This is a genomic window from Frigoribacterium sp. Leaf172, assembly GCF_001424285.1.
In the GTDB taxonomy this organism is placed as follows: domain Bacteria; phylum Actinomycetota; class Actinomycetes; order Actinomycetales; family Microbacteriaceae; genus Frigoribacterium.
On sequence record NZ_LMPB01000002.1, the window covers coordinates 743,779 to 801,162 of the forward strand.

At 71.8% G+C, this 57,384-nt stretch carries 55 protein-coding genes (2 of these 55 cut by a window edge); 10 read left to right on the forward strand and 45 right to left on the reverse strand.

Annotation, left to right across the window (positions count from 1 at the left end):
- The 5 genes in view from ASF89_RS09745 to ASF89_RS09765 are tightly spaced (at most 38 nt apart) and all read right to left on the reverse strand, a layout consistent with a single transcriptional unit that may run on beyond the window.
- Positions 1-317: the 5' portion of a signal peptidase I gene (locus tag ASF89_RS09745; RefSeq protein ID WP_055814173.1), read on the reverse strand. The gene continues 286 nt to the left of window position 1, outside the view; only the first 317 of its 603 coding nucleotides appear in the window; the start codon lies at positions 315-317; its stop codon lies off the left edge, out of view.
- Entirely contained in the window at positions 314-1,267 is a 954-nt protein-coding gene (locus tag ASF89_RS09750) for a hypothetical protein (RefSeq protein ID WP_055814176.1), read from the reverse strand. The genes ASF89_RS09745 and ASF89_RS09750 overlap by 4 nt, the downstream gene beginning before the upstream one ends.
- Positions 1,258-2,178 (reverse strand): hypothetical protein, encoded by a 921-nt coding sequence (locus ASF89_RS09755; protein ID WP_055814180.1) that lies wholly within the window; start codon positions 2,176-2,178, stop codon positions 1,258-1,260. Before ASF89_RS09755 ends, ASF89_RS09750 begins: the two co-directional genes overlap by 10 nt.
- Positions 2,175-2,780 (reverse strand): TasA family protein, encoded by a 606-nt coding sequence (locus ASF89_RS09760; protein ID WP_055814183.1) that lies wholly within the window; start codon positions 2,778-2,780, stop codon positions 2,175-2,177. The genes ASF89_RS09755 and ASF89_RS09760 overlap by 4 nt, the downstream gene beginning before the upstream one ends.
- A gap of 38 nt (positions 2,781-2,818) precedes the next feature.
- On the reverse strand, positions 2,819-3,394 hold the full coding sequence (locus tag ASF89_RS09765) for an alternate-type signal peptide domain-containing protein (RefSeq protein ID WP_055796488.1): 576 nt from the start codon (positions 3,392-3,394) through the stop codon (positions 2,819-2,821).
- A gap of 380 nt (positions 3,395-3,774) precedes the next feature.
- Between ASF89_RS09765 and ASF89_RS09770 the strand changes: the two genes are divergently transcribed.
- Together ASF89_RS09770 and glgB are read left to right on the forward strand one after the other, a co-directional pair.
- On the forward strand, positions 3,775-5,775 hold the full coding sequence (locus ASF89_RS09770; protein WP_235484067.1) for an alpha-1,4-glucan--maltose-1-phosphate maltosyltransferase: 2,001 nt from the start codon (positions 3,775-3,777) through the stop codon (positions 5,773-5,775).
- A gap of 11 nt (positions 5,776-5,786) precedes the next feature.
- The gene (glgB, locus tag ASF89_RS09775) at positions 5,787-8,021 is read left to right on the forward strand and encodes a 1,4-alpha-glucan branching protein GlgB (protein WP_055814186.1); all 2,235 of its coding nucleotides are present in this window, start codon (positions 5,787-5,789) and stop codon (positions 8,019-8,021) included.
- 87 nt (positions 8,022-8,108) lie between these two features.
- On the opposite strand, the gene ASF89_RS09780 is transcribed toward glgB, so the two are convergent.
- Positions 8,109-9,104 (reverse strand): tetratricopeptide repeat protein, encoded by a 996-nt coding sequence (locus ASF89_RS09780; RefSeq protein WP_055814189.1) that lies wholly within the window; start codon positions 9,102-9,104, stop codon positions 8,109-8,111.
- Positions 9,101-10,879, reverse strand: coding sequence for a hypothetical protein (locus ASF89_RS09785; protein ID WP_156463365.1), 1,779 nt, complete (start codon positions 10,877-10,879; stop codon positions 9,101-9,103). Before ASF89_RS09785 ends, ASF89_RS09780 begins: the two co-directional genes overlap by 4 nt.
- Positions 10,880-11,136: 257 nt before the next feature.
- Here ASF89_RS09785 and ASF89_RS09790 point away from each other — a divergent pair, with 257 nt between their 5' ends.
- Together ASF89_RS09790 and ASF89_RS09795 are read left to right on the forward strand one after the other, a co-directional pair.
- Positions 11,137-12,987: a hypothetical protein gene (locus ASF89_RS09790; RefSeq protein WP_055814194.1), complete on the forward strand. Its 1,851-nt coding sequence runs from the start codon at positions 11,137-11,139 to the stop codon at positions 12,985-12,987.
- A 57-nt stretch (positions 12,988-13,044) separates the two neighbouring features.
- Positions 13,045-14,103 carry an AI-2E family transporter gene (locus ASF89_RS09795; RefSeq protein WP_055796470.1) on the forward strand — a complete coding sequence of 353 codons (1,059 nt, stop codon included), beginning with the start codon at positions 13,045-13,047 and terminating at the stop codon, positions 14,101-14,103.
- 4 nt (positions 14,104-14,107) lie between these two features.
- Here the strand turns inward: ASF89_RS09795 and ASF89_RS09800 are convergent, their stop codons facing one another.
- From ASF89_RS09800 to ASF89_RS09845, 10 genes are all read right to left on the reverse strand, one after another.
- The gene (locus ASF89_RS09800) at positions 14,108-14,851 is read right to left on the reverse strand and encodes an alpha/beta hydrolase (protein WP_055814899.1); all 744 of its coding nucleotides are present in this window, start codon (positions 14,849-14,851) and stop codon (positions 14,108-14,110) included.
- A 53-nt stretch (positions 14,852-14,904) separates the two neighbouring features.
- Positions 14,905-15,207 (reverse strand): hypothetical protein, encoded by a 303-nt coding sequence (locus ASF89_RS09805; protein ID WP_055814196.1) that lies wholly within the window; start codon positions 15,205-15,207, stop codon positions 14,905-14,907.
- A gap of 76 nt (positions 15,208-15,283) precedes the next feature.
- Positions 15,284-15,913 (reverse strand): lytic transglycosylase domain-containing protein, encoded by a 630-nt coding sequence (locus ASF89_RS09810; protein ID WP_082475101.1) that lies wholly within the window; start codon positions 15,911-15,913, stop codon positions 15,284-15,286.
- A 229-nt stretch (positions 15,914-16,142) separates the two neighbouring features.
- Positions 16,143-16,706, reverse strand: a complete 564-nt coding sequence (locus ASF89_RS09815) for a DivIVA domain-containing protein (protein ID WP_235476404.1) — start codon at positions 16,704-16,706, stop codon at positions 16,143-16,145.
- Between the two features lie 56 nt (positions 16,707-16,762).
- Complete coding sequence (locus ASF89_RS09820; RefSeq protein ID WP_082475100.1) at positions 16,763-17,761, reverse strand: phosphatidate cytidylyltransferase; 999 nt, start codon at positions 17,759-17,761, stop codon at positions 16,763-16,765.
- Complete coding sequence (frr, locus tag ASF89_RS09825) at positions 17,762-18,280, reverse strand: ribosome recycling factor (RefSeq protein ID WP_055798304.1); 519 nt, start codon at positions 18,278-18,280, stop codon at positions 17,762-17,764.
- 72 nt (positions 18,281-18,352) lie between these two features.
- Positions 18,353-19,072 (reverse strand): UMP kinase, encoded by a 720-nt coding sequence (gene pyrH, locus ASF89_RS09830; protein WP_055796459.1) that lies wholly within the window; start codon positions 19,070-19,072, stop codon positions 18,353-18,355.
- Positions 19,073-19,210: 138 nt separating this feature from the next.
- A complete protein-coding gene (tsf, locus tag ASF89_RS09835; RefSeq protein ID WP_055814199.1) occupies positions 19,211-20,038 on the reverse strand; it encodes a translation elongation factor Ts in 828 nt (275 codons plus the stop codon).
- Between the two features lie 39 nt (positions 20,039-20,077).
- Entirely contained in the window at positions 20,078-21,016 is a 939-nt protein-coding gene (gene rpsB, locus ASF89_RS09840) for a 30S ribosomal protein S2 (RefSeq protein ID WP_055796453.1), read from the reverse strand.
- 363 nt (positions 21,017-21,379) lie between these two features.
- Positions 21,380-22,840, reverse strand: coding sequence for a sugar porter family MFS transporter (locus tag ASF89_RS09845; RefSeq protein WP_055796450.1), 1,461 nt, complete (start codon positions 22,838-22,840; stop codon positions 21,380-21,382).
- 129 nt (positions 22,841-22,969) lie between these two features.
- On the opposite strand from ASF89_RS09845, the gene ASF89_RS09850 reads away from it, so the two are divergent.
- Complete coding sequence (locus ASF89_RS09850) at positions 22,970-23,560, forward strand: murein hydrolase activator EnvC (protein WP_082475098.1); 591 nt, start codon at positions 22,970-22,972, stop codon at positions 23,558-23,560.
- Positions 23,561-23,571: 11 nt separating this feature from the next.
- Here the strand turns inward: ASF89_RS09850 and ASF89_RS09855 are convergent, their stop codons facing one another.
- The 14 genes from ASF89_RS09855 to rpsP all read right to left on the reverse strand — a co-directional run bounded on the left by ASF89_RS09855 (position 23,572) and on the right by rpsP (position 33,520).
- Entirely contained in the window at positions 23,572-24,483 is a 912-nt protein-coding gene (locus ASF89_RS09855; RefSeq protein WP_055814200.1) for a tyrosine recombinase XerC, read from the reverse strand.
- Positions 24,484-24,496: 13 nt separating this feature from the next.
- Complete coding sequence (locus tag ASF89_RS09860) at positions 24,497-25,120, reverse strand: DapH/DapD/GlmU-related protein (protein WP_055814203.1); 624 nt, start codon at positions 25,118-25,120, stop codon at positions 24,497-24,499.
- Positions 25,121-25,262: 142 nt separating this feature from the next.
- The gene (dprA, locus tag ASF89_RS09865) at positions 25,263-26,504 is read right to left on the reverse strand and encodes a DNA-processing protein DprA (protein ID WP_055814205.1); all 1,242 of its coding nucleotides are present in this window, start codon (positions 26,502-26,504) and stop codon (positions 25,263-25,265) included.
- Complete coding sequence (locus ASF89_RS09870) at positions 26,501-28,042, reverse strand: YifB family Mg chelatase-like AAA ATPase (RefSeq protein WP_055814208.1); 1,542 nt, start codon at positions 28,040-28,042, stop codon at positions 26,501-26,503. Before ASF89_RS09870 ends, dprA begins: the two co-directional genes overlap by 4 nt.
- A complete protein-coding gene (locus tag ASF89_RS09875; protein WP_055814211.1) occupies positions 28,039-28,401 on the reverse strand; it encodes a YraN family protein in 363 nt (120 codons plus the stop codon). Before ASF89_RS09875 ends, ASF89_RS09870 begins: the two co-directional genes overlap by 4 nt.
- A 117-nt stretch (positions 28,402-28,518) precedes the next feature.
- Complete coding sequence (locus tag ASF89_RS09880; RefSeq protein ID WP_055796429.1) at positions 28,519-28,842, reverse strand: DUF2469 family protein; 324 nt, start codon at positions 28,840-28,842, stop codon at positions 28,519-28,521.
- 55 nt (positions 28,843-28,897) lie between these two features.
- Complete coding sequence (locus ASF89_RS09885) at positions 28,898-29,533, reverse strand: ribonuclease HII (RefSeq protein ID WP_055814214.1); 636 nt, start codon at positions 29,531-29,533, stop codon at positions 28,898-28,900.
- A complete protein-coding gene (gene lepB / locus ASF89_RS09890) occupies positions 29,533-30,288 on the reverse strand; it encodes a signal peptidase I (protein ID WP_055814217.1) in 756 nt (251 codons plus the stop codon). The genes ASF89_RS09885 and lepB overlap by 1 nt, the downstream gene beginning before the upstream one ends.
- Positions 30,289-30,352: 64 nt before the next feature.
- Complete coding sequence (gene rplS, locus ASF89_RS09895) at positions 30,353-30,700, reverse strand: 50S ribosomal protein L19 (protein ID WP_055796420.1); 348 nt, start codon at positions 30,698-30,700, stop codon at positions 30,353-30,355.
- A gap of 180 nt (positions 30,701-30,880) precedes the next feature.
- Positions 30,881-31,501 carry a hypothetical protein gene (locus tag ASF89_RS09900; RefSeq protein WP_156463366.1) on the reverse strand — a complete coding sequence of 207 codons (621 nt, stop codon included), beginning with the start codon at positions 31,499-31,501 and terminating at the stop codon, positions 30,881-30,883.
- 67 nt (positions 31,502-31,568) lie between these two features.
- Positions 31,569-32,261: a tRNA (guanosine(37)-N1)-methyltransferase TrmD gene (gene trmD / locus ASF89_RS09905; protein ID WP_055796414.1), complete on the reverse strand. Its 693-nt coding sequence runs from the start codon at positions 32,259-32,261 to the stop codon at positions 31,569-31,571.
- Positions 32,262-32,263: 2 nt separating this feature from the next.
- Positions 32,264-32,860, reverse strand: a complete 597-nt coding sequence (rimM, locus tag ASF89_RS09910) for a ribosome maturation factor RimM (RefSeq protein ID WP_055814223.1) — start codon at positions 32,858-32,860, stop codon at positions 32,264-32,266.
- A 3-nt stretch (positions 32,861-32,863) separates the two neighbouring features.
- Positions 32,864-33,100 (reverse strand): RNA-binding protein, encoded by a 237-nt coding sequence (locus ASF89_RS09915; RefSeq protein ID WP_055814226.1) that lies wholly within the window; start codon positions 33,098-33,100, stop codon positions 32,864-32,866.
- A 3-nt stretch (positions 33,101-33,103) separates the two neighbouring features.
- Complete coding sequence (gene rpsP, locus ASF89_RS09920) at positions 33,104-33,520, reverse strand: 30S ribosomal protein S16 (RefSeq protein ID WP_055796404.1); 417 nt, start codon at positions 33,518-33,520, stop codon at positions 33,104-33,106.
- Positions 33,521-33,821: 301 nt separating this feature from the next.
- On the opposite strand from rpsP, the gene ASF89_RS09925 reads away from it, so the two are divergent.
- Positions 33,822-34,967 carry a glutamate--cysteine ligase gene (locus tag ASF89_RS09925; RefSeq protein WP_055814229.1) on the forward strand — a complete coding sequence of 382 codons (1,146 nt, stop codon included), beginning with the start codon at positions 33,822-33,824 and terminating at the stop codon, positions 34,965-34,967.
- 81 nt (positions 34,968-35,048) lie between these two features.
- Here the strand turns inward: ASF89_RS09925 and ffh are convergent, their stop codons facing one another.
- Together ffh and ftsY are read right to left on the reverse strand one after the other, a co-directional pair.
- Positions 35,049-36,611 (reverse strand): signal recognition particle protein, encoded by a 1,563-nt coding sequence (ffh, locus tag ASF89_RS09930; RefSeq protein ID WP_055796397.1) that lies wholly within the window; start codon positions 36,609-36,611, stop codon positions 35,049-35,051.
- A 44-nt stretch (positions 36,612-36,655) separates the two neighbouring features.
- Positions 36,656-37,525, reverse strand: coding sequence for a signal recognition particle-docking protein FtsY (gene ftsY / locus ASF89_RS09935; RefSeq protein WP_055796393.1), 870 nt, complete (start codon positions 37,523-37,525; stop codon positions 36,656-36,658).
- Between the two features lie 208 nt (positions 37,526-37,733).
- Between ftsY and ASF89_RS09940 the strand changes: the two genes are divergently transcribed.
- Positions 37,734-38,759 (forward strand): TerC family protein, encoded by a 1,026-nt coding sequence (locus tag ASF89_RS09940; RefSeq protein ID WP_055814231.1) that lies wholly within the window; start codon positions 37,734-37,736, stop codon positions 38,757-38,759.
- Positions 38,760-38,822: 63 nt separating this feature from the next.
- Positions 38,823-39,404 (forward strand): histidine phosphatase family protein, encoded by a 582-nt coding sequence (locus tag ASF89_RS09945; protein WP_055814236.1) that lies wholly within the window; start codon positions 38,823-38,825, stop codon positions 39,402-39,404.
- Positions 39,405-39,487: 83 nt separating this feature from the next.
- On the opposite strand, the gene ASF89_RS09950 is transcribed toward ASF89_RS09945, so the two are convergent.
- From ASF89_RS09950 to ASF89_RS09965, 4 genes are read right to left on the reverse strand one after another with little or no spacing between them, the layout of a single operon-like run.
- The gene (locus ASF89_RS09950; protein WP_055814239.1) at positions 39,488-40,585 is read right to left on the reverse strand and encodes an ABC transporter permease; all 1,098 of its coding nucleotides are present in this window, start codon (positions 40,583-40,585) and stop codon (positions 39,488-39,490) included.
- Positions 40,582-41,643: an ABC transporter permease gene (locus tag ASF89_RS09955; RefSeq protein ID WP_055814242.1), complete on the reverse strand. Its 1,062-nt coding sequence runs from the start codon at positions 41,641-41,643 to the stop codon at positions 40,582-40,584. Before ASF89_RS09955 ends, ASF89_RS09950 begins: the two co-directional genes overlap by 4 nt.
- A complete protein-coding gene (locus ASF89_RS09960; RefSeq protein WP_055814246.1) occupies positions 41,640-43,226 on the reverse strand; it encodes a sugar ABC transporter ATP-binding protein in 1,587 nt (528 codons plus the stop codon). Before ASF89_RS09960 ends, ASF89_RS09955 begins: the two co-directional genes overlap by 4 nt.
- On the reverse strand, positions 43,223-44,260 hold the full coding sequence (locus ASF89_RS09965) for a sugar ABC transporter substrate-binding protein (protein ID WP_055796377.1): 1,038 nt from the start codon (positions 44,258-44,260) through the stop codon (positions 43,223-43,225). Before ASF89_RS09965 ends, ASF89_RS09960 begins: the two co-directional genes overlap by 4 nt.
- 206 nt (positions 44,261-44,466) lie before the next feature.
- Between ASF89_RS09965 and ASF89_RS09970 the strand changes: the two genes are divergently transcribed.
- Together ASF89_RS09970 and ASF89_RS09975 are read left to right on the forward strand one after the other, a co-directional pair.
- On the forward strand, positions 44,467-45,735 hold the full coding sequence (locus tag ASF89_RS09970; protein ID WP_082489917.1) for an acyl-CoA dehydrogenase family protein: 1,269 nt from the start codon (positions 44,467-44,469) through the stop codon (positions 45,733-45,735).
- A complete protein-coding gene (locus ASF89_RS09975; protein WP_055814248.1) occupies positions 45,732-46,982 on the forward strand; it encodes an acyl-CoA dehydrogenase family protein in 1,251 nt (416 codons plus the stop codon). Before ASF89_RS09970 ends, ASF89_RS09975 begins: the two co-directional genes overlap by 4 nt.
- A 66-nt stretch (positions 46,983-47,048) precedes the next feature.
- Here ASF89_RS09975 and smc read toward each other — a convergent pair whose 3' ends face one another.
- The 8 genes from smc to ASF89_RS10015 all read right to left on the reverse strand — a co-directional run.
- Positions 47,049-50,555, reverse strand: coding sequence for a chromosome segregation protein SMC (gene smc / locus ASF89_RS09980; RefSeq protein ID WP_055814250.1), 3,507 nt, complete (start codon positions 50,553-50,555; stop codon positions 47,049-47,051).
- Positions 50,556-50,604: 49 nt separating this feature from the next.
- A complete protein-coding gene (locus ASF89_RS09985; protein WP_055814253.1) occupies positions 50,605-51,690 on the reverse strand; it encodes an Fpg/Nei family DNA glycosylase in 1,086 nt (361 codons plus the stop codon).
- 3 nt (positions 51,691-51,693) lie between these two features.
- On the reverse strand, positions 51,694-52,422 hold the full coding sequence (rnc, locus tag ASF89_RS09990) for a ribonuclease III (protein WP_055814257.1): 729 nt from the start codon (positions 52,420-52,422) through the stop codon (positions 51,694-51,696).
- A gap of 40 nt (positions 52,423-52,462) precedes the next feature.
- Positions 52,463-52,666: a 50S ribosomal protein L32 gene (rpmF, locus tag ASF89_RS09995; protein ID WP_055798295.1), complete on the reverse strand. Its 204-nt coding sequence runs from the start codon at positions 52,664-52,666 to the stop codon at positions 52,463-52,465.
- 99 nt (positions 52,667-52,765) lie between these two features.
- A complete protein-coding gene (locus ASF89_RS10000) occupies positions 52,766-53,326 on the reverse strand; it encodes a DUF177 domain-containing protein (RefSeq protein WP_235484069.1) in 561 nt (186 codons plus the stop codon).
- Between the two features lie 11 nt (positions 53,327-53,337).
- The gene (locus ASF89_RS10005) at positions 53,338-55,593 is read right to left on the reverse strand and encodes a transglutaminaseTgpA domain-containing protein (RefSeq protein ID WP_055814260.1); all 2,256 of its coding nucleotides are present in this window, start codon (positions 55,591-55,593) and stop codon (positions 53,338-53,340) included.
- Entirely contained in the window at positions 55,586-56,809 is a 1,224-nt protein-coding gene (locus tag ASF89_RS10010) for a DUF58 domain-containing protein (protein WP_156463367.1), read from the reverse strand. Before ASF89_RS10010 ends, ASF89_RS10005 begins: the two co-directional genes overlap by 8 nt.
- 146 nt (positions 56,810-56,955) lie before the next feature.
- Positions 56,956-57,384: the 3' portion of a MoxR family ATPase gene (locus ASF89_RS10015; protein ID WP_055796356.1), read on the reverse strand. The gene runs 588 nt beyond the window's last position; only the last 429 of its 1,017 coding nucleotides appear in the window; the start codon falls outside the window, past its right edge; its stop codon occupies positions 56,956-56,958.

The following is a 57,384-nucleotide window of genomic DNA, read 5'->3' on the forward strand; positions in this document are numbered from 1 at the left end:
CCGTCCGACGACGACGCGATCTCGATGACCCGGTGACTGATGACCTCCGGTCGTCCCGACTCGATCTGGTAGGTCAGCACGTCGCCCACGCGGATCTCGTCGACGGGCGTCGGCCGGACGACGAGGAGCGTGCCGGGCGGCAGACTCGGCTCCATCGAGCTGGTGAGGACCGTCAGCGGGGTCGACCCGGTCGCCTTCGGCACGACGACGAGCACCACGGCGAGCGCGACCACGATCAGGAGGAGCCCGGCGCTCAGGCCGACGCCGATGCTGTGGAGCGCACCCCTCCCCGCCGAGGAGGCGCGGCGCGCGGTCATGCGCCCGTCCGGTCGGTCGCATCCCGGCTCGCGGCGGCGGTGGAGCCGGGGTCGGCGGACGCGTCGGCGTGGGCCTCGGGACGACGGCGGCCGAGCGCCACGAAGCCGCCGGCGAGGAGGGACACGGCGCCGAGCAGCAGCGGGAGCCGTTCCCCGGGCAGCGGGAGACCGACGAACCGGGGGGAGGTCTCCCCCGAGGCGGCGCCCGCGGCGACGGGTCCGGTCGACGATGCGACGACTCCGTCGGCGGACCGGACGTCCGCGTCTCCCGCGACGTCCCGCTCGCCGCCTCGCAGCATCGCGGCCCCGGGGACGGCGGGCGACGGGCACTCGTCGGCGGCGTCGCCCGCACGTCCCGCGAGCGACACGAGCACGGTCACGCCCACCGACTGCCCGGCCGACGACCCGGTGGCGCTCTCGGCGAGTGCGAGCGCCACGGTGACCGGCGCCTCCTCCCCGGCCGAGAGCAGCCCCGATGCCCTGAGGGCCGTGCAGGCCGGCGAGCCGAGCGGCAGGGAGGGCGTCGGGTCGGCCGACGTCTCGGCGCCCCGGGTCGCCGTGACGGTCAGATCGCGGGCGAAGGCCGGGGACGAGACCTCGACGTCGACGACGCGCGCCGCGAGCACGGCCGGGTCGCTGGTGACGTTCTTCACCCAGAACGTGGTCGAGGTCGTCCCGCCGGGCACGAGCGCCTCCCCCGCCGCCGTGGGTCCCGCCGTGAGGCGCACCTGCCAGCGCAGCCCGTCGGCGCTGAGCATGAGTCTCGGCGGGTCGGCGCGTCGCCCCGCGCCGGCACCCTCGCGGGGTGCCGCGGCGTGGGCGACCGTCGCCGCCGGCCCGCCGACGAGCGCCGGCATCAGCACGGCTGCGACGACGGCGACCACCACGGCGCGACTCGCCCTGGCGCGGGGCGTCGGGTCCGGCGCCGTCCCGTCGTCGTTCACGGGCACTGGATGTTCCTCAGGCCGTTCGGGTCCTGACCGGCGACGACGACGCCCGTCGCGGCGACGGCACCCGCGACGCCGTCGACCACCACGCGGATGTCGACCGTGATGCGACCGTCGCCGTAGGGGTTCTTCGGGAGCGTCTCGCGGGTGAAGGCGAAGTGCGGGTAGTGGCCGGTCTCGGTGGCCGTGCCGACCCGGGTCGATCCGACGAACGAACCGTAGGTGGTCTCGATGGGTCGGTCCGACGGGTCGAAGTCGAGCCACGCGTAGTAGATGTCGGTGGACGAGCAGGTGGCCGTCTGGCGGGGCGGCACGGTGTTGTTCTGGACGAAGCGGCGCTCCTGGGCCGGAGCACGCCACGACCCGGCCGCGAGGGATGCGGTCAGCACGGGCGTGACGCGTCCGAGGGGCGACGACGTCGACGTCGACGAGCGGAGGCACCAGGCGACCGACGCGCCCGCTGCGAGCGACCCGCCGAGCCGAGGAGGCGCGGCCCACGTGCCCGAGACCGAGCCGGCTCCGACCGTTGCGGACGCCGTGCACGCCGCGGCGGGCGTCTGCCCGCGCGCGACGGGCCAGGCCACGACCGAGATCGAGGACGCGAGCGCTGCGGAGCTGCCGGAGGCCAGGGACGCCGTGGTCGAGTAGTCGGCGTCCACCGTGCCCGTGTTCGTGAACGACCACGATCCGGTGACCGCGGGGACGGAGGCCGTGTAGTCGCGCTGGAGGGACGCGAGGTCGGTCGCGCTGAGACCCACGGCCCCGGTGGCGACGCGCGTCGCGGCCGGGGCGCTGGTCGTCCAGAGGGCGACCGCGGCGCCGCCGGTCGCGAGCGTCGCGCCGATGACGACGCCCGCGAGCAGCGCGAGCACGAGGCCGCGCCGGGCGACGGGGCGGGTGCGACGGCGCGTCACGGGGCGACCTGCGTCCCGGCGACGACGAACCCGACGGAGGCGCCCGTGTTCTGCACGGTGGCCGGAGCGTCGGCGTCGAGAGCGAGGACGAGACAGGCGGTCAGCGACTGACCCGCCGGCAGGACGGCCCACGACGCGCCGGTGTCGAACGAGGCCGCCCGGGTCGAGGCGCCCGCGGTCGAGACCGCGCACGAGGAGCCGCTCCGCAGGACGGCGACCGCCGCGGTGAGCTCGCCCACCACCGCGGCGTCGACGCTCGTGGGGGTCGTGCCCGTGAGGCGGAGCTGCAGCGGAACCGTGCCGGTGTTCCTCACGACGAACGTCCCCGAGACCGAGCGACCCGGCCCGAGCTTCGCGACGTCGAGCGACGAGACGCTGCCCACGGTGACGGAGGCGGAGCCGGATGCGATGACCGACGCGTTGCTGGTCGCCGAGGCCCCGAGGAGGGCGTAGGTGCCGCCGGCGGTCGCGACGAGGGCCAGGAGACCGACGACGACGAGGCCGGTGGCCGACCAGGTGGATCGGACGAGCCGGCGGAGACCGCCGGCTCGTCGCGAGGGTTCCGCACGGTGACGACGCGCGGCGGCTGCCGGTCGGCTCATCGCGCGTCTCCCGTCTCGGTGGTGGTGGCTGGTGGGGATCAGGCGATGGCGCGCTGCTTGAGGGTGAAGGTCAGCTTGCTGAGGTCGAGGGTACCGTTCATGCTCGCCGCACCCTCGGTCGCCTGCGGGAGCTCGACCACGAAGGTGACGACGGCGGTCGTGCTGCCGGCGGCGACGGGCCGGACGACGAAGCTGCCGGGGGCCGCCGGGTCGGCCGTCACACCCGCCGGCAGGGCGCTCGAGCCCGCGGCGCTGGAGACGCTCATCGTGGTGGTCGCGATGCCCTTGAGCGAACCCGTGACCGACGCGGTCGAGTAGGCGAGATCGGCGACCAGGTCGTTGCCCGACGCGTCGATCTTCATGGTCTGGGTGAAGCGGAGCTTGTTGCCCGGGACGATCCGGTACTGCGAGACGTCCGAGATCGCGACGTTCCGCCCGTTGGTGATGTCCGTCCAGGTGCCCGCGCCGCTCGTCGTCAGCGCCAGGGTGCCGGAGCTGACGCTCGCCGCGGAGACCTCCGTGTTGGCGTTCCAGAGGGCGAAGGTGCCCGCACCGCCGAGGAGGAGTGCGACGCCTGCCGCGGCGGCGATGGAGCCTTTGACGAGCTTGTTCATGACGGTCCTATCCGCGCCGTGACGGCGCGACGAGCAGCGCCCCGGGCCGTCCGTCGGGAGGACGGCCAGGGCGATGCGGTGTGAGCGGGGGATGCCGGATGTTCGGGTCCGGAGGGTGGTCAGCGGCGCCGGGCTCTCGGTGTTCCCACTGGGCGGGCAGGCCTGGCTGACGTCTACGACAGTAGCGGTCCCCCTAAGTGCGGACATAGCTTTTTCATGCATATGCACCGACCCAGAACGGGGGGCAAAACGGACGAGACCGTCTGTCCCCACCGATGCGGACGGCATTCTGTACCCCGATCGGTCGACTCCGAGCCCCGGAGGGGGACGACCTCTCCGACCAGGGCCGACCCCGCGCGATACCGGGTAGCGTCGCTGACGTGTCGACTGCATACGAGCCCAAGGTCGGACGGATCCCCGTCACGGCACTGACCCCGACCACCCCTGACCGGGTGTTCCCGACGAAGGCGTTCTCCGGCGAGGTGGTGCCGTTCGGCGCCACCGTGTTCCGCGAGGGCCACGACCTGATCGGTGCGGACCTCCTCCTCATCGATCCGACCGGCGAGACCACGCGGCATCCGCTCACCGCGGGCATCCCGGGCACCGATCGGTGGACCACCGAGGTGCAGCTCGAGACCGAGGGCGACTGGACCTGGCAGGTCGAGGCGTACACGGACGACTGGGCGACCTGGCTGCACACGGCCGAGATCAAGATCCCGGCCGAGCTCGACGTCGACGTGACCTTCGCGCTCGGCAGCGAGCTGCTGGCCGCCGCTGTCGACGACTACCCCGAGACCGTCCTCGTCCGCGACGCCGCCACGGCGCTCGGCAACACGTCGCTGTCCGCCGGGGCGCGCCTCCGCGTCGCCACCGACCCGCGACTGGCGGCCGTCTTCGCGAACAGGCCGCTCGCGAGCCTGCGCACCCGCAGCTGCGTGGAGACCCTCCGCGTCGAGCGCAGCCGAGCGGGGCTCGGCAGCTGGTACGAGTTCTTCCCGCGCAGCGAAGGCGCCCGCAAGCAGGCCGACGGCAGCTGGAAGAGCGGCACGTTCCGCACGGCCGCCCGACGCCTGCCCGCCATCAGCCGCATGGGCTTCGACGTCGTCTACATCCCGCCGGTGCACCCGATCGGCACGACCTTCCGCAAGGGACCGAACAACACCCTCACTGCGGGGCCCGACGATCCGGGATCCCCCTACGCCATCGGATCGGCCGACGGCGGGCACGACGCCATCCACCCCGAGCTCGGGACGGTCGCCGACTTCCGCTGGTTCGTCGAGGCCGCCAGGAACAGCGGACTCGAGCTGGCCCTCGACCTGGCCCTGCAGTGCTCGCCCGACCATCCCTGGGTGACCGAGCACCCCGAGTGGTTCACGACCCTGCCCGACGGCACGATCGCGTACGCCGAGAACCCCCCGAAGAAGTACCAGGACATCTACCCCTTGAACTTCGACAACGACTACGACGGGCTGAGCCGCGAGGTGCTCCGGATCGTCCGGTACTGGATCGACCTCGGCGTCACGATCTTCCGGGTCGACAACCCCCACACCAAGCCCGTCCGCTTCTGGGAGTGGCTGCTGCACGAGATCCGCGAGACGAACCCCGAGGTGGTCTTCCTCTCGGAGGCCTTCACGAAGCCCGCCATGATGCAGGCCCTCGCCCAGGTCGGCTTCCACCAGTCGTACACGTACTTCACCTGGCGAAACGAGAAGTGGGAGCTCGAGGAGTACCTCACCGAGCTGTCGAAGGAGACCAGCGGCTGGCTCCGCCCGAACCTGTTCGTCAACACCCACGACATCCTCACGCCGTACCTGCAGTACGGAGGGCAGTCGGCCTACAAGATCCGCGCCGCCATCGCCGCCACGGCGTCGCCGACCTGGGGCGTCTACTCGGGTTACGAGCTCATCGAGGACGTCGCGCGTCCCGGCAGCGAAGAGAACATCGACAACGAGAAGTACGAGTTCAAGCCCCGCGACTGGGCCGCGGCCGAGGCGGCCGGCGCGTCGATCGCCCCCTACCTGACCCAGCTCAACCGCATCCGGGCGTCGCACCCCGCGCTGCGTCAGCTGCGCAACCTCGAGGTGCACTCGAGCGACGACGACGCCGTGCTCGTCTTCTCGAAGTACCTCTCTCGCGCGCACACCCGCAGCGGGCGCGCCGACGCCGTGATCGTCGTCGCCAACGTCGACCCGCACTCGGCGCGGGAGACCACCGTCCACCTCGACGTGACGAAGTTCGGGCTCACCCCCGGCGGCACCTACACGGTCAGGGACCTCATCACCGGCCAGTCCTGGACCTGGGGCGACGACAACTACGTCCGTCTCGACGCGTTCGTCGAGCCCGTGCACGTCCTCACCGTCGACCTGAACCGCGCACCGTAGGAGCACCGATCATGACCTCCCCCCTCACCCCCTCCCCGGCGGAGGACCCGACGCCGGCCGACGTCCCCGTCGAGGCCGTCGCCGCCCCGACGCCCTCGGCTCCCCCGCTCGACGACGCCGAGGTCGCGGCAGCCGCCGAGGGTCGCCACGGCCACCCGCACGCGCTGCTCGGCGAGCACACCCGCGACGGCGTGACCGTCGTGCGCGTCGTCCGACCGCTGGCCGCATCCGTCACGGTGACCGGCGCCTCCTCGGAGGTCGTCGTCCTCGAGCACCTCGCGCACGGTCTCTGGCAGGGCGTCGCCACGGCGCCCCTCGGCGGCTACGAGATCGAGGCCTCGTACGACGGAGGCGCGCCCTGGCTCGCCGACGACCCCTACCGATTCGCCCCGACCGTCTCGGACCTCGACCTGTACCTGTTCGGCGAGGGCCGGCACGAGCAGCTCTGGACCGTCCTCGGTTCGCACGTGCGCGAACATCAGGGCGTCACGGGCACCTCGTTCGCCGTGTGGGCTCCCCACGCCCAGGCCGTGCGCGTCATCGGCGAGCTGAACGGCTGGTACGGCGCCCTGCACGCCCTCCGCCGTCTCGACGGCAACGGGGTCTGGGAGATCTTCGTGCCCGGCGTCACCGAGGGCACGTACAAGTACGAGATCCTCACCCCGGACGGCGTGTGGGTCGAGCGGGCCGACCCGATGGCCCGACGGGCTGAGGTCCCCCCGGCGACCGCCTCGATCATCACGCGCTCCGGTCACACGTGGTCGGACGACGCCTGGCTCGAGCGGCGCGCGGCGACCGACCAGCACGCCGGCCCGATGAGCGTCTACGAGCTGCACGTGGGCTCGTGGCGTCCGGGCCTGTCGTACCGCGAGCTGGCCGACCCCCTGGTCGACTACGTCACGGCCCTCGGCTTCACCCACGTCGAGTTCATGCCGCTCACGCAGCACCCGTTCGGCGGCTCCTGGGGCTACCAGGTCACCGGCTACTACGCGCCGCAGAGCACCTACGGCTCCCCCGACGACCTCAAGTACCTGATCGACCGGCTGCACGCGGCCGGCGTCGGCGTCATCATGGACTGGGTTCCCGGGCACTTCCCCAAAGACGAATGGGCCCTCGGGAACTTCGACGGCCGCGCCGTCTACGAGCACTCCGACCCCCGTCTCGGCGAGCAGCCCGACTGGGGCACCCTGGTGTTCAACTTCGGGGACTCGCAGGTGCGGAACTTCCTGGTGGCCAACGCGCTCTACTGGCTCGAGGAGTTCCACATCGACGGACTGCGCGTCGACGCCGTCGCGTCGATGCTCTACCTCGACTACAGCCGCGATGACGGCCAATGGCTGCCGAACCGCTTCGGCGGCCGCGAGAACCTCGAGGCGATCTCGTTCCTCCAGGAGGCCAACGCCACCGCGTACAAGCGCCACCCCGGAATCGTCATGATCGCGGAGGAGAGCACCAGCTGGCCCGGCGTCTCACGCCCCACGAGCGACGGCGGGCTCGGCTTCGGGCTGAAGTGGAACATGGGCTGGATGCACGACACCCTCGACTACGTCGAGAAGGATCCGATCCACCGCTCGTACCACCACGGCGAGCTGACCTTCTCGTTCCACTACGCGTTCAGCGAGAACTTCATGCTCCCGATCAGCCACGACGAGGTCGTCTACGGCAAGGGATCCCTCTTCGAGAAGATGCCGGGCGACGACTGGCAGAAGCGCGCCAACCTCCGCGCGTACCTGGCCTACATGTGGGGTCACCCCGGCAAGCAGCTGCTCTTCATGGGGTCCGAGTACGGGCAGCCCACCGAGTGGAGCCAGGAGAACGGTCTCGACTGGTCCGTCCTCGACCGGCACGAGCACCAGCAGCTCTTCGACCTGGTCAGCAAGCTCAACGCCGTGTACCGGTCCGAGAAGGCCCTCTGGGCGCACGACTTCGACACCGAGGGCTTCGAGTGGATCGACGGAGGCGCGGCGCAGCAGAGCGTCGTCGCGTTCATGCGCAAGTCCGGTGACGGCGAGAGCGTCGCCGTCCTGGCGAACTGGTCGGGTCAGCCCGTGCAGATGCGCTTCGGGTTCCCCGAGGCGGGGACCTGGCACGAGATCCTCAACACCGACGCCGCCGAGTACGGCGGCTCCGGGGTCGGCAACATGGGCAGCGTCGTCGCGACCGACACCCCGTGGGCCGGTCGCCCCGCCTCGGCCGACGTGCTGCTGCCGCCCCTGGGCGTCCTCTGGCTGAAGCGACGCCCCTGAGCCGGCCCGCGCCTCCTCGGCGGCCGCCGACATGACGAGGCCCCCGTCCGAACCGGACGGGGGCCTCGCGCCTGCGACGAGCGCGGGTCAGTAGAGCAGCATCGTCAGCCGCCGACGAGCGGCGACCACACGGTGGTCGTCGGCGCCGACGATCTCGAAGTACTCGAGGAGGCGCGCGCGGGCCTCGTTCTTCCCCGCGGCGTCCTGCGTCGGGAACACGGTCAGCACCCGATCGAACGCGTCGTCGACGTGCCCGCCGCTCACGTCGAGATCGGCCACGGCGAGCTGCGCGGCGAGATCCGTCGGATCCGCCGCCGCGGCGTCGCGGACCTCGGCGAGCGAGATGCCCTGGAGCCGCGAGATCAGCGAGACCTGCGCCAGACCCGCCACGGCCAGCTGGTCACGGGGGTCCTGCGCGATGGCGGTCTTGTAGGCCGCGATGGCCGCGTCGTAGTCGCCGCGGTCGATCGCGTCGTAGGCCTCCTGGTGGTGCGGCGGCAGGGGCTCCGGCTCGGGCTCGGGGGTCTCGCCGTCGACCTCCGGGCCGCCCTGCACGACGGCGGTGCCCGTGACGCCGTTCTGGACCGCCAGGTCGAGCACCTGCTCGAAGGCGTCGCGCACCTGCGCCTCGGGGAGGGCCCCGACGAACAGCTGCACCGGGCGGCCGGCGATCACGGCGGCGACCGCGGGGATCGACTGCGCCTGGAACGCCTGGGTGAGCTGCGGGTTGGCGTCGACGTCGACCTTCGCCAGGACGAGACGTCCGCCGTACTCGGCGACGAGCTTCTCGAGCACCGGCGAGAGCTGCTTGCACGGGCCGCACCACTCCGCCCAGAGATCGACGATGACGGGCACGGTGCTGCTCAGCTCGAGGAACTGAGCGAACGTCTCGTCGGTCGCGTCGAGGACGAGCGCGGGCACACCCACCGACGCCGGCGCGGCGCCGTCGCTCGCCGCCGGCGCTCCCGCAGGCGATCCGGCGGCCGGAGCACGGCCCGCCGCCCCGGGGGCCGGTCGATCGACGAGGGACGACAGGTCGACGGCTCCGCGGAGTCCGGCGGGCAGAGGGGGGACGTTGGTCATGACAGCTCCTTCGCGCTGATGAGGGCCTGACTGAATCCGAGCAGGACGATCTTCTGATCGCTCCCGACGGGCGGCACGGAGAACAGCAGCTCGACGCCGTAGGTCGCCTCGATGCCCTTCGTGGTCTTGTCGATGCCCGTGAGGTTCTTGACCGCGCCCTCGGGGTTGACCTCGGCGCCCTCCGCCGTGGGCTTCACGGTCTCGACCTCGTTGAGGGCGACCGAGACGATCGCCCCGGCGTCGTTCGTCGCGAACGCGACGGCCGGGTCCTCGTCGGGCGTCGACGCGAAGTCGATGGACGCGGTCTCGGGCAGCGCCTCGCGCTTGGCGTCCTTGTAGGGCTTGCCGATCTTCTCGCGGAGGGTGTCCCCCTCGGCCTCGAAGAGATCGGCGTACTCGCTCTCGTCGCCTTCACTGAGGATGTCGCCGTACGCCGTGGCGAGCTGATCGGGCTGGAGGGTCAGGAGCTTGACGTCGGGCGACAGGCGGGCGGCGCCGATGCTGGCAGGCGCGACCGTCGGCGGGGTCGCCCCGGCCTCGAGACTGGTCAGGTACTCGACCTGGTAGTTGGCGCGGGCGTCCTCCTGGACGAGGGTCAGCGCGATGGGGGCCACGGCGGTGTCGTCGGACTGGACGATGACGAAGGCGCTGCGCGGCCACGTGTCGGCCTGCTGCGGCAGGGTGAGCGTGACATCGCCCTCGGGGACGGCGATGGGCTCGGCGGCGCCGTCGTCCTTCGCGCGGAGGGCGTAGTTGGCCTGACGCTGCGCGAGTGCCGGGCCGGTGAAGCGCGTGGCGGCCAGATCGGCGTCGAGGGTCCCGTCGGCCTCGGACGCCACCGTCGAGATCCGCTGGACGATGCGCTCGGCCTGGGCCACGCTGATGACGGGCGGCTGGAGGTCGTCCTGCTCGTCGGGCACGGCGTCGGTGCTCGTCGGGGTGGGGGTCGCCGAGGCGTCCGCCCCGGCGCCACCCACGGCGCTCGGCCAGTAGTCGGCCGTGCAGCCCGAGAGCGCGAGGGCTCCGACCAGCACCACGGGCACGACGGCGATCGAGCGGCGGATGGAGCGACGGCCGGCGGCGGGGTCGTCGCCCGACGTCAGGGGCTCGCGGCGCGACCGGCGCGTGACGCGAGGCGGCTTGCCCTGACCCGACCGGCGACGGGGGCCGCGGTTGCGCCGGTGATGCGCGATGGCCCAGATGTAGAGGAGGACGCCGATGAGCAGCACCACGAGACCGCCTGCGATGAGCGGCCCGGCGGCCGGAGTGGCCGTCGAGAGGGGCCAGGTCACCCGCAGGGTGTCGGGTGCCGGGGCCGTGCCGTCGGAGACGACCACGAGCGAGACGTCGTCGGGCGCGTCGATCGAGAAGGTCGGGTCGGCGCCGGCGTACTCGGCGTTCCAGAGATCGGAGTCCGCGGGGCTCGGGACGTCGGCCGTGTCGCCCTCGACGGGGGTGCTCACCAGCTCGCCGGTGGTCTCGTCGAACGACACCTCGTTGTAGGCGGAATCACCCACCCAGCCCAGCACGTCGGAGGTGCGACCGGTCGCCGCGAACACCGAGTCGGTGTCCGAACCCGAGATGCTCACCGTCTGACGACCGTCGTGCCCGTGCAGCGCCTCCGACGGCACGACCGTGATGCGGGCCTCGGAGTCGGCGGTCGACACGGTCGACGAGACGCTCGGGGGCGGGGCGAACACGGTCCGCTGGGCGAAGCCCAGCGCCACCATGAGCGCCGCCAGGACGACGACGACCACTGCGACGATGAAACGCACGTTTCTCTCCCTCCGTGCTACCATCCCGGTCGGGTCGCGGCGGACCGCTCGGGACGGTCGCGCCGGCGCGGGCCCGGCCAGGAGGTCGGGCGCGGCAGCAGATTTTAAGACGGCTCAGCGTATCCGAAATAGCCTGGGAGGCGCCCGCCCGTCCGCGAGTCGCGTCGCGACCTCCTGCGCCCGGTCCGCCGACCGCTAAAATCGACGGGTCCGGGCACGAGCGACCTCGTGCCCGCCGCCGAGCAAGAGGAGACACCGTGGCCGTCGACGAAGCAGATTTCGGAACGGAACTCCGCGGGTACCGCAAGGAGGAGGTCGACCGGGCGCTCGGCGACCTCCGTCGCGAGCTCATCAAGTCGAACGCCGATCGCGCCGAGACCGTCGCCGAGCTCAAGCGGCTCCAGGTCCGCCTCGACGACCTCCAGTCGGAGCTCGACGAGGCGGGGACCCCGACGTACGCCGGCCTCGGCAGCAAGCTCGAGCAGACTCTGCGGTTGGCCGAGCAGCAGGCGACCCGGCTCGTCAGCCAGGCCGACATCGACGCGGAGGAGCTGCGCCGCTCCTCCTCGTCCGAGGCCGAGCGTCTCGTCGCCGAGGCCTCGGAGCGCGCCGACGCGGTGCTCGGCGACGCGCGGGGCCGCGCCGCCGCCCAGATCGACGAGTCCCGCGCCGAGGCCGACCGGATGGTCGCCCGCGCCCGGAACGAGGCCCGATCGATGCTGCAGGAGGCCCAGCGCGACTCGTCGGCGATGCGCGGAGCGGCCGCCACCGAGGCCGCCGAGAACGTCTCCACCGCACGGCACGAGGCCGCCGCCCTCCGCGCCGATGCGGAGCGCGACGCCGCCGAGCAGCGTGAGATCGTCGGCCGCGAGGTCGCCGAGGCGCGAGCCGACGCCGCCGAGCTCGCCCGCACCACCGCCGAGACCCGCGCCCTCTTCGTCGCCGACAGCGAGCGGCAGCGCGCCGACCTCGACCGGGAGGGCACGACCCTCCGCGCCGAGCTCGCCCGCCTCGACGAGACCACGCGCGCCGAGCTCGAGCTCGAGGTCACGACCCGGCGGACCGATCTCGACCGCGAGATCGCGGCGGCCCGCGCCGAGCTCGACGACGACGTCGAGAACCGACGCGCCGAGCTCGACCGCGACATCGCCGAGCAGCGTGCCGAGCTGAGCCGCCACGTGACCGAGACCCGCGCGGCGCTCGAGCGCGAGGTGGACGCACGACGCGACGACCTGCACCGCGAGATCGAGACGACCCGCGCCTCCCTGGCGGCCGAGGCCCTCGAGGTGCGGGCCGGTCTCGAACTCGAGATCGAGACCGCTCGAGCCGAACTGGACCGCGACGCCCGCACGGCGCGCGACGAGATCGAGCTCGCCCGCACGACCACGCGCGACGAGATCGAGCGCACGACCGCCGAGACGCGTGACCGCCTCGCCCGCGACGCCCAGCAGCAGGCCGATCGACTCGAGCGCGACGCCGCCGAGCACCGCGCCCAGGTCGAGGCCGAGACCGTCAACGCCCGTGCCGACCTCGACGCCGAGGTGGCGGAGAGCCAGGCGCGGCTGTTCGACGACGAGGAGGCGCAACGCGCCCGGCTCGCGAGCGAGGCCGCCACGCTCCGCGCAGAGCTCGCCGCGGAGCGCGACCGCGAGGAGGCCGCCGTCGCCCGCGAGACCGACGAGGCTCGGATCGCTCTGGCGCTCGAGCGCAGCACCCGGCTCGACGAGCTCGAGCGCGATCTCGTCACCCGGCATCAGGCCGCCGTCGCCGAGACGCAGAACTACCTCGACGAGGCCCACGCCCAGCTCGACGAGGCACGCCAGCGCTCCGTCGACGTCCGACGGGAGGCCGACGAGCTCGAACGGTCGTCGCACGAGCACGCCAGGACGGTGCGCGGCGAGGCCGACGCGACGGCCCACGAGGTGCTGACGAACGCCGAGGCGAGATCGCGCGACATCGTCGCCGAGGCCGACACGCGGGCGCGCGAGCTCGTCGGCGACGCCGAACGACGCCTCGCCGATCTGCGCGAGGAGCGCGACGCCGTCGCCGGCTACCTCGAGAACCTCCGCGGGGTGTTGGGCGGCGCGCCCGAGGTTGCGCCAGAGTAGTCACTCGGTGGAGTCGCGCCAGCGGGCCGAGCCACCGTCGACAGGAGTGAACCCCGCGTGAAGATCCACAATCCCTTCCGGCTGGGCCTCCTGGCCGGGCTCGGCGTCCTCGTCGCCCTCGTGATCGGCGGCGCCGTCAGCGAGCTGTCGACGATCATCACGTACGTCGGGGCGGCGCTGTTCATCGCTCTGGGGCTCGATCCCATCGTGTCGTGGCTCGAGAAGAGGAGCGTGCCGCGCTCCCTCGCGATCGCGATCGTCATGGTCGCCCTGCTCGGAGCCGTCGTCGGGGTGGTCTTCGCGATCGTGCCCGTCGTCGTGAGCCAGGCCACGGCGTTGATCACGAACCTCGTCACCTACCTGCAGAGCGTCACCACGCAGCAGTTCGTCGACAACCTGCAGGAGCTCGTGCCCCAGAACGTCTTCGACGTGCAGCAGGGTCTCGACGCCATCGTGGCCTTCCTGAGCGACCCGGACAACGTCGTCACGATCGGCGGCGGAGTCCTCGCCGTGGGCGTCGCGATCGGGAACGGGCTCTTCGCCACCATCGTCGTCCTGATCCTGACGCTCTACTTCACGTCGTCCATCGAGAACGTGAAGAGCGCGCTGTACCAGCTGGTGCCCGCCTCCAAACGCCACAAGTTCGCGCTCATCGCCGAGCAGATCGGCGACTCGGTCGGGCGCTACGTGATCGGGCAGTTCACGCTGGCCGCCATCAACGGCATCCTCAGCTTCGTCTTCCTGAGCATCATCGGAGCCGAGCAGCCCGCGGTGTTCGCGACGATCGCGTTCGTCGGCTCGATCATCCCCCTGGTCGGGACGATCAGCGGATCCGCGATCATCGTGCTGGCGCAGGTCGCCCTGCTGCCCGAGTCGCCGTCGACCTGGATCACCGCAGCCGTGTACTACCTCGTCTACATGCAGATCGAGGCCTACCTGCTGAGCCCCCGCATCATGCGCCGAGCCGTCAAGGTGCCCGGTGTCGTCGTCGTCATCGCCGCCCTCGTCGGCGGGACCCTCCTCGGGGTCCTCGGCGCCCTGGTCGCGATCCCCTTCGCCGCGTCGGTGCTCCTGATCATCCGCGAGGTGCTCGTGCCCCGGCAGAACACCCTCTAGGCGGTCACGCCCAGCGGGTGGGCAGCGGCAGGGCTCGAGGAGCGGCGCGACGGACGATCTCCGAGAGCACGCGCGTCGTCTGCTTCTCGCCGACCCAGAGGTGCTTGCCCCCCTCGACCGGCACGACGTCGGCCCGGGGGATCACCGAGAAACGACGTGCGGCCTCGTCGGGACGCAGGTAGTCGTCGAACTCCGGGACGACCGCGACGATGGGCGTCTCGACGTCGTTCCACGCCTCGAGCTCGTCGTCCGAGGTGCGGTGCAGGGGCGGCGAGAGCAGCACGAGTCCGGCCGACTCGACCTGACGCCCGTGCTTGAGCGCCACCTCGGTGCCGAAGGACCAGCCGACCAGCCACGGGGTCGGCAGGCCTTCGTCGTGCACGAACCTCACCGCCGCCGCGAGGTCGGCCGCCTCGGCGATCCCCTCTCCGAACTCCCCCTCGGAGCGCCCGCGGGGCGACGAGACCCCCCGGAAGTTGAAGCGCAGGACGGCCAGGTCGGCCAGCGCGGGAAGCCGGGCGGCGGCCTTCCGGATCACATGGCTGTCCATGAAGCCGCCCGCGGTGGGCAGGGGGTGGAGCGTCACCAGCGTGCCGACGGCGGGGCGATCCAGGGGCAGCGACAGCTCGCCGACGAGACGGAGCCCGTCGGAGGTCCGCAGGTCGACGTCGCGGCGCCGGGCGGGCAGCAGGACGCCACCGCGGATCTCGACGGCCTCGGAGGCGCGGGCCGGCTCGGTCGGTCCGATCGGTTCGGTCGCTCCGGTCGGTTCGGTCGCTCCGGTCGGTTCGGTCGGTTCGGTCACGAGATCCTCCAGCAGTGCGTGTGCCAATGACGCCTCGACGCCAGGTCGTCGGCTTCGCCGAACAACCCGTCGGCCCGCCACACGACGACGTGGGCCGTGCCTGGCGCGACGGTCAGCGAGCAGCCCGGGCAGATGTACTCCTTGACCGACGACGACGCGCCGATCGACTGCACCGTGAACGACCGTCCGTGACGGCTCTCGACCACCGCGCCGCCCCGGAGGGCCCGGGTGATGTCGTCGGCGGGCTCATCGTCCCGCCTCGCGTCACGGGGCCGACGCGGTCGATTACTACGGGGCATGTCCTCCACCGTATCGCGGTGAGGTCCCGTACAGCGCACCCGCCCCGACGAGGCGGCGGTCGGAGCTCGCGAGGACTCAGTACCAGTTGACGGCCTGCGAGTGCGACCACGCGCCGCAGGGTGAGCCGTAGACGCCCGAGATGTAGTTGAGACCCCAGGTGATCTGGGTCGCGGGGTTGGTCTGCCAGTCGGCACCGGCCGTGGCCATCTTGCTGCCGGGCAGCGACTGGGGGATGCCGTAGGCCCCGCTGGAGCCGTTGGACGCGTAGACGTTCCAGCCGGACTCCTTGTTCCAGAGCGACACGAGGCAGTCGTACTCGCCGGCGCCCCAGCCTCTGGCCGACACCATGCCCGCGGCGATGGCCTTGGCGCTGCCCGGATCAGGGGTCCCGGCCACGGGTGCCGCGGCGGCCGCTGCCGGCGGCTCCTCCGCCGTGACGACGGCCGAGGCGACCTCGTCGGCGGGCTCCTCGGTGATGACCGGCTCGGGCTCGGGCGGCGGCGGAGGCGGCGGCAGGGTCACGCCGTAGCCGTCGCGGTCGACGGTCGGGGCCGACGCCCCGATGACCGAGTAGGACTGACCCGGCGCCACGAGGACGCTCGCTCCCCCGACGACGCGCGTCGTCGCCTCGGCACCCGAGATCGGGTTGACGAGCGACGCCGAGACGAAGGCGAACGAGGCGACGAAGCCGAGGGCCGGGAGCACGTAGCGACCTCGGCTCGGTCGGGGGGCCGCAGCGGACGGCATCGGCGCGGGGGTCAGACTCGAAGCCCGGACCATGCGGCGTTCCACCGAGGGTCTGGCGACGAGCACCGGGTGCTCGCGAGGAGTGATTCCGGTCGTCGTCGTTGCAGCGTGCCTACCCATAAGTGAATTCAGGGTAACGGATTTATCACGAGGTGACCAGGGTCCGGCACCGCGTGTCCATGCGGGATCACCGGACAGCGAGCATGACGTCGACCACGGCGTCGAGGACGACGTCGACCTGCGCCTCGCGGTAGCCCCCGCGCCTGGCCCGGAAGACCACGGCGCGGACGTCGTCGATGCTCAGCGCCTGACCCTCGCCGAAGTAGCCCGAGAGGCGCTTCGCGAACCGATCGACGTCCTCCGGGTGATAGCCCTGCGTGAGGAACCCCACGCGATCGAAGCGGTGCCCGTCCGAGCGATCGAGACGGGCGACGATCTCCTCCGCCGCGGTCCGGGCACCCGCGAACCACGCGGCGTCCCCTTCCCCCGAGAGGGAGCGCTGACGCTCCCGATCGGCGAAGGCGTCCTCGAGCCGCTCGAGAGCCGCGTCCACGTGCGCCGTGGCGTAGCCGCCCTTCGTCATCGAGAAGGCCGTCCGGCGGATGCGCTCGGAGTCGATCGCCGTCGTGCCGGTGGCCCGCGTCGGCGCCGCACCCGAGTAAGCCGCCCGGGCCTTCTCGAGGAACGACTCCACCTCGGTCACGTCGTAGCCGAGCTGACCGTGCGGAGCCATCGGGAATGTCGTCTTCACCCGACCATCATGCCGCACCCGCGCCTCCCGACCTCCTGGGTGGGCGGCAGGCCGCGTCAGGTGACGACGAGGAAGAGCGCGTAGGCCGCTGCAGCCGACGGCAGCGTGCTGTCGAGCCGATCGAGGAACCCCCCGTGACCGGGCAGCCAGGTCGAGATGTCCTTGATGCCGAGGTCGCGCTTGATCAGCGACTCGGACAGATCGCCGATCGTCGCGGTGACGATGATGACACCGCCGAGGATGAACCCGAACCACCAGGCTTCGTCGAGCATCAGCCACGAGAGCAGGATCGCCGCGATGAGACTCGCCGCGACGGAGCCGGCGAAGCCCTCCCACGTCTTCTTCGGGCTGATGCGAGGCGCCATGGGGTGCTTGCCGAACGAGAGTCCCGTGGCATACGCCCCGGTGTCCACCGCGATGACGATGATGAGCGCCGCCAGGGTCCAGTTCGCACCGTTCGGCTGAGCGGCCATGAGCGCCATGAAGCTGCCGAGGAACGCGCAGTAGATCTGCACGAACGCACCAGCACCCAGATCACGGGCCACCGAGGAGGCGCTCGTCCGGTGGGAGGGACGTGCCAGTTCGACGAGGCGCCACACCGTCACCAGGAGGATCCCGCCGAGCAGCGCGAGCCACTGCCCCTGGGCTCCGTAGAGGAACGCCGCCGGGACGATGACGACCCCCGAGAGCACGCTCGGCAGCCGCGGCACATCACGACCCGCGAACCGCAGGGCGCTCGCCAGCTCGAAGCAGAGGGACCCGATGAGTGCCGCGGCGACGATCATGAAGAACGCGGGCTCGAAGATCAGACTCACGAGCACGGCGGCGCCGAGACCGACGCCCACGCCGATGGCGGCGGGGAGGTTTCTGCCCGTGCGGGCCGTCAGCTTGTCGTTCCGGGCCCCGAGCGCGGCGCGGCGGGTGCGGAGCTGATTCTCGAGATCGTGACGCGCCGCCTGAGCGCGAGCGTCGAAGTCGGCGCGACGGCTGCCGAGTGTGGTCTTGGGGGTCGGCCCCGACCCGTCGGAACGGGGACCGTCAGGAGCGTCGCTCATCTAGACCTCGAGCAGCTCGGCTTCCTTCTTCTTCAGCGCCTCGTCGATCGAGTCGATGTACCCCTTGGTCAGGCTCTCGAGATCCTTCTCGGCACGAGCGACCTCGTCGTCGCCGACCTCGGTCTTGAGGGCGTCGAGGCTCTCCTTCGACTTGCGTCGGATGTTGCGGATCTGCACCTTGGCGTCCTCGCCCTTGCCACGCACGATCTTGACGAACTCCTTGCGGCGCTCCTGCGTCAGCTCGGGGATCGTCACACGGACGAGCGTGCCGTCGTTGGTCGGGCTGGCGCCGAGGTTCGGGAAGGTCGCGATGGCCCGCTCGATCTCTTTCAGCGCCGTCTTGTCGTACGGGGTCACGATCATCGTGCGAGCCTCGGGAACCTGCAGCGACGCCAGCTGGGCGAGCGGCGTCGGGGTCCCGTAGTAGTCGACGGGGATCTTCTGGAAGAGCGCCGGGTTGATCCGACCCGTCCGGACCTGACCGAAGTCGGTCTTGGCGGACTCAAGAGCCCGCTCCATCTTCTCGCGCGTCTCGTTCTGTACGTCGGTGATCGCCACAATGCTCCCTTGGTTCGTTGTCGAGCTTAGTCGTCAGTTGCTGACGAGGGTTCCGATGCGCTCGCCACGGATGGCGCGGGCGATGTTGCCCCCACCCTCCATGCCGAACACGTGCATGGGCATGCCGTTGTCCATGCACAGGCTGAAGGCGGTCGAGTCGACGACCTTGAGACCCTTCACCAGGGCCTCCTGATAGGTCAGCACGTCGAGTTTGACGGCCGACGGGTCGTGACGGGGGTCGGCCGAGTAGACGCCGTCGACGCCGTTCTTCGCCACGAGGACCTCGTCGGCGCCGATCTCGAGGGCGCGTTGCGCCGAGACCGTGTCGGTCGAGAAGTAGGGCAGACCGGCCCCGGCCCCGAAGATGACGACGCGCCCCTTCTCGAGGTGACGCTCGGCGCGACGGGGGATGTACGGCTCGGCGACCTGGGTCATCGAGATCGCCGACTGCACTCGCGTCTCGGCTCCGGCCTGCTCGAGGAAGTCCTGGAGGGCGAGCGCGTTCATGACGGTGCCCAGCATGCCCATGTAGTCGGCGCGCCCGCGGTCCATGCCGCGCTGGCTCAGCTCGGCGCCGCGGAAGAAGTTCCCGCCGCCGACGACGACGGCGATCTCGACGTCCTTCGCCGCGTCGGCGATCTCACGGGCGATGGCGCCCACGACGTCGGGGTTCACGCCCAGCTGCCCACCGCCGAAGGCCTCGCCCGAGAGCTTGAGAAGGACCCGTCGGCGTCCGGTGCGATCTGATGTCATCTGGGTTCTCCCTCGTTCATGGCCGAAGCCAGGTTAGCGACTCGGTGCTGGGCGCCGGTCCGCGCAGGGCGGATCGGCTGCGGACACGACGATGGGGCCTGAGACGTTCGACCGTCTCAGACCCCATCACGTTGCTGGCTAGGCGCCGACCTTGATCCGGGAGAAGCCCTGGATCTCGATGCCGGCCTGCTCGACGACCTTCGCGACCGACAGCTTGCTGTCCTTCGCGTAGGCCTGGTCGAGCAGGGCGATCTCCTTGAAGAAGCCCGTCAGGCGACCCTCGATGATCTTCGGCAGGGCGGCCTCGGGCTTGCCCTCGTTCTTGGCGGTCTCCTCGACGATGGCGCGCTCCTTGGCGACGTCGTCGGCCGGGACCTCGTCGCGCGACAGGTACGTCGGCGCGGCGAAGGCCACGTGCTGAGCGATCGAACGGGCCGTCTCGGCGTCGGAGCCGGTGTACCCGACGACCACGCCGACCTGCGGGGGCAGGTCCTTCGAGGTCTTGTGCAGGTAGATCGCGAACTCGGAGCCTTCGACGCGAGCGACCGAGCGGAGCTCGACCTTCTCGCCCATGAGGGCCGCCTCGTCGTTGACGAACGCCTCGACGGTCTGCCCGCCGATGGCGGCCGCGTTGCCCTCGGCCGCGGTGGCGGCGCCGGCCGCGGAGACGGCCTCGAGGACGGAGTCGGCCAGAGCGATGAACTTCTCGTTCTTCGCGACGAAGTCGGTCTCGCTGGCGAGCTCGATGATCGTGGCGTAGCCCGACGACGCCTTGGCGGCGACGAGTCCGGCGGTGGTCTGACGGCCTTCGCGCTTGGCGACGCCCTTCAGTCCCTTGACGCGCAGGATCTCGACGGCCTTCTCGATGTCGCCATCGGCCTCGACGAGCGCGTTCTTGCTGTCCATCATGCCCGCACCGAGGCGGTCACGGAGGGTCTTCACATCAGCGGCGGTGAAGTTTGCCATGTCTGACGTCCTTTCGTGGAGTCGGAGTGGAGAGGTGGGTTACTTCGAGTCCGCAGCGGCGGCGGCGTCGGCCGGCTCCGCAGCGGTCTCGTCGGACGCCTCGGCGACGGGCTCGGCGACCGGCTCGCCCAGGGGCTTCTCGGCGACCTGAGCATCGGCGTCGTTCTCCTCCGTGGGGAGCGACTCGGCGGCGGGAGCCGACTCGGCGGCCTTGGCCTCGCCCTGCGCGAGCAGCTCGGCCTCCCACTCGGCGAGGGGCTCGACCGGCTGGTCGGCGTCCTCGGGCTTCTGGTGACGCTGCACCAGGCCCTCGGCGGCGGCGTCGGCCACGATGCGCGTCAGCAGACCGACGGAGCGGATGGCGTCGTCGTTGCCGGGGATCGGGAAGTTGATCTCGTCGGGGTCGCAGTTGGTGTCGAGGATGCCGATGACGGGGATGCCGAGCTTCTTGGCCTCGTCGATCGCCAGGTGCTCCTTCTTGGTGTCGACGACCCAGAGCGCCGAGGGCGTCTTCGTGAGGTTGCGGATCCCGCCGAGCGTCTTGTGCAGCTTGTCGAGCTCGCGCTTCTTGATCAGGAGCTCTTTCTTGGTGAAGCCCTGAGTCGTGTCGTCGAAGTCGATGTCCTCGAGCTCCTTCATGCGAGCGAGGCGCTTCGAGACCGTCTGGAAGTTGGTCAGGAGGCCACCGAGCCACCGCTGGTTGACGAAGGGCTGTCCGACGCGGTTGGCCTGCTCGGCGATGGAGCCCTGAGCCTGCTTCTTCGTGCCGACGAAGAGGATGGTGCCGCCGTGGGCGACGGTCTCCTTGACGAAGTCGTAGGCCTTGTCGATGTAGCCGAGCGACTGCTGGAGGTCGATGATGTGGATGCCGGAGCGCTCGGCGAGGATGAATCGCTTCACCTTCGGGTTCCAGCGGCGGGTCTGGTGTCCGAAGTGGACGCCGCTGTCGAGCAGCTGGCGGATGGTGACGACGGCCATGGTCGTTCTCCTGTTTCTGGGCGCACGCGTCGGTGAGCCGGATTGTCGGTTGTCTGGACGACCGGACGGTCGCCGCTGCCTGGTGCCCGGGCGCATCACCGCCGCTCGCATCGTGAGACGCGGTCGGACCGAATGGAGATGGAGGCCGGTGGCGATCGGAGTCGGACGGACCGGCTCGCGATCGGTGCGTCCGAAGACGCACAGGGCACGCGAAGTCAGCCTGCTGAGCAGGCTGCGTGGATCATGGTAGCACCACGCGGGGTTCGACCGGCGGAGCGGCGCCTGGCCTCGCGACCCCGTCGTGCTGACACGACGAACGCCCCGGCCGGATCCCGGCCGGGGCGTTCGACGATCACGCTGCGATCAGGCGCGGGCGCCCTTCGGATCGATCGAGCCGTCGAGGGCCGAGACGCCCATCTCCTCGAGCGAACGCCCCTTCGTCTCCGGGATCTTCGCGAACACGAAGAAGAACGAGACGAGCGCGAAGAAGGCGAAGATGCCGTACGACAGCGTCAGGCTGAGGGCCGCGAGGCTCGGGAACGTCACCGTCACGATGAAGTTGGCGATCCAGTTCGCCATGCTGCCCACTCCGAGCGCGGTCGCGCGGATGCTGTTGGGGAACATCTCGCCGAGCAGCACCCACATGAGCGGTCCCCACGTGGCCCCGAAGGAGACGACGAAGAGGTTGGCCGCCACGAGGGCGACCGGACCCCAGGCGCCGGGCAGCGAGGGGTCGCCGGCGGACGTGGTCGTGGCCTGGCTGAAGGCGAGGGCGGTCACCGCGAGGCTGATGAACATGCCGACCGAACCGGTGAGCAGGAGCGGACGACGACCGACCTTGTCGACCAGCCCGATCGCGATGAACGTCACGGCGACGTTGACCACCGCGGTGATCGTGGAGATGAGGAAGGAGTCCTCCTCCTGGAATCCGACGGCCTGCCAGAGGGTGGTCGAGTAGTAGAAGATCACGTTGATGCCGACGAACTGCTGCAGGACGGCGAGGATGATGCCGACCCAGACGATGGGCTGCAGCCCGAAGCGCTTGCCGCGGATGGACGACTTGGTCTCGAGGTCGGCCTCGGTCTTGATCGAGTCGGTGATCTCCTTCAGGCTCGTGTCGACCGTCTCGGTCGGGACGATGCTCTCGAGGACCTCGCGCGCCTCCTTCTCGCGCCCTTCGCCCGCGAGGTACCGGGGCGACTCGGGCAGACGCCAGGCCAGCACGCCGTAGACGACCGACGGCACGACGCCGACGAGGAACATCCAGCGCCAGGCGGCCAGGCCGAACAGCGACGGCTCCGAGGCGCCGCCGGCGGAGACGGCGAACAGCTGATCGGAGAGCAGGGCGACGAAGATGCCGAGCGTGATCGCGAGCTGCTGGAACGAGGCGAGCCGGCCGCGGATGGCCTTGGGCGAGACCTCGCTGATGTAGGCCGGGGCGATGACCGACGCGATGCCGATCCCCAGACCGCCGATGACGCGCCAGAGCACGAGATCCCAGACGGCGAAGGCCGCGGCGGCGCCGATCGAGCTGATGAGGAACAGGGCCGCGCCGATCAGCATGACCTTGATGCGCCCCATCCTGTCGGCGAGACGACCGGCCACGTAGGCGCCGATCGCGCAGCCGATGAGGGCCGAGGCGACGGCGAAGCCCGAGGCGAACTCGGTCAGGCCGAACTCGTCGGTGATGGACTGGACGGCCCCGTTGATGACGGAGGAGTCGAATCCGAAGAGGAAGCCGCCCACGGCCGCCGCGACGGCGAGCGCCGTCACCCGTCTGTTCAGCTTCCTGGTCTCTGCTGACTCTGCTGTCGAGTTCGACACGGTTCTCCTTCTGGCTCGGAGGAGAGGGGCCGTGCCTCGTCTCCCCCACAACGTCGTGCACCGGATTTCCGTGCACCGGTGAACGATACGCCTCGGCCGCACGAGGTGCACGCTCGGCAGAATTCGGCGATGCGCCGCTCTCCCCCGCCCCCAGCACGCCGCTCGCGGCTCGCCGTCGTGGGCCGCCCCTCGGGTACGCCGACTCGATGGGCGATCGTCGGCTCCCTCGCGGTCTCCGCCTGCCTCGTCGCAGGTGTCGCACCCGAACCCGCTGGGGCGGCGCGTGGCGACGGGACCTCTCGAGCCGTCTGGTCGTGGCCGGTGGCCCCGCCGCATCCCGTCGTCCGGCCCTTCGCGGCGCCGGAGCACGCCTGGTCTCCCGGGCATCGGGGCATCGACATCGGCGCCGCGCCGGGCACGCCGGTGACGGCGCCGGACGACGGGGTGGTGCGGTTCGCCGGCACGGTCGTCGATCGGCCGGTCCTCTCGATCACGCACGCCGACGGCGTGGTCAGCAGTCTCGAGCCGGTGACCAGCGACCTGTCCTCCGGCGAGGCGGTGTCCCGCGGCTCGACGGTGGGCATCGTCGTCGCCGGGCACTCGAGCGACGCCGACGCGGTCCATCTGGGGGCCCGGATCGACGGCGAGTACGTCTCGCCTCTGCTGATGCTCGGGGGCGGACGGCCGTCGGTGCTGCTGCCGACGCGGCCGATCGGCTGATCTGCCGACCGTCAGGCGCGGGGGTGCGCGGATCGATAGCTCTCGCGCAGCCTCTCGGTCGAGACGTGCGTGTAGATCTGCGTGGTGCCGAGACTGGCATGCCCGAGCAGCTCCTGCACGGCGCGGAGATCGGCGCCGCCGTCGAGCAGATGGGTCGCCGCGGTGTGCCGCAGGGAGTGCGGGCCCGCCGGGCCCGTCCCCGGGATGTCCCCGAGGAGGCGCGCCACGAGTCGGTGGACGGCTCGCGTCCCGAGGCGGGCACCCCCCGAACCGACGAAGAAGGCCGCCGTCGGGGGTGCGTCCGCGCCCGCCACGAGACGCGGCCGGGCGAGCTCGACGTACCGACCGAGAGCCTCCGCCGCGGGCACGCCGAAAGGCACGACCCGCTGCCTGCCGCCCTTTCCGGTGACCCTCACCGTCAGACGCCCCAGATCGACGTCGTCGACATCGGCGCCGACGAGTTCGGACACCCGGAGTCCGGAGCCGTAGAGGAGCTCGACGACGGCGAGGTCGCGACGCGCACCGGCGTCGTCTCCCTCGGCGCGGACCGCGAGCGACCGGAGGATCCCCTCGACCTGCGGCTCGGTCAGGACCCGGGGCAGTCGGCTCTCGGCCTTCGGCGCACGCAGACGCACCCCCTGGTCGATCGGCGTCCGACCGGTCTCCTCCAGCCACCGGGTGAACGCCCGGACGCTCGCCGACCGCCGCGCCAGCGTCGACCGTGCGAGGCCCGCCCGCATGCCCCGGTAGAGCCACTCGCGGAGGAGGTCGAGATCGAGGTCCCCGTGGTCGGGCTCCCGTCCGAGACGGGTCACGGCGAAGGCCGTCAACTCGGCGAGATCGGACCGGTACGAACGGATCGTGTGCTCGCTGAGACCGCGTCCGTGCCGCAGATGCTCCACGAAGAGTGCGACGTCGATCATCCCGACAGAGTAGTCACCGAGGGGCGGACGGCTCAGTCGACGTGGCCGTGCCGGTGGCGACGTCCGCCCCCTCTCCGGCGGCCGGAGCCAGATCGCGGATCCTCTTCGCCGGCACCCCCGCGTAGAGGCCGTGGGACCTCAGCCTCCCCGCGACCACCGCGCCCGCGGCGACGACGACGTCGTCCTCGATGACGGCCCCGGGGAGGATCGTCGCCCGAGCACCGATCCAGACCCGTTCGCCGATGACGACGGGACGCCCGGTCGACCGCGGGCTCCAGGCGCCCGCGGACGACAGCTCGTGGTGGCTCGTCACGATCATGACCTCCATGCCGAGGGCGCTGTCACGGCCTATGCCGACCGGTGCGAGCGCTTCGATGAAGACGCTCCGGTTCAGGTACGCGCTGTGGCCGATCGTGAGGTTCTTCGGGCTGCCCACCAGGGTGAAGCCCCCGCCGGGGCCCGACTCCACCGCCGCCCCCGCGGCCACGAGCAGGAGTCGCCTGGCGGTGCGGGGCATGAGCGCCGAGCCCACGAGTCGGGAGAACACGATGTGCTCGAGGCCGGACGAGACGTCCTCCCGGAGGGTGCGCACGAACCGGCGTGCGGGAGTGGCGTCGGATGGGCCGGACGACGTCATGGCGGGTCCTGTCGGGATGAGGCGGGTGAGACGACCGCACGATCGCCGGGGATCCTCTCGGTCCCCCTCTGCGGGACCATAGGGTGCCGGGCCGCCGCGGACAAGTCGTGACGCGATCCCTCGGTCATCGCGTCGCCCCGGGTCATCCCGGCGGAGGCGACCGGCGCCATCCCGAGGGCGCCCGTGTCACGAGGCCCTCGTCCTCCATCTCGGCGAGGAGCCCCCGCGTCCGGGCCGTCGACAGGCCGCTGGCGATGGAAGCCTCGTCGGTGCCCCGGTCGACCCTCGTGCTCAGAGCATCGAGCAGGCGGACGCGCTCGGGGTCGTCTCGAGCGGGAGAGGCGCCCGCGTCGGCCAGGCTCCGCCCGGGGATCAGTTCGACGACGTCGGCGGCCGTCGTGACGCAGACCCCGAGTCCCGAGCGGATGAGCGCATGGCAGCCGACCGACGACGGCGACGTGACCGGTCCGGGTACGGCGCCGACGGGCCTGCCCAGCGCCTGCGCGTGGGCCGCGGTGTTCAGCGCACCGGACCTCCGCCCCGCCTCGACGACCACCGAGACCGCGGACAGCGCGGCGATCACCCGATTCCTCTGCAGGAACCTCCACTTGCTCGGCGTGCTGCCGCAGGGCGACTCCGAGACGAGCAGCCCGCGTTCGACGACCGCCCGCAGCAGAGCGTCGTGGCCGGTGGGATAGAACCGGTCGACTCCCCCCGCCATGACGGCGACCGTCGGCGCATCGGCGGCCAGGGCCGCCCGGTGCGCCATCCCGTCGATGCCGTAGGCCCCTCCGGAGACGATGCAGAAGCCGCGATCGGCCAATGCGCTGCCGAGGTCGGCGGCGACCTGCTCGCCGTAGGCGGTCGAGGCGCGGCACCCCACGACGGCGACGGCCGACGTCAACTCCGGCAGCTCGGCGGCGCCCCGCAGCCACAACGCGGCCGGAGCGTGGTCGCCGAGGTCGTCGAAGGCCGGTGGCCAGCCGTCGTCGCCGGGGACGACGAGACGGAGGCCGAGCGCGGTGGCGGCCCGGAAGGACGACAGGATGCGCGTGTGGGTCGTCCGCGGAGCCCACCGCGAGAGGGCCCGCGCGATCCGCCGGTCATCGACCTCCGCGGGGTCGACGCCCTCGTTCCGCAGCGCCGACCCGAGCAGCGACGGCTCGGTGACCGCGTCGCGTCGATCGAGCGACTCGAGGACCAGGCGCAGGGCCACCGCCGGCCCCAGGACCCGTCGCGCCAGACCGCCCACGACGTCACCGGGTTCGACGACGGCCGACCAGGCGCCCAGAGCGAAGGCGTCGACGGCACGGTCGGCACCGGGGCGGAGCGGGGCGACGAGATCCGCCAGATCGGCGGTCGAGACCGTCAGCAGCCCGTTCACACCGACCTCCGGAGTCCGAGGGCGCCCAGGACGTGCGATCGCTCGGGGCGGTCGGCCCCGTCGAGATCGGCGAGCGTCCACGAGACCCTCAGGACCCGGTCGTAGCCGCGCATCGTGAGGGCGCCCGTCTCGAGGGCCCGGTCGGCGGGGAGGCTGACGCCCACGGGCAGTCGGTTGCCCCGGTCGCGCAGCCACGTGCCCGGCACCTCGGAGTTCAGCCGCCACGGGGTCTCGGCGAGCCGCCCCGCCGCCCGAGCCCGCGCCTCCTCGACGAGACGGCGCGCGTCGGCCGTGGTGGTCCGCTCGACCTGCTCGGACAGACGGAAGACCGCGGAGCTGATGCGCGCTACGCGCAGCTGCAGATCGATGCGGTCGACGAGAGGTCCCGAGAGCTTCGCCAGGTACCGCCGTCGCTGGTGCGGTGAGCACTCGCAGTCGCCGTCGCGCGTGCCGTACTGACCGCACGGACACGGGTTGGCCGCGGCCACGAGCTGGAAGCGGGCGGGGAAGCGCGCTACGGCTCTCGACCGGTGGACCACGGCCTCGCCGGACTCCAGGGGCTGCCGCAGGCAGTCCAGCACCGATCGGGAGAACTCCGGCGCCTCGTCGAGGAAGAGGACGCCCCGCGTCGCCCGCGAGGCGGCACCGGGACGGATGACGGCGCTGCCGCCGCCGATCAGCGAGGCGGCGCTGCAGGTGTGATGCGGGCTCTCGAACGGCGGACGATGATCGAGACCCCCGACGACCGGCCGCCCCGCCAGCGACCGCACGCTGCCGACCTCGAGGGCCGCATCGAGGTCGAGGTCGGGGAGGATGCCGGGAAGACGCGAGGCCAGCATGGTCTTGCCCGCGCCGGGCGGACCGACCATCAGGAGATGATGGCCGCCGGCCGCCGCGACGATCAGCGCCTGCACGGCGTCCGAGTTGCCCACGACGTCTGCGAGATCAGGGCGCCGGCCGTCGTCGGACCCCGGCCCGGCGGGCGGACGAGGCCGCACGATGACGTCGACGGGCTCCGGCTCGAGCTCGGCGCCATGCCAGATGGCCGCGTCGCGGAGACCCGCCACCGCCACGACCCGGATGTCGGGGACCAGCGACGCCTCGTCGGCGTTGTCGCTCGGCACCATGACCGTGACGGCCCCCGCCCGCCTCGCCGCGAGGACGGCGGGCAGGACGCCGTCGACGGGCCGCAGCCTGCCGTCGAGACCCAGCTCGCCCAGGTGCACCACACGCGCCACGGAATCGGCCGAGACCAGATCGGCCGCCGCCAAGGCCGCGACGGCGATCGCGAGGTCGAACGAGGACCCCTGCTTGGGCAGGGACGCCGGCGAGAGGTTGACCGTCAGCTTGCGGGTCGGCAGCGCGCAGCCGGAGTTCGTCGCGGCCGCTCGCACGCGGTCGCGGGCCTCGCCGAGCGACGTGTCGGGCAGCCCGATGATCATGAACGCCGGAAGCCCCTGCCCCATGTCGGCCTCGACCTCGACGAGCGCCCCGTCGAGCCCGAGCAGGGAGACCGCTCGGGTCCGACCGATGCTCACGAGCCGGCCCCGCGCACGTGCTCGATGCGCTCGTGACCGTGGCACCTCTCGACCGTGATGCCGACGACGTCGATCCGCAGCCCCCGGCCTCTGCCGGGATGCGCTCTGCTCCACACGACGGCCAGTCGCCGGAGCCGCGCGAGCTTGGCCGCGGTGACCGCCTCGAGCGCGTGCCCGTACCCCGCGCCCGACCTCGTCTTGACCTCGACGACCACGACGTCGTCGCCGTCGAGGGCGACGAGATCGATCTCGCCCTCGGCGCAGCGCCAGTTGCGCTCGAGCACGCGCATCCCCTGCGCCTCGATCCATTCGGCGGCCACGTCTTCGCCGCGCCGCCCCAGTTCGTCCTTCTTCGCCATGTCGGCCTCCTCGACGAGAAGGCTGGCGGAGCAGGACCCGAGGTCGTGGGGACTCGGACGGCACCTGGGGATGGTCCGGGCGGTCGCCGTACCGGGGAGGGACGGATCCCTCGGGTGCTACTCGTCGAGCGCCAGCTCTTTGGGGAGCTCGAGGTCGCGGGCGGTCAGCTCTTCGACGTTCACGTCTTTGAACGTGAGCACACGGACCGACTTGACGAAGCGGTCGGAGCGGTAGACGTCCCAGACCCAGACGTCGGTCATGCTCAACTCGAAGTAGAAGTCGTGCTCGGTGTCGCGACGGACGAGCTCGACCTCGTTGGCGAGGTAGAACCGGCGCTCCGTCTCGACCACGTATCGGAACTGCGACACCACGTCGCGGTACTCGCGGTACAACGCGAGCTCGACCTCGCGGTCGTAGTCTTCGAACTCGTCTTCGTCCATCGAGGAGCCATCTTACGCGGCATCCGGGACGACGACCGCCCCGGCACCACGGGCCTCAGTGGAGCCAGGTCACGCGATGCAGGGGCGAGGGGCCCAGCTCGGCAAGAGCGCCGAAATGCGCAGACGAACCGTAGCCCTTGTTCCCCGACCACCCGTAGCCGGGGTGGACGCCGTCCGCCTCGATCATCAGCCGGTCGCGCTCGACCTTGGCGATGACCGACGCCGCCGCGACCGAGGCGCAGTCCCGATCCGCCTTGACCCTCGTCGTGATGCGGGGCGGGGTGGCCAGCTGCGGCGACAGGTAGTCGTGGTTGCCGTCGAGGACGACCACGGAGCGCATGATCCCGACGCCCTGATGGTGCAGGGCCGTGAGGGCGCGACGCCCGGCGAGTCCGAGCGCTGCGACGATGCCGAGCTCGTCCACCTCGTGCGCCTCGGCGAAGCCCACCGCGTGGTGGGAGACCCAGGCGGTCGCGAGCGGATACAGGACCTCACGCCGCTTCTCGGACAGGAGCTTCGAATCCCGGAGACCGACGGGCATGTCGACGCAATCGACCGGCACGGCGCCGAGGCCGACCGCGACGGGGCCGGCGATGGCCCCACGCCCCACCTCGTCGCAGCCGATGACCCAGGAGGCGCCCCCCGCGTGCAGCTCCCGCTCGACGTCGAGGGTGGGATCGACGACCGCCATCACTCGCCCTCGCGTTCCGTGCCGCGGAAGACCTCGGGGTGGTCGTCGAGCCACTGCCACCGGGTGGAGGGCCAGCTGACGACGAAGGCGCGACCCACGACGTCGCTCAGGGGCACGAATCCCCTGCTCGGCGTCGAGCCGTTGTACCGGCTGTCTTTCGAGTTGTACCTGTTGTCGCCCATCACCCAGAGGGAGTCCGGCGGGACCGTCACCGAGAAGTCGTCTCCGGAGACCCGGGCCTCGCCCTCGGGCTTCAGCACGTACGGCTCGGTGAGCGGGACGCCGTTGACGGACATCTGCCCGAAGTCGTTGCAGCAGGCGACCGTGTCACCGGGCAGCCCGATGACCCGTTTGATCAGATGGTCGTTGCTGTCGCGGGTGCCGAGGCCGATCTGCGTGAGGAACCACGCGGCGCCGTCGGTGACGGGGTTGCCGGAGGTCGTCGTCACGGGAGCCGTGCCGTCGAGCCACCCGCCCGGGTCCGTGAAGACGATGATGTCGCCTCGCTGGACGTCGACGACGTCGGGCACGAGCTCGTTCACGATGATGCGGTCGTCGATCTGCAGCGTGTTCTCCATCGACCCGGAGGGGATGTAGAAGGAGCGGATCAGGAAGGTCTTGACCAGGAAGGAGATCAGCAGCGCGATCACGAAGATGACCAGGATGTCCCGGAGGAAGATGGCGAGGCCTCGGGGGCGGCCACCGCCCCGGGAGGGACGCGGACGACGCCGATGTGAAGATGTGTTGTCTGTCATTTAACCGCCCGAGCTCTCCGCCATCGTATACGGCGGGGAGCTCGGGGATGTTCTCAGGAGGCGATCAGTTGTCGCGCTTCTCCTTGATCTTGGCCTTCTTGCCGCGCAGCTCGCGCAGGTAGTACAGCTTGGCGCGGCGCACGTCGCCGCGGCTCACGATCTCGATGTGATCGATGACCGGCGAGTGGACGGGGAAGGTGCGCTCGACACCGACCTGGAAGCTGACCTTGCGGACCGTGAACGTCTCGCGGACGCCCTCGTTCTGCTTGCCGATGACGACACCCTGGAAGACCTGGACGCGCGAGCGCGTGCCTTCGATGATGTTGACGTGCACCTTGACGGTGTCGCCCGCACGGAAGTCGGGGATGTCCGTGCGCAGGCTTGCGGAGTCAACCGCGTCGAGGATGTGCATAGTCGTTCGCTCTCTGCAACCGCCACAGGTCGACTGCCGTTCGTGGTGGGAGACCACCGATTCGTGATGAAGAGGATGTGCGCTGAGATGGCAGACTCCCCTGTGGCAGAGTCGTGCGCAGGCACGAAGATCAAGTGTGCCACAGGCCGGAGGCCCCGCGCTACAGAGGGCCGGTCCGCATCAGGGACGACGGGGCCCGTCGTCGGTGCGCGTCTCGATGCGGATGACCGGGCCGTCGCCGCGGGCCGAGCCGGACGAGGCGGCGTCGGGCCAGGGCGTCGACGGCCGTCGCGCACCGGCCTGGGCCACGCCGATGCCGGCGACCCGGTCGAGTTCCGCCATCGAGGCTGCCACCCGCCGACCGGTCTCGCGGAGCAGCTGCCACCCGCCGGAGACGACGAGGGCGATCACCGACGCGATGGTCAGCACCGACGCCAGGGCCGAGAGCGCGGTCGAGAGATCGAGGTCGCCGCCGGTGGCGGCGGTGAATCCCGAGGCGGCCCCCGCTCCCGACGAACGATCGACGAGGAAGAACCCGAGGGCGAGCTGGGCGAGCCAGGCCGCGACGAGCAGTCCGGCGTCGAGCCACGAGACGGCCCTGCTCGACCGCACGCTGCGGCGAGCGACGATCAGCCCGGCGGCGACGACGTGGCCCGCGAAGAGCAGGGGGACGAGGAGCACCTGCCCGACGAACTGCAGACCCAGCGGCGCCCCGAAGAACGCACGGCCGAGCAGGACCCACAGGGGCAGGACGAAGACCAGGGGCCAGAGGAGGCGGAAGAGGATTCGGCGCGTCGTCATGCCCACCAGGGTACGAGAGGGAGGACGCGAGTCCGCTGCATCATCGGGATCACCCCGGCGAGGGAGATCAGTCGAGGAGGTCCGGACGGACGCGACGAGTGCGCTCGAGCTGCTGGAGGTGACGCCACTCGGCGATCGCGCCGTGGTTGCCGCTCAGCAGGACCGGCGGCACGTCGAGGCCCCGCCACGATGCCGGCTTCGTGTAGCTCGGGTACTCGAGCAGCCCGTTCTCGTGGCTCTCTTCCGTCAGGCTGGCGGGGTTGCCGACCATCCCCGGGACGAGTCGACCGATGGCCTCGATCATCGCGACGACGGCGACCTCGCCGCCGTTCAGCACGTAGTCGCCGAGGCTGATCTCGCGGACGGAGACGCGCGTCGCGGCGTGGTCGACGACCCTCTGGTCGATGCCCTCGTAGCGGCCGCACGTGAAGACGAGATGCGGTTCGAGCGCGAGCTCGCGCGCGACGGCCTGGGTGAACGGGGTCCCGGCCGGGGACGGGACGATCATCGTGGTGGTCTCGGGCGTCGCCTCGTCGCCGAGGACGTGATCGAGCGCGTCTCCCCACGGCTCGGCTCGCATCACCATGCCGGCGCCCCCGCCGTAGGGGGTGTCGTCGACCGTCCGGTGACGATCGTGCGTGAAGTCGCGCAGATCGTGCACCGCGACGTCGAGGAGGCCCTGCTGGCGCGCCTTGCCGATCAGCGAGATGTCGAGCACCCCGAAGAACTCGGGGAAGATCGACACGATGTCGATGCGCACGATCAGACCTCGTCGGTCGTGTTCGCGTCGCCGTCGGTCGGGCCGTCCGTGTCGGCGTCGACGAGCTCCTCGAAGAGCCCGGCGGGAGGCGTCACGACGACGACCCCGGCCTCGATGTCGACCGACGGGACGAGCGCCGAGACGAACGGCACCAGCACCTCGCCGGAGGGGGTGGCGACGGCCAGGAGGTCCTGAGCGGGAAGGTGGTCGATCCGCGCGACCGTTCCGACGGGGACCCCGTCGCGCTCGACCCGGAGACCGATGAGCTGGTGGTGGTACCAGGCGTCGTCTTCGTCGGGGAGCTCGGTGAGGTCCTGATCGACCCAGAGGATGGCCTTGACGAGCGACTCGGCGCCGGTGCGGTCGAGGACGCCCTCGAAGAAGCCGACGGGATGCCCGTTGTACCAGCGCAGCTCGGCCAGGGTCAGGGTCTTGCCGTGCCACTCGCTGGTCTCGGGGACCTGGAGGGTGAACTCGGCACCCGGGACGAAGCGCGTCTCAGGGGTGTCGGTGAAGAGCTCGAGCTTGAGGGCGCCCTTGAGCCCGTGGGGCTTCGTCAGGCGCCCGACCCGCAGCTGCGTGGTGTCTTCGGTGCTCACGGGTCAGAGGTCGCCGTCGACGACGTCGACTCGGACGCGCTTGCCGTCGGCGAGGGCCGTGACGAGGGTGCGCAGCGCCTTCGCGGTCCGACCGGCCCGACCGATGACGCGACCGAGGTCGTCGGGGTGCACGTGCACCTCGAGGACGTCACCGCGCGGCGAGGTCGAGGCCACGACCTGCACCTCGTCCGGGTGATCGACGATCCCCCGGACGAGGTGTTCGAGTGCAGGTGCGAGCACTGACTACGCCTCGGTGGTCTCGGCGTCGTCGGCAGGGGCCTCGGCGGGAGCCTCGGCCTTGGCGGGCTTCTCCGACTTGGGGACGAGGACCGGCTTCTTCTTCTCGTCGGCGACGAAGGCCTCCTTGGGGGCCTTGGTCTTGACGGTGCTGACGGCGTCGGCGTCGCCCTTGAACTTGCCCCAGTCGCCCGTGAGCTTCAGGAGCGCCGCGACCTGCTCGGTCGGCTGCGCGCCGACTCCGAGCCAGTACTGCGCGCGGTCCGACTCGACCTCGATGAACGAGGGCTCCTCGGTGGGGTGGTACTTGCCGATCTCCTCGATGACACGACCATCGCGCTTGGTGCGCGAGTCGGCGACGACGATGCGGTAGTAGGGGGCGCGGATCTTGCCCATGCGCTTGAGACGGATCTTGACAGCCACAATTCTCCTGTGTGATGTGATGTGGGCGAGTTGCCAGCCGTGAGCGTGGGGGCACACTCGGCTCGAAAGCTCTGATGGGGTCTGGTCGTCCGCCTGATTAGAGGGTCGGGCGGACGGAGACTCGACCCACCATTGTTGCAGACGAACGACCGGTTCCACCAATCCCCGGCGCTCGGGTTTCCCGGCGCGTCGCCGTGCGACTCCCCTGTCCCTCCGCCGGTCTCGCCGCGACCACGACTGGCAGGATGGACGCCGCGTGCGACACTCGACGCTCGCGGCGGACCGACGGAGGGCCCCGACCATGCGCATCGACTTCACGAGCTCCGAGCGCTCGACCCTCGGCATCGAGTGGGAGCTGGCACTGGTGGATCGCGAGACCGGCGATCTGGCTCCCCACGCTCCGGCCATCCTGGCCGATCTCGCGCACCTGAACGCCGACGGCCCCGAGCGGCTGACGCACGAGCTGCTCACCAACACCGTCGAGGTCGTGAGCGGCGTCCATCGCCGCGTCGCCGACGCCGTGGACGACCTCCGCTCGGTCATCGACGCCGCGCACCGGTCGGCCGACGTCGTGGGGGCCGACCTGATCTGCGCGGGCACCCATCCCTTCGGCCGCTACTCCGACCAGGAGGTCACGCCCGGCAGCGAGCGGTACGCGACCCTCATCGACCGCACCCGCTGGTGGGGTCGGCAGATGATGATCTGGGGCGTCCACGTGCACGTCGGCATCGATTCGCGCGAGAAGGTCCTCCCCATCCTCAACGGGCTGCTGACCCACCTCCCCCACTTCCAGGCCCTCACCGCCTCGAGTCCGTTCTGGGTCGGCGAGGAGACCGGTTACGCCTCGAACCGCGCACTCATGTTCCAGCAGCTGCCGACCGCCGGACTCCCCCCGCAGTTCGGCGCCTGGGCGAACTACGAGGAGATGGTGGCGGACATGACGCACACGGGCGTCATCGACCACCACAGCGAGCTCCGCTGGGACATCCGCCCGTCACCGAAATGGGGCACCCTCGAGACGCGCGTCTTCGACGGCATCTCGACGTTCGGCGAGGTCGCGGCGGTCGGAGCGCTCGTCCAGTGCCTCGTCGACGACATGTCGCAGTCCCTCGACGACGGCCAGGAGCCGCCGCAGATGCAGCCCTGGTTCGTCCGCGAGAACAAGTGGCGTGCGGCCCGGTACGGCATGGACGCCATCGTCATCCAGAACTCGGCGGGAGACGAGCGACTCGTGACCGACGACCTCAGGGATCTGATGACGCGCCTCGAGCCCACCGCCGAGCGTCTGGGATGCCTCGCCGAGCTGCGCTCGATCGACTCGATCATCGAGCACGGCGCGAGCTACCAGCGTCAGCTCTCCGTGTCGGCCCGCCATGGCGGCGACCTGCGGCCGGTGGTCTCATCGCTGGTCCGGGAGCTGCGAGAGGGCGTCGACACGACCCTCTGACCCGAGGAGGCGCGGTGCCCTGCCGCGGGCACCGCGCCTCCTGCGGATCGATCGGCGGACGAGGCCCGCCGAGGGGTGCGATCAGCCGCGCCCGAGCATCTTCTGCAGCGACGCCAGCTCGTCGGGGGTCGGCGCCTTGTCACCCTGCGCGCCACCCAGGCCGAAGCCCGAACCGGCGGCTCCCGGCGACCCGGCGGGCTTGCCCGACGCGAGTGCGGCGTTCTGGGCCGCGCGCTTGGCGGGGTTGCCGGCCTTCGAGCCCTTCTTCTTTGCGGCGGGCCGCTTGCCGGCGTAGGAGGCGCCGGGGATCGGACCCATGCCCGGCATCTGGGGCACACCGCCCTTGGCCACGGTCTTCATCATCTTCGAGGCCTGCTCGAAGCGCTGCACCAGCTGATTGACGTCGGTCACGGTCATGCCGCAGCCCTTGGCGATGCGCAGACGACGCGAGCCGTTCAGGAGCTTGGGCAGCTGGCGCTCCTGGGGGGTCATCGACTGGATGATCGCCTCGGTGCGGACGATCTCGCGCTCGTCGAAGTTCTCGAGCTGCTCGCGCATGCCCTTGGCGCCCGGCAGCATGCCGAGCATGCCCTTGATCGAGCCCATCTTCCGGAGCTGCTGCATCTGCTTGAGGAAGTCGTCGAGGGTGAACGAGTCGGTCGCGATCTTCTGCGCGACCGCCATCGCCTCCTCTTCGTCGAACGCCTGCTGCGCCTGCTCGATGAGCGAGAGGATGTCGCCCAGGTCGAGGATGCGGCTGGCCATGCGGTCGGGGTGGAACGGCTCGAAGTCGTCGAGGCCCTCACCGGTCGACGCGAACATGATGGGCCGACCCGTGACCGACGCCACGCTGAGCGCCGCACCACCGCGGGCGTCGCCGTCGAGCTTCGAGAGCACGACGCCGGTGAAGTCGACGCCCTCTTGGAAGGCCTTCGCCGTGGCCACGGCGTCCTGACCGATCATCGCGTCGATGACGAAGAGCACCTCGTCGGGGTCGACGGCCTTGCGGATGTTCGAGGCCTGCTTCATGAGGTCGGCGTCGACGCCGAGACGACCGGCCGTGTCGACGATGACCGTGTCGTAGACCTTGTCGCGGGCGAACTTGATGGCCTGCTTCGCCACCTTGACGGGGTCGCCGACGCCGTTGCCGGGCTCGGGCGCGAAGACGGCCGCACCGGCCTGCTCGCCCACCACCTGGAGCTGCTGGACGGCGTTGGGGCGCTGCAGGTCGGCCGCGACGAGCAGCGGCGTGTGACCGTCTTTGGCCAGCCACTTCGCGAGCTTGCCGGCCAGGGTCGTCTTGCCGGCGCCCTGGAGGCCGGCGAGCATGATGACGGTCGGCGGGTTCTTCGAGAACTCGAGCCGCCGCTGCTGACCGCCGAGGATCTCGACCAGCTCTTCGTTGACGATCTGCACGACCTGCTGGGCGGGGTTCAGCGCCTTGCTGACCTCGTCGCCCAGAGCCCGCTCGCGCACCGTGGTGGTGAACGCCTTGACGACCTCGAAGGCGACGTCGGCGTCGAGCAGCGCCCGCCGGATCTCGCGCACGGTGCCGTCGACGTCGGCGGGGCTGAGCTTGCCCTTGTTGCGGAGGTTCTTGAAGGTTTCCGCGAGGCGGTCGGAGAGCGTTCCAAATGTGGCCATGGTGACGACAGCTTAACCGACGTCGGCGGACCGCGTGGTCGTGACTAGGCGATGAGGTTCTGCACGAAGACGTGCGGCGTGAAGCCGGTCAGGTCGCCGATGCCCTCGCCCTGTCCGACGAGCTTGATGGGGATGCCGGTCTGCTCCTGCACGGCGAGCACGAAGCCCCCGCGCGCCGAACCGTCGAGCTTGGTGAGCACGAGACCGGTGACGCCCGCGTGCTCGATGAACGCCTGCGCCTGGGCGAGACCGTTCTGACCCGTGGTCGCGTCGAGGACGAGCAGCACCTCGGCGATCTCGGTCTGCTTCTCGACGACCCGCTTGATCTTGCCGAGCTCGTCCATCAGGCCCGACTTGGTCTGGAGTCGGCCGGCCGTGTCGATGAGGACGATCTCGATGCCCTCCCGCATCGCGAGCTCGACGGTCTGGTACGCGACGGAGGCCGGGTCCTGGCCCGGCTGCTGCGGACGCACGATGCGGGCCCCCGCCCGGTCGGCCCAGGTCGCGACCTGCTCGACGGCGGCCGCCCGGAAGGTGTCGGCGGCCCCGACCACGACCGAGCGGTCGTAGTTGCGGAGGAACTTGGCGAACTTGCCGATCGTCGTGGTCTTGCCCACCCCGTTGACGCCGACCATCAGCACGACCGCCGGGCGGTTGCTGAGCTTCAGGGTCGAGTCGAGCTTCGAGAGACGCTCTTCGAGGACCTCGCGCAGCATCCGCTTGAGATCGGCCGGGTCGGTCGTGCTGTAGCGCTGCACCTTGGCGCGGAGGTCGTCGACGACCTGCTCGGTGACGTCGGGGCCGAAGTCGGCGCCGATCAGCGCCTCCTCGAGGTCGTCCCAGGTCGTCTCGTCGATCGTCTTCTTCGCGAACATGCCACGGAGTGCACCGGAGAGGGACCAGGGGGAAGCCATGCCGTCAGCATATTCGGCCCCCGGCGGACATGCAGACCGTGCAGAGGCTGTAAGATCGGCGAGTTGAAGGGGAGTACTCCCGCGCGGTGGCGTCGTCAATACGGAAGAGACCGATCTCGACCCGGTGCACCGGTTCGCCTGCGTTCGTCGAGAACGTCGCGCGAGTGGAGGAGACCTTCAGTACCCGCTGCGTACTGGAGGTACGACCATGGACGTCCACTTCATAACCTGGGCGATCACCATCGCCGGCATCATCGGCCTGCTGTTCTTCGACTTCTTCAGTCACGTGCGCACCCCGCACGAGCCGACGATCAAGGAGTCCGCCATCTGGTCGGGCGTCTACATCGGCATCGCGATCCTGTTCGGCGTCGGCGTCGGCGTGTTCTCGAACTGGACCTACGGCGGCGAGTACTTCGCGGGCTGGATCACCGAGAAGGCCCTCTCGGTCGACAACCTGTTCGTCTTCCTGATCATCATGACGAGCTTCGCCGTGCCGCGGATCTACCAGCAGAAGGTCCTGCTCGTCGGCATCGCGATCGCCCTCCTCTCACGCGGTCTCTTCATCGCCGCCGGCGTCGTGATCATCGAGAACTTCTCGTGGGTGTTCTACCTCTTCGGCATCCTGCTCTTCTGGCTCGCCTACAGCCAGGTGCGCGGCGGCCACGACGACAAGGACGAGGCCGACAGCAAGCTCATCCGGACCCTGCGTCGCATCATCCCGACGTCGAAGGACTACGACGGCCAGAAGCTCACCACCAAGGTCGACGGCAAGCGCCTCTTCACCCCGCTGTTCCTGGTCATGGTCGCCATCGGCCTGACCGACGTGCTCTTCGCCCTCGACTCGATCCCCGCGATCTTCGGTCTGACCCAGGAGGCCTACATCGTCTTCACGGCCAACGCCTTCTCGCTCCTGGGACTGCGTCAGCTGTACTTCCTGATCTCGGGTCTGCTCGAGCGCCTCGTCTACCTCGCCCAGGGGCTCGCCGTCATCCTGGCGTTCATCGGCGTGAAGCTGCTCTTCCACGCCCTGCACGTCAACGAGGTGCCCTTCATCAACGGCGGCGAGCCGATCGAGTGGATCCCCGAGATCCCGATCTGGTTCTCGCTGGGGTTCATCCTGCTGACGATCGCGGTCGCGACCGTCCTCAGCCTCGCCAAGACGCGACGCGACGCGCGGGCGGCCGCCGCCGGCGACCGCGCCGGCGTCACGAGCACGACCGACGACGACCACTAGCCCGACCCGTCGTGCGGTCGCCGTCCGCGACCGCACGCCGCAGATCCATCGAACGGAACCACCATGCGCCTCGAACTCATCCGTCACGGACAGACCGACTGGAACCTGAACGACAAGCTGCAGGGGTCGTCGGACATCCCCCTCAACGAGACGGGGCGCGGCCAGGCGATCGAGGCCGCCGGCCTCCTCGCCGGCGCCGACTGGAGCGCGATCGTCTCGTCGCCGCTCGGCCGTGCCCGCGAGACGGCACGCATCATCGCCGACACGCTCGGCATCGAGCTCGGTGACGCGTACGACGAGCTCATCGAGCGCGACTACGCGTCGAACGAGGGCCGCCGCCCGGTCTCGCCGATCCCCGACGAGCCCAACGACGACTACCCCGACATCGAGCCCCGCGAGTCGGTGTCCCGCCGCGGCATCGGCGCCCTCGAGACGATCCGCGACACGCGGCTGCCCCTCGACGGCGACGACGCGCACATCGTCGTCGTCTGCCACGGCACGATCATCCGGTTCATCCTGTCCGAGATCCTCGGTCGCGAGGTGCCGCACATCGAGAACGCCGCGGCGAACACCGTCGAGTGGGACGGCGCGGCCTGGCACGTGCTGAGCATCAACGGCGGCGTGGTCGACACCGACATCGACTGAGGACGCCGGTCCGACGACGGAGGCCGAGGAGGCGCGCACGAGATGGTCGCGCCTCCTCGGCCTCCGTCGCATCCGGGTGCGGCTCAGCGAGCCGCCCGGCCGAGCAGCGTCCGGAGGGACGGCCCCGTGGTCCCGCGGGCGAGGACGGACGCGGCCACCAGCAGGACGATCAGGACCACGCCGCGCACGAGACCATCGAAGTAGTAGCTGACCCCGAGCAGCGCCAGCCCGTTCGAGAGGATCGTGAAGATCAGCACGCCGATCAGCGTCCCCACGACGTTCGGCCTGCCGTAGCGGCTGAGCGTCGCCCCGATGAACACCGCCCCGATCGCGTCGAGCACGTAGGCCTGGCCACTGCCCGCCACGAAGCCGTAGCTGCGGGAGGCCAGGAGGACGCCCGCCACGGACGCGATCGCTGCGGCCACGACGAAGGCGGCCCCGAGAGCGGGACGCGTGGCCCGACCGGAGATGGTCGTCGCCGTCCGCTGCTCCCCCGCCGCCGTCACGACCCGGCCCCACCGCGTCCGATCGAGGAGCAGCCAGGTGACGATCGCCAGGAGCGCCGCGGCGGCGACCGGGAACGGGACGCCTGCCACGGTCGCATCGCCCAGGGCCGCGAACGACTCCGGCGTGGCCGGTCGCCGCAGGTAGATCGGCGCACCGCCGTCGGTCAGCAGCTGCTGCACGCTCGTGCCGACGAACCAGACGCTCAGGGTCGCCAGGAATGCGCGGATGCGGAGAACGGTGACCAGCACGGCGTTCACGACCCCGGCCAGCGTGCCGAAGGCGAGACCCGCGACGACGGCGAACCAGGTCACGTAGCCGTCGGCGATGAGGGCCGTGGCCCCCAGCGCGGCGAGGTCGACGGCGACCCCGATGGACAGATCGATGCCCCCGCTCCGGACCACGACCGTCATGGCGCACGCCGCGATCGCGACCAGCGCGGCCGCCGACAGCACCGACCGGAGGTTGCCGCCGGTCGCGAAGGTCGGGGTGAGCAGCCCGAAGACGAGGACGATGACGACGAGCGCCCCGGGTGCGAGGAGGCGCGTCGCCAGACGGCGGAGGCGATCGGGGTCGGACGGCGAAGCGACCGCGGGAGCGGATCCGCGGGACGGACCCGCGGCGGGATCGGGGCTCGACGGCTGCTCGGGTGACGGGCGGTCGGTGACGGTGCTCATCGCACGAGTCCTCTCTCTCGGACGGCGGCCAGGGCGAGCACGGCCAGGATGAGGACGCCCTTGACGACGCCGACCCACTGGCTGCCGATGCCGAGCAGGGTGAAGCCGTTGACGAGCGCCGCGACGAAGACCGCCGCGACGAGGGTTCCGCCGATGGTGACGACGAGTCGGCGGGAGAACACGATGGACATGTAGGCGGTCAGCACGATGTCGAGGAGGATCTGCTCGCCGACGTCGGGGACGGCGGCGGCCAGACGCGAGGCGAGGACGATGCCCGCGACGCCGGCGAGCAGCGCCGACAGGACGTAGCTGCCCGCGACGTACCGCCAGACCCCCACCCCCGTGACGGACGCCGCCGTGGGGTTCTCGCCCACCGCGTAGCTGCGGACGCCCCAGGTCGTCCGCCCCACGGCGAGACCGACCACGACGGCCACGACGGCGAGGACGACGATCGGAGCCGGGACCCCGACGAGATCGCCGGACCGCAGCCAGCGGAAGACGGCGTCGTCGAGCGGCACCTTGACGTTGCCCGTGGCCAGGTAGACGACGCTGGTGACGATCCCGCCGGTGGCGAGCGTGACGAGCAGGGGGCTGACGCCGAGGACGACGACCGTGCCGTTCAGGGCGCCGAAGCCCGCCGAGACGAGCAGCGCCGCCGCGATCGCCGCCGGGGCTCCCCCTCCGGCGGTCGCGACGAGGGCCGCGACGACGCCCGAGACGGCGACGACGGCGCCGCTCGAGAGATCGATCCCTCCTCGGACGACGTCGTCGCCGCCGGTGATCACGACGATGGCGAGGCCGAAGCCGGCGATCGCGTACACGGCGGCCTGCGAGAGGATCGACGCCGCGTTGCCCGGCGTCGCGAACGACGAGGAGGCGGCGGCGAGGACGCCGAACTCGACGACCACGACGGCCCAGCCGAGCAGCGAGACCCAGCGGGGCGCGCCACGGCGACGGGCCCGCGGCCGCTCGGGCCGCTCGGGCGTCGACGACGGCGGCGGCGCGGCGGACGGGTGTCGGCCCGCCGCCTCCACCCCGTGGGTGCCCACGGCGCTCACGCGGCGGCCCCGGACGCCACGGCGAGCACGCGGTCGACGGTGGCGTCGGCGTGCTCGATGACGGCGCGCACGCGGCCGCGGTAGAGCACCACGATGTGATCGGCCAGGCCGACGAGCTCGTCGAGGTCGACCGTGACGAGCAGGACGGCCGCGCCGTCGCGGAGCTGCTCCTCGACCCGGTCGTAGACGGCCTGCCGGCTGCCGACGTCGACGCCGGCCGTGGGCTGGTCGAGCACGAAGACACGGGATCCGGCCGCCAGCCAGCGACCGAGCACGACCTTCTGCTGATTGCCGCCCGACAGACGACCCGCGACGGACTCGGGGTCGGCCGGTCGGACGTCGACGTGCGCGACCTGCTGCCGGGCGAGCTCCCGTTCGCGACCGCGGTCCACCCAGAGGCCCAGGCGCGAGGTGACCCGCGGACTCGCGAGCGCGATGTTCTCGCGGACCGTGTGCCGCAGCACGACGCCGTCTCGTCGACGATCGCTCGGGACGTGGGCGCCCCCGGCGCGGACGAACGCCGCCGGGGTCCGGATGCTGCGCGTGCCCACCCGCACCGCGCCTCCTCGGCGCCGGAGGCCCGTCACGGCCTCCGCCAGCACCTCGACGCCGGAGCCGACGAGACCCGTCACCCCGACGATCTCGCCGGGGCGCACCGCGAGATCGACGCCGTCGAGGTGCCCGGCGACGCTCAGCCCCTCGATCACCAGCGACGGGTCGGCGCCGAGGCCCGCGCCGTCGCGACGGCGACCGCCGTACTCGTCGACGCGGCGGCCGACCATGAGCTCGACGACGCGGTCGAGTCTCGTGCGGGCGAGGTCTTCGGAGGCCTCCCGGCTCGTCGCCGTGACCTCGTCCGCATCGTCGCGGAGGTCGACCTCGCCGACGACCGACCCGTTGCGGAGGACGACCACCCGGTCGGCGATGTCGTCCACCTCCTGCAGGTAGTGGGAGATGTACACGATCGGGACGCCACGGGACCGGAGGCGCGCGACGGTCTCGACCAGCCGCGCGACGTCGTGCGCGGCGAGCGGCGCCGTGGGCTCGTCGAGCACGAGGACCCGCGGCTCGGACAGCACGGCACGGGCGATCTGCAGCAGCTGCCGCTCGGCGACGGTGAGGTCGTCCACGAGCAGGTCGGCGCTGATCTCGAGCCCCACGGAGGCGCGGAGGTCGGACTCCGCTCGACGGCGGAGGGCCCGGGGCGAGACCCAGCCCCGACGCCCCTCGGAGCGTCCGAGGTAGAGCTGCTCGGCGACCGTCAGCCGCCCGGCCTGATGGCGGTCCTGGTGGACGACGCGGATGCCCAGGCGCTCCGCGTCGGCTGCCGTCGCGATCCGCACCGGCACGCCGCCGAGCGAGATCGTGCCCGAGTCGGCGGGGTGGAACCCGGTCAGGATCTTGATCAGCGTCGACTTGCCGGCCCCGTTCTCGCCGACCAGGGCGACGACCTCGCCGGGTGCGACGTCGAGGTCGACGCCGTGCAGCACCTCGACGCCGGCGAACGACTTGACGATGGAGCGGAGCGCGAGCGCGGCGCCCGGCGTGGGCGTGGGCGTGGGTGTGGGTGTGGGTGTCGTCACAGGCCCAGCTCCTCGCGCTTCTCGGCGATGTTCTCCTTCGTGATGAGGACGGGCGGGAGGTAGCTCGTGACCGGCACGTCTGCCTCGTCGCCGCCGAGGAACCGCGCGACGTTGTCGACCGACGTCGTGCCGATGGCCGAGTTCTGCTGGGCGACCGTCGCCGTGTACGACGAGTCTGGGTCGGCGATGAGATCGAGCGCGCCCTGGTCGGCGTCGACCCCGTAGATCCGGATCTCGTCACGGCCCGCCGCGTCGACGGCCTGCGCGGCCCCGATCTGAGGGGTGTCCCAGCACGACCAGATCGCCTGGATCTCCCCCTCCGGGTACCGCTGCAGCGCGTCGGTGACCTGCTGCTTGGCGTCCTCGATGGTGCCGACGTACTTGTCCTGCAGCTCGGGGGTGATCAGCTCGATGCCCGGGTAGTCCTTCAGCACGAGCGACAGCTCGTCGTAGCGGATGCGGCAGGGGGCGACGCCCGGGAACCCGTTGAAGACGAGGATCCTGCCCTCGCCCCCGATGTCCTCCGCGATCGTCCGCGCGAGGGTGGAGCCGATCTGCCAGTTGTCGCTCGTGACGTTGTTCTCGCTGAACTCGCTGACGTTGTCGATGGTGAACAAGGGGATGCCCGCCTCGTGGACCTTCTCGAGCTCGGGGGCGAGCGTGGTGGCGTCGCCGAGGATGACCACGATCGCGTCGACGTCGCGCGAGAGGAGGGCGTCGATGTCGCTGACGTGCTTGTCGTCCTTCGCCTCGGCCTGCGTGGCGACGACGGTGCCGCCGAGCGCCTCGACGCGGTCCTGCACGTTCTCGTAGACGATGCGGCTGAAGTCGTGGACGACGTCCTTGGCCGCGACCCCGACCGTCTTGCCCTCGAGGCTCGGCACGTCGGCCGTGCCCGCCGTCGCGGCAGCGGGCGCCGGCGCGTCGTCGGCGTCGGCCGTCGAGGTCTTCAGCGAGCAGGAGGTGAGGACGAGGACGACGCCGAGGGCGGCGGCGACGACGGGGGCGAGTCGAGCGGGGCGGGTCACGGTCATGATGTCCTCGGGGTGCGGGAGGCCGGCGGGCCAGGGATGTCGACGCGGCGGTCCACCGCGGTGGCCACATCCTGGAGGGTGCGCGAGGGCGCCGGGAAGACCCGGCGCCATGCACGGTCACAGGGGGTCACGGGGCGTAACGGGCGTCCGCCGCGATCGGGGGCGGCCCTAGCGTGACCGACTACACCCACGACTGGAGGCCACGGATGACCGATCTGCTGAACCCGCCGACACCGTCCCCCGCACCTGCTCCCCCCGACGCCGCGACCCCGCCGCGCAGCCACTGGACCGGCGTCGCCGACGCCGACGAGCTCGCGCGCTGGACGGCCGTCGCCCTCGACGTCGCCGCCGTCCTGGCCCGCGACGTGCTCGAGCGGGACCGCCGCGGGGCCGACCCCACGACCGAGCTCGAGCCCCTGCGGGCCAGCGGTCTCGTGACCCTCCTCGACCCGGCGGCCTTCGGCGGGGGCGGAGCGCACTGGCAGACCGCGTTCCGAGTGGTGCGCATCCTGGCCCGGGCCGACGGCTCGTTGGCGCAGCTGCTGCTCTACCACTACGTCAACGTCGCGAACATCGCCACGAGCGCGCCCGCCGCCGAGCGGGAGCGCTTCTACCGGCGGACCATCGAGGGACGCTGGCTCTGGGGCGACTCGGTGAACCCCGTCGATCCCGACCTCCGCCTGCGACCCGACGGCGACGGGTACCGCCTCGACGGCCTCAAGCGCTTCTCGACCGGCGTCTCGTCCGGCGACCGGGCGCTCGTCAACGCCGTGGTCACGGGCGGCGAGCGCGAGGGCGACGTGATCGCCTTCGTCATCGACTCGCACGCCGACGGGGTGGAGCACCTCGGCGACTGGGACGCCCTCGGCCAGCGGCAGAGCGCCTCCGGCAGCGTGCGCTTCACCGACGTGCGCGTCGAGCCCTCCGACGTGCTGGGCGCCCTCGACGGCGAGCCGTTCTCGACGCTCATCACCGCCGCGATCCAGCTGGGATTCGGCAACCTGTACCTCGGTCTCGCCGAGGGGGCGCTGGCGGCCGCTCGTGACATCACGATCGCCCGCCCGAACGCCTGGTTCCTCAGCGATGCCGAGCGCTACGCCGAGGATCCGTTCGTGCGGCGCCTCTACGGCGAGCTGGTCGCGCAGGCGGCCGCGGTCGAGGCCCTGGCCGACCGGGTCGGCGTGCTCTTCGACGCGGAGACGGCGAAGGGCGACGGCGTCACGGCCGAGTCGCGCGGAGCGCTGGCCATCGAGATCGCCAAGGTGAAGGTGGTCTCGAGCGATCTCGCGACGGACGCGACGTCGCGAGTCTTCGAGGCGACCGGGTCGAGCTCGACCCGCAGCTCGGTGGGTCTCGATCTCTACTGGCGGAATGCGCGGACGCACAGTCTTCACGACCCCGTCGACTACAAGCGGCTCGAGGTCGGCGCGCACTTCCTGACCGGGGTCCTCCAGCCGCTGTCCCTCTACACGTGAGCGCCGTCGACGTGGCCCGCGCGCCCCTCGACCTCGAGTCGGCCCGGGCGCGGTTCGCCGACCTGTTCGCGCGCATCGCCGACGGGGCCGCCGACCGCGAGCGACGGCGCGAGCTGCCGAGACGGGCCCTCCGGGATCTGCAGGAGGCGCGGTTCGGCGCGATCACCGTCCCCGTGTCGCACGGCGGTCTCGGTCTCGGCCTCGCCGACGCCATCGACCTCCTCGGCGAGCTGGCCGAGGCCGACTCGAACGTCGCGCACGCCCTGCGCGGACATCTCGAGTTCGTGGAGGACCAGCGCTCGTTCGCCCCGTCCCCCGCCCGCGACGACTGGCTGCGACGCATCGCCGACGGCGAGCTGATCGGCAACGCCTGGAGCGAGCGGGGCACGGCGGCCCTCGGCACGACGGCGACCCGTCTCGTCGAGGCGCCCGACGGGACGCTCACCGTGCACGGCGCGAAGTACTACACGACGGGCACCCTCTACGCCGACTGGACCGACGTCACCGTCGGTCGCGACGGCCTGCCCGACACGGCCGTCGCCGTCCGCGTCGACCAGCCCGGCGTCACCGTGCTCGACGACTGGGACGGCTTCGGTCAACGCCACACGGGCACCGGCACCGTCGTCTTCGACGGGGCGGTGGTGCGACCCGAGCACGTCTTCGACGGCATCGAGCGCGCCCCGCACCAGACGCCGTTCTTCCAGCTCGTGCTGAACGCCGTCCTCACCGGGATCGCGCGGGCCGTCGTGCGCGACGCGGTGGCGAACGTCACGGGCCGCAGCCGGGTGTACAGCCACGGCAACGCCGACCGCGGTCGCGACGACCCGCAGCTGCAGGCCGTCGTCGGCGAGCTCTCGGCGACGGCGTTCACGGCCGAGGCGCTCCTCCGCCGCGGAGCCGAGGCGGTCGAACGCGTCGCCGTGGCCTCGCGCGACGGCGCCCGCCCCGCCGGCCTCGACGATCTCGTCGCCCGGGCCGGCGCCGATGTCTACCGGGCCCAGACCGTCTTGAGCGACGCCGTTCCGGCGGCCGCATCGCATCTGTTCGATGCCCTCGGCGCCTCGGGGGTCTCGGTCGACGCCGCCCTCGACCGTCACTGGCGGAACGCGCGCACGGTCGCGTCGCACAACCCGCAGGTCTTCAAGCGGCGGATCGTGGGCGAGTGGGTGCTGAACGGCGCTCCCCCGCCGACCGCCTGGGCCATCGGCGTCGCGCCGGGCACGGGAGGCGGGCCGCGCGCGTCGTGACGGCGCGGCGACCGACTCGACCCGCGCCTCCTCGGATCGGGAGGCGCGGGTCGTCGACCGGGGGCGTCAGCCGGTCGAGCGCTCGGTCACGACCCGCTGCCCGACGACGGCGCTGACGCCGTCCTGGCGCATCGAGACGCCGTACAGGGCGTCCGCGATCTCCATCGTGCGCTTCTGGTGCGTGATGACGATGAGCTGGCTCGACTCGCGGAGGTCCTCGAAGATGGCGAGGAGCCGCCCGAGGTTGGCGTCGTCGAGCGCGGCCTCCACCTCGTCCATGATGTAGAACGGGCTCGGTCTCGCCTTGAAGATGGCGATGAGCAGTGCCACGGCGGCCAGCGACCGCTCGCCGCCCGACAGCAGCGACAGCCGCTCGATCTTCTTGCCCGCCGGTCGCACGGTCACCTCGATGCCGGTGGTCAGCAGGTCGTCGGGGTCGGTCAGCTGGAGCGACCCGCTGCCGCCGGGGAAGAGGATCGGGAACACCCGGTCGAACGCCGCCTGCGTGTCGTCGAAGGCGCTGCCGAAGATCGTCTGCATCGTCTGGTCGATCTCGTCGATGATCGTCAGGAGATCGGCGCGCGTGCGGGTCAGATCGGTCAGCTGATCGCTGAGGAACGCGTGACGCTGCTCGAGCGCCGCGAACTCCTCGAGGGCCAGCGGGTTGACCCGGCCCAGCCGGGCCAGCTTCCTCTCGGCGGCCGCGAGTCGGACCTCCTGCTCGGGCCGGTCGAACGCGGACGACGATCCGTCCGGCCCGGGCACGGGCACGTCGGGGCCGTACTCGGCGACCAGGACGTCCTCGACGAGACCGAGACCCGACGCCGCCCGCTCGAGCAGACCGGTGAGATGCAGGCGCTTCTCGTGGAGCTCCATCTCGAGACCGTGGACGCTCTCGGTGACGGTGTCGAGGCGGTCCCGGACGACCCGCGCCTCCCGGCGGAGACCGGCGAGCTCGTCGTTCCGCCCGGCCCGGGCGCGCTCGGCCTCGGCGAGCCCCTGGCGCGCCTCGTCGAGCGACCGGGCGACCGCGTCGACGGTGGGGGGCAGCGCGGACAGCACCGCCGACGTGGACGCCATCTGCCGCTGCCGGACGACGGCTCGTCGGGCCGTCCGCTCGGCCTCGAGGCGCTGCTCGTCGAGCTGCCGCTGCAGGGTCCCGGCCCGCGCCGTCTCGGCGCGCACGCGCTCCCGGACCGTCTCGAGCACGACCCGCCGCTCGACCTCGTCGGCCCGGGCGGCCTCGACCTCGTCGAGCAGGCCCTGCCGCGCCGACACGTCGAGCAGCGGGCGCGGGCGCGCGGCATGGGTCTCGTGCGCGGCCACGGCCGCCTCGACGACGACCGAGGCCTCGTCGGCCGACCGGGTCGCCACGCTCAGCGCTCCCCGCAGGCGCTCGACCTCGGCCTCGGCGGCGTCGGACCGGGCGCGCAGACGACCGAGACGCTGCTCGTGGTCGACGACCCGCGCCTCCTCGGTGGTCGCTCGACGTCCGGCCTCGGCGGCGGCGGCGCGCACCTCGGCGAGCCGACGCCGAGCCTCGTCGTGTTCGGGGACGAGCTCCGCGAGCGACGCCTCGACCGCGGCCAGGCCCTCGGCCGCGGCGTCGCGCTCGGCCGCCAGCTCGAGTCGCGAGCGCTCGGCGCCGGAACCGCCGCGCAGCACGTAGTCGGTGAGGACCTCGCCCGACCGCGTGATGACCGTGACGGGCGCCGGGTGATCCACCAGCGTCGCCCGAGCGGCTCGCGCGACGACCAGGTCGTCGGCGATGACGGTGCCCGCGAGCAGACCGAGGACGCCGGGAGGCGCGGTGACGACCGACATCGCCGTCACGACCCCGGTCGGGAGCACCGCGTCGAGAGCGACGACGCGTCTCTCGGGCTCGGCCACCACGACCTCGATCCGACCCAGCTCGGCTGCGGTCGCGTGGGCCAGGGCGTCGAACGCGGCGGTGGAGTCGTCGACGAGCACGGAGTCGACCAGGGTGCCGAGCGCTGCGGCGACCGCCGCCTCGAACCCGGGGCGCACCTGGACGTGATCGGCGAAGCGACCCCGCACGCCGTCCCGATCGGCCTGCAGCAGAGCCGCCCCGCCGTCGTCGCCGTCGAGCGCCATCGCGAGAGCCGCGCGCCGTGCCGCGAGCGCGTCGCGCTCCCGTTCGGCGACGTGCAGACGGTCGCGCAGCCCGTCGACGCGGAGGGTCAGGTCGGCGGCCTCGCGCTCGGCCTCGGCCTGCACCGCGCGGTGGTCGACGCCATCGCCCTCCGGCGCCTCGTCGTCGAGGGAGTCGAGCTCGGACCGTGCGGTGTCGCGCCGGGTCTCGGCGGCCGCGAGAGCGGCCTCGTGACGCAGACGCTCGCCGCGGACCGCCGCGAGCTCGGACCGCGCGAGGTCGAGAGCCGATCGCAGCCGACCGGCCTCGAGATCGTGCTTCGAGACGAGCGCGCTCTGAGCCGAGATCTCGTCGTCGAGCGCATCGAGGGCGCGGCGCGCCGTCGCGAGCCCGGCCCGGGCCCGCTCGACCGCGGCGGTGGCGGCGGCGACGTCGCCCTGCAGACGCTCCGCCTCGTCGCGCGCGTCGGCGACCATGCTCTCCGAGACGGTCGTGACGGCGGCCGGCTGCTCGGCCTGCTGGGCGAGAAGCTGCAGGCGCTGCCGGGCGAGACTCGCGAGACTGCGCAGCCGCTCGTGCACGGACTCCAGCTCGAACGCGACCCGCCGCGCCCGATCGACGTCGTCGCCGACCATGGCCTCCTCCAGACGCTGCTCGGCCGCACCGAGCTCGTCGAGCCTCGCGGTCAGCGTCCCGCGCTCGGCCCGGTGCTCGGCCTCGGTGCTCGACCGCGCCGACAGCACGCGGGTCAGCGCGACGACCTCGTCGGCGAGCAGGCGCGCGCGGGCGTCTCGGACGACAGCCGCGATGGTCTGCGCCTCGCGGGCGATCTCGGCCTGCCGGCCCAGGGGCTTCAGCTGCCGACGGATCTCGCCGGCGAGATCGCTCAGCCGGGTCAGGTTGGCCTGCATCGCATCGAGCTTGCGGAGGGTCTTCTCCTTGCGCCGGCGGTGCTTGAGGATCCCCGCGGCCTCCTCGATGAAGCCCCGCCGCTCCTCCGGGGTCGCCCGCAGCACCGCGTCGAGCTGCCCCTGCCCCACGATCACGTGCATCTCGCGGCCGAGACCCGCGTCGCTCAGGAGCTCCTGCACGTCGAGCAGGCGGCAGCCCTCGCCGTTGATCGCGTACTCGCTGCCGCCGTTGCGGAACAGCGTGCGGCTGATCGTCACCTCGGTGTAGTCGATCGGCAGGGCCCCGTCGGCGTTGTCGATCGTCAGCACGACCTGCGCGCGCCCCAGCGGGCCGCGGGTGGACGTGCCGGCGAAGATGACGTCCTCCATCTTGCCGCCGCGGAGGTTCTTGACCCCCTGCTCGCCCATCACCCACGCGAGGGCGTCGACGACGTTGCTCTTGCCCGAGCCGTTCGGCCCCACCACGCACGTGACGCCGGGCTCGAACGCGAACGTCGTCGGCGACGCGAACGACTTGAAGCCCTTGAGCGTGAGGCTCTTCAGGTGCATGCGCCGCGCCTCCTCGGGTCCTGTCTGCGGGGGTGACCTGCGCTCAAGACTAGGTGCGGGGAGAGCCGTGCACGCGTTGGCAGCGGGGGCAGAGGTGGCTCGATCTGTTCATGAACGCCTCGCGCACGATGGCGGTGCCGCAGCGGGGGCAGGGGCGCCCCTGCTGCCCGTACGCCGCGAGACTGTGCGCGAAGTAGCCGGACTGGCCGTTGACGTTGACGTACTGCGCGTCGAAGCTCGTGCCGCCCTCGCCGAGCGCCCTGAGCAGCACCGCACGCACCTCGGCGAGCAGCACCCGCGCCCGGGCCCTCGAGAACGACGCCGTCGGCTGCTCGGGGTGCACGCGCGCTGCCCAGAGGCTCTCGTCGGCGTAGATGTTGCCGACCCCGCTCAGCAGACCCTGATCGAGGAGGGCGCGCTTGACCCCGGTCCTCCGGGCGAGCAGACGGGTGATCACCCGGGCCTCGTCGAAGGCCGGGTCGAGCGGATCGCGGGCGATGTGCGAGACCTGCCGCGGCACCCGGATCGCCCAGGCGGGGGCGTCCGTCTGCCCGCCGGCGGCGGCGTGCTGCGCGGCGGCGTGCTGCGCGGCGGCGTGCGGCTGCGCGGCGGCCTGCTGCACGGCGGCCTGCTGCACGGCGGTCTGCTGCGCGGCGGCGGCTGCCTCCGACGAGGGCGAGCCGAGGAGGCGCGGCGCCGAGAAGCCCGCAGCTCGCCCGTCGAGGGTGGGCACCGTCTCGTCGAGCGCCATCGAGCCGAAGATGCGCTGATCGACGAATGCGAGACGGACGGGACCGAGCGCCGGGCTGTCGACGTCGAGGCGGATGCGCATGAGGCGGTCGGGCTCCGCGTCGCGGCTGCGGAGGAGCACCTGACCGCTCATGCCGAGATGCGCGACCAGGGCCAGCGGATGCTCGTGCGGAGCCGCCGGCTCGAAGGGGAACCAGAGGAACTTGCCTCGACGGACGGCCGCGTCGATCGTGCCCCCGACGAGCCGGTCGACGAAGTCGTCGGACGGGCCGTGATGCCGCTTCAGCGACCGGTGGTCGAGGACGTCGACGCCGGTGATCACCGCGCCCGCGACCACGGGCTGCAGTCCGGCGCGGACGACCTCGACCTCGGGGAGCTCGGGCACCGGTCAGAGACCGTCGGAGTGGCTGCTCAGCAGAGTCCACGACTCGAGCGCTGCGGCCATCTCGGCCTGCTTCTTGCTGCTGCCGACGCCGGTCGCCACGTCGTCTCCGCCGAGGCGGACCGTGGCATGGAAGCGCTTGTCGTGGTCGGGGCCGCTGTCGGTGACGTGATAGCTCGGCATCCCCCGGCCGAGGGCCGCCGCCAGCTCTTGCAGGCTGGTCTTCGGATCCATCGCCGCACCGAAGCGGTCCGGATCGTCGAGGAGGGGCGCGATCAGCCTGAGGACGAGGGCCGTCGCCGTGTCGCCGCCGGCGTCGAGGTACGTGGCGCCGATGATCGCCTCGACGGTGTCGGCGAGGATCGACGGCTTGTCGCGACCGCCCGTGAGCTCCTCGCCCCGGCCGAGCCGGAGGTGGGCGCCGAGACCGATCGCTCGGGCCGCCTCGGCGAGTGCCACCGTGCTGACGAGACTGGCGCGTCGCTTCGCGAGGTCGCCCTCGTCGAGATCGGGGTTCGCGGTGAACAGCATGACCGTCACGGCCTGCCCGAGGATGGAGTCGCCCAGGAACTCGAGACGCTCGTTGTTCGCGATGCCGCCGTGCTCGTACGCGAACGAACGGTGCGTCAGCGCGAGGTCGAGCAGCTCGGGGCGGATGTCGATGTCGAGGCGCGACAGCAGATCAGCCCGGTCGGCACGGAGGCTCGACACGGGCTGATCGGGAGTGGTCGTCATCTCGACACCGCCGAGGAGGACGTGATCACGAGGGGAGTGCTCAGACGTCGGCGACCTTGCGGCCCTTGTACTCCATGTACAGGGCGGTGCCGGCGCTGTCCTCGACGACCTTCGCACGGTGCGGGAGGCTGTAGGTGACCTTGCCGTTCTCGATGGTCTTGACGAGCTGAACGGGCGCGGCCTTCCACTGCGAGCGGCGGGCGTGCGTGTTCGAGCGTGACTGCTTCCTCTTGGGAACGGCCATGAGCATCTCTTCTCTCTTGCGGCTCCCCCGCAGGGGGCCTGGTCTGACTGGTGGGTGACGCGGTGGTGTGGTGCGACCCGGTCGGGCCGCCGGCCACCCCTACCGACGTGAGTCGGAGTCGGGCGAGCCCTCGGCAGGTGCCGATTCAGCCTGGAACCCCGTGAGAGCGGACCAACGGGGGTCGATGCTCTCGCGAGGCTGGTAGTCGTCGATGTCCTCGATCCGTTCACCCGTCACCGGGTCGAGTCCAGGACAATCCGGCCGACACACCGGCTGGAAGGGCAGTGACAGAACCACTGCGTCTCTGACCACAGGTTCAAGATCCACGTGGTCGTCGTGAACCTGATAGTCAAAAGCTTCGTCGACAGCGTACGCGAAAAGCTCGGCGAAATCGACTTCGACAGGCTCGGAGAGGGGTTTCAGGCACCGACTGCACTCGCCCGTGGCGGTACCGGACACGTGCGTCGACACGAGGATGCCGTCGTGCAGACCCTCGAGCCGCACGTCGAGACGCAGCGTGTCACCCGCGGCGACGGCGATCTGGCCCTCGCCGAGTCGCTCCGGGACGACGACGTCGAGGTTCCGCTCGCGCATCTCCCCCGGACGATGCATGAGGTCGTACACCGGGAGCGTGTAGGGGGTCTGGATGAAATGAGGCACGAGAGACGAGTTTACGCCGTCAGGCCGTTTCCCGCTGGGGAAGGCGCGATCAGCGACCTCGGCGCCAGCCGGGCCACGAGGCGCTCGCGCGACGTCGACGACGATCGGAGACCCGCGACGACGAGCGCGGCGTCTGACCACGCGGACTCCCCCGCGGCCACCCCGCCGAAGCGCTCGGTCTGCAGGGCGGAGACGAGCCGGTCGAGGGCGAGCCGCGCCTCCTCGGCCCCCTGCCCTCGGGCGAGCCGCTCGGCGAGGGCACGGGCCGTCGCCGTCGGCGTGGCCCCGTGAGGCGGTGCGACGCCGAGATCGGCTCCGGTGTCGACGACCTCGCGCCAGGCGGCCAGACCGACGTCGGGCGGCGCGACGGACCGACGGCGACGACGGCGCCCGGCCCGGAGCCCCGAGGGGACGACGAGGACGAGCGCGAGGAGGGCGACCACGATCAGACCCGTCGCCTCGAGCCCGCGACCCGCCTGGCCGGAGGCGGACCCGGATGCCGTCGGATCGGTCGCATCGGTCGTCGGAGTGGGCGTCGCGGACTCGGCGGGCGCGTCGTCGGCGGACGGCGTCGGGGTCGCGGCGTCGTCCGCCGAGGGCGCCGCGGTGGGCTCGACCCCCGTCGGCTGGAGGTAGGACTGCGGCCTGCCGAGCCCGACGGTCGGTTCGAACGGGACCCAGCCGAGGCCCTCGAAGTACAGCTCGGGCCAGGTGTGCAGATCGTCGCTGCTGACCCGGCGCTCGGCGTCGGCGCCGAAGCCGGTCGACTCGCCGGGCAGGAACCCCACGGCGACGCGCGACGGGATGCCGATCGTGCGGGCCATGACCGCCATCGACGACGCGAAGTGCACGCAGTAGCCGCTGCGCACCTGGAGGAACGTCTGCACGGCGTCGAGCCCGCTGCCGTCGTAGCCCTCGTCGACGGGGGTGTCCTCGGAGTAGACGAAGTCGCCGTCGCGGAAGAAGCTCTGCAGCGCCACGGCCGCATCGAACGCGTTGGGCGTGTCGGCGGTGACCTCGGCCGCGAGGTCGACGACGCTCTGCGGGACCCCGTCGGTCGACAGGTACTCGGCCATCGCGGCGCCCTCGTCGGCGAGCGACGCGACGACCTGCTCGCGACTCGGATCGACGGGCGAGCTCTCGACGGTGTACTCGAGGCCCTGGGTCCCGGTCGAGGTGCTGCGGACCGTCACGCCGGACTCGACGACGACCCCCCACTCGTCGTCGACGCCCTCGACGCTCGTCGCCGGCACGGGCAGGGGCAGGTACGGGCTGCGCAGCGAACCCACATCGATCTCGGTGGTCACCTCGCGCCGGTCGGTGCCGTCGGCGATGCCGGGCGCGGCGGGGAGACTGTCGAGACTCGCCTCGGGATCGGGGTCGCCCTCGGCGGGGCTCCACGACCGACCGGAGAAGTCGACCAGGTCGACGAGTTTGAGGTAGTCCCCGTCGGCGTCCGACGACCGGTAGGTCAGCACCGTGACGGGGGCGCCTCGGCGCAGGTCGTCGCCGAGGTCGACGATCGGGTTGACGCCCGTCGCCAGCCCGAGACCGGACCCTCCCGAGCCGCTGAGCGGGGCCACCCCGCCGAGAGGCACGGTCGCAGTCAGCACACCGGCCACCGCCACGGCCGCGACGCCGCCGACGAGACCGCCGACGGTCGGACGACGCCCGGTCGCCAGAGCCAGCAGCACGAGGAAGAGCAGGACGGTCACGGCGACGGCGGGCCAGCTCGTGGTGACGCCGGGCACGAAGGCGGGGACGGCGAGCACCACGACGGCGACGATCCCCGAGAACGCCGGCAGCTGACCGACGGACGACACGAGGTCGATGATGATGGAGGCGGCCAGCACCGACACCAGGACGGTCGCGAGGACGCCGTCGGAGACGTCGAGCGGCGCCGATTCGGCCACGATCGCCGCCTCGGCCTGATCGGCGAGGTCGCGCACGCGCTGCAGCGTGGCCGAGGTGGGGATCACCCCGAGCACGGCCGTGCCGCCCGACATGAATGCGCAGGTCAGCGCGGACCCGGCCACCGCGCCGACGATCCAGGCGACCCACGAGGGCGCCCGGAGACGACGCGCCGCGAGGGAGACCCCCAGGACGGCGGCGGACACCGACGTCGCGGCGAGCCACCACCCGGCGCCGACGAAGAGAGGCTGGAGGCTGGCGAGGGCCGCGACGAAGACGAGCCAGGCGACGAGGGTCGGCTGCCACGTCCCGGCGGGGACCCTCACGACCGGGCGCCGCGGCGACGCGTCAGTCATGGAGCAGCCCCGCCCCGACGACGACGTCGGACACGGGATCGCCCGACGTCGCGGTCACGACCCGCCAGCCCGCCTCGCGGAGCGCGTCGGCGACGTCGTCGGGACCCAGATCGTCGTCCGCGCGCTCCCCGCCGACGGGCGACGTCTCTCGGAACCCGAGCGGCGGCGACACGACGAGGGCGACGGCCGACGAGCCGACGGCCCGCGAGCGGCCGAGCGCCTCGATCTCGGCGGCGCGGAGGCCCGAGACGACGGCCACGACGGGTTCGCGGGGCGCGGGAGGCGCCGCGACGACGCCGGCTCCCCCGGCCCGGAGGTCGATCCGCCGGAGATCGTCCAGCGCGAGGTCGGCGAGCGCCTCGAGGTAGGCGGACGGGGAGTCGGGGTCGTGCCGGGCCAGCAGGTCGCCGGCGGGGGTCGTCACCTGCGTCACCGAACCGCTCCGACCGGATTCGACGCCGAGACTCGCGACGACCGAGACCGCCCACTCGAAGGCCTCGCTGGCGCTCCGTCCGTCGGGCCCCGGGTGCGAGTCGGACCAGCCGTCGGCCGCGACGGCCAGGACGAGCCGCGCGCTCGGTAGACCGTGCTGCTCCTCCTGCCGGACCATGAGCTCGTCGTGCCGGGCCGAGGCCTTCCAGTGCACCCGTCGCATGGGGTCGCCTCGTCGGTACTGCCGGGTCACGGGGTCGTCGTCCCCGCCGGCGAGGCTCTGCTCGCGCTGCCGCCGCGCACCGTCGCCGAGGGCGCGCGACTCGGCGCCTCCCCCGAGCTCGTGGACCTCGGGGACGACGATCAGCTCGGCCACGCCCGGTGCCACGACCCGGCGGCGGGCCACCCCGAACGACTCGATGAGGTCGACGTGCAGCGGGCCCACCCGGTGCCGACCGCGCGGCAGACCGTCGTGACGGAACACCGCCGAGGAGGCGCGGCCCGGCACGAGCGCGATGCCCACGGCCTCGGAGGGCCGGGTCCGGCGCCAGCCGACGTCGTCGCGGATCCCCATCGTCCCGGCGGCGCCGCCCGTGGCCGTCAGGGTGACGGTCTCGTCGACCGACCAGCCCGCCACGCCGCGGTCGGGCGAGAAGCGGCGGGTCACGACGAGCCGGGGCCGGCGGAGGAGGAGCGAGACGAGCACCGCCACGACGAGGACGACCAGCGTGGTGCCGGCGAAGACCAGCGCCGGTGCCGGCAGGATCGTCCCCAGGACGATCAAGGCGAGACCGGCCCCGACGACCGCTCCCCCGCGCAGGGTGGGTCGCGGGACTCCGCCGCGGGTCGGCGAGAGACGTCGCGCGGCCTCCGCACGCCGCGGCTCACTCGCCCGCGGAGCGGGTGGTGCCTGCGGGCCGTCGACCACGATCAGCGCGCGTCGCCGAGCGGGACGGGCGTCGACGCGACGACGTCGGCCACGACGTCGTAGGCGGCCGACACCGCGCCGGCGCCCGCCCGGCCGGCGAGGATGATGCGGTGTCCGAGCACGGGACCGCTCATCGCGTCGATGTCGTCGGGCACGACGAACTCGCGACCGCTGAGAGCCGCCCACGACTTCGCCGCCCGCATGAGCTGCAGCGTCGCCCGAGGGCTCGCGCCGAGTCGCACGTCGGGGTGGACCCGGGTGGCCTGCACGAGCGCCACGGCGTACCGCTCGACCGCCTCGGCGGTGTACACGGCGCGGACGGACGCGATCATCCGCCGCAGGTCGACGAGCGTGACGAGGGGCTTCAGGACGTCGAGGGGGCTGACGCGTTCGCGCTGCTGGACCATGCGCAGTTCGCTCTCGGCATCGGG

What these genes read in the sequence shown, in the direction of transcription:
- ASF89_RS09780 (WP_055814189.1), bottom strand. Translation starts at nt 9,104, where the DNA reads ATGACCAACGTCCCCCCTCTGCCCGCCGGACTCCGCGGAGCCGTCGAC.
- ftsY (WP_055796393.1), bottom strand. Translation starts at nt 37,525, where the DNA reads ATGGCTTCCCCCTGGTCCCTCTCCGGTGCACTCCGTGGCATGTTCGCG.
- ASF89_RS09885 (WP_055814214.1), bottom strand. Translation starts at nt 29,533, where the DNA reads ATGGCGGTCGTCGATCCCACCCTCGACGTCGAGCGGGAGCTGCACGCG.
- rpmF (WP_055798295.1), bottom strand. Translation starts at nt 52,666, where the DNA reads ATGGCCGTTCCCAAGAGGAAGCAGTCACGCTCGAACACGCACGCCCGC.
- ASF89_RS09940 (WP_055814231.1), top strand. Translation starts at nt 37,734, where the DNA reads ATGGACGTCCACTTCATAACCTGGGCGATCACCATCGCCGGCATCATC.
- ASF89_RS09965 (WP_055796377.1), bottom strand. Translation starts at nt 44,260, where the DNA reads ATGACCGTGACCCGCCCCGCTCGACTCGCCCCCGTCGTCGCCGCCGCC.
- ASF89_RS09765 (WP_055796488.1), bottom strand. Translation starts at nt 3,394, where the DNA reads ATGAACAAGCTCGTCAAAGGCTCCATCGCCGCCGCGGCAGGCGTCGCA.
- rplS (WP_055796420.1), bottom strand. Translation starts at nt 30,700, where the DNA reads ATGCACATCCTCGACGCGGTTGACTCCGCAAGCCTGCGCACGGACATC.
- tsf (WP_055814199.1), bottom strand. Translation starts at nt 20,038, where the DNA reads ATGGCAAACTTCACCGCCGCTGATGTGAAGACCCTCCGTGACCGCCTC.
- glgB (WP_055814186.1), top strand. Translation starts at nt 5,787, where the DNA reads ATGACCTCCCCCCTCACCCCCTCCCCGGCGGAGGACCCGACGCCGGCC.
- ASF89_RS09760 (WP_055814183.1), bottom strand. Translation starts at nt 2,780, where the DNA reads ATGAGCCGACCGGCAGCCGCCGCGCGTCGTCACCGTGCGGAACCCTCG.
- ASF89_RS09875 (WP_055814211.1), bottom strand. Translation starts at nt 28,401, where the DNA reads ATGGCGAAGAAGGACGAACTGGGGCGGCGCGGCGAAGACGTGGCCGCC.
- ffh (WP_055796397.1), bottom strand. Translation starts at nt 36,611, where the DNA reads ATGGCCACATTTGGAACGCTCTCCGACCGCCTCGCGGAAACCTTCAAG.
- ASF89_RS10005 (WP_055814260.1), bottom strand. Translation starts at nt 55,593, where the DNA reads ATGACTGACGCGTCGCCGCGGCGCCCGGTCGTGAGGGTCCCCGCCGGG.
- ASF89_RS09970 (WP_082489917.1), top strand. Translation starts at nt 44,467, where the DNA reads ATGACCGATCTGCTGAACCCGCCGACACCGTCCCCCGCACCTGCTCCC.
- ASF89_RS09900 (WP_156463366.1), bottom strand. Translation starts at nt 31,501, where the DNA reads ATGACGACGCGCCGAATCCTCTTCCGCCTCCTCTGGCCCCTGGTCTTC.
- ASF89_RS09820 (WP_082475100.1), bottom strand. Translation starts at nt 17,761, where the DNA reads ATGAGCGACGCTCCTGACGGTCCCCGTTCCGACGGGTCGGGGCCGACC.
- ASF89_RS09880 (WP_055796429.1), bottom strand. Translation starts at nt 28,842, where the DNA reads ATGGACGAAGACGAGTTCGAAGACTACGACCGCGAGGTCGAGCTCGCG.
- ASF89_RS09860 (WP_055814203.1), bottom strand. Translation starts at nt 25,120, where the DNA reads ATGACGTCGTCCGGCCCATCCGACGCCACTCCCGCACGCCGGTTCGTG.
- ASF89_RS09855 (WP_055814200.1), bottom strand. Translation starts at nt 24,483, where the DNA reads ATGATCGACGTCGCACTCTTCGTGGAGCATCTGCGGCACGGACGCGGT.
- ASF89_RS09805 (WP_055814196.1), bottom strand. Translation starts at nt 15,207, where the DNA reads ATGCCCCGTAGTAATCGACCGCGTCGGCCCCGTGACGCGAGGCGGGAC.
- rnc (WP_055814257.1), bottom strand. Translation starts at nt 52,422, where the DNA reads ATGACGACCACTCCCGATCAGCCCGTGTCGAGCCTCCGTGCCGACCGG.
- ASF89_RS09950 (WP_055814239.1), bottom strand. Translation starts at nt 40,585, where the DNA reads ATGAGCACCGTCACCGACCGCCCGTCACCCGAGCAGCCGTCGAGCCCC.
- ASF89_RS09945 (WP_055814236.1), top strand. Translation starts at nt 38,823, where the DNA reads ATGCGCCTCGAACTCATCCGTCACGGACAGACCGACTGGAACCTGAAC.
- rpsB (WP_055796453.1), bottom strand. Translation starts at nt 21,016, where the DNA reads ATGGCCGTCGTCACCATCCGCCAGCTGCTCGACAGCGGCGTCCACTTC.
- lepB (WP_055814217.1), bottom strand. Translation starts at nt 30,288, where the DNA reads ATGACAGACAACACATCTTCACATCGGCGTCGTCCGCGTCCCTCCCGG.
- pyrH (WP_055796459.1), bottom strand. Translation starts at nt 19,072, where the DNA reads ATGACATCAGATCGCACCGGACGCCGACGGGTCCTTCTCAAGCTCTCG.
- ASF89_RS09925 (WP_055814229.1), top strand. Translation starts at nt 33,822, where the DNA reads ATGCGCATCGACTTCACGAGCTCCGAGCGCTCGACCCTCGGCATCGAG.
- ASF89_RS09850 (WP_082475098.1), top strand. Translation starts at nt 22,970, where the DNA reads ATGCGCCGCTCTCCCCCGCCCCCAGCACGCCGCTCGCGGCTCGCCGTC.
- smc (WP_055814250.1), bottom strand. Translation starts at nt 50,555, where the DNA reads ATGCACCTGAAGAGCCTCACGCTCAAGGGCTTCAAGTCGTTCGCGTCG.
- frr (WP_055798304.1), bottom strand. Translation starts at nt 18,280, where the DNA reads ATGGAGCGGGCTCTTGAGTCCGCCAAGACCGACTTCGGTCAGGTCCGG.